Annotated in this window: 51 protein-coding genes and 4 tRNA genes (2 of these 55 running past the window's edge); 27 read left to right on the top strand and 28 right to left on the bottom strand. The window is 42.7% G+C overall.

The features are described from left to right. Nucleotides 1-308, bottom strand: the 5' portion of a protein-coding gene (locus AAEY78_RS00760; protein WP_352336472.1) for an alkene reductase. It extends 799 nt beyond the left edge of the window; the window shows 308 of its 1,107 coding nt (coding positions 1-308); it begins with the start codon at nucleotides 306-308; its stop codon lies off the left edge, out of view. Nucleotides 309-646: 338 nt separating this feature from the next. Here AAEY78_RS00760 and lplA point away from each other — a divergent pair, with 338 nt between their 5' ends. The 4 genes from lplA to AAEY78_RS00740 all read left to right on the top strand — a co-directional run bounded on the left by lplA (nucleotide 647) and on the right by AAEY78_RS00740 (nucleotide 4,201). Continuing rightward, nucleotides 647-1,666, top strand: coding sequence for a lipoate--protein ligase (lplA, locus tag AAEY78_RS00755; RefSeq protein WP_352336471.1), 1,020 nt, complete (start codon nucleotides 647-649; stop codon nucleotides 1,664-1,666). A 127-nt stretch (nucleotides 1,667-1,793) separates the two neighbouring features. After that, nucleotides 1,794-2,495 carry a DUF1003 domain-containing protein gene (locus tag AAEY78_RS00750; RefSeq protein WP_352336469.1) on the top strand — a complete coding sequence of 234 codons (702 nt, stop codon included), beginning with the start codon at nucleotides 1,794-1,796 and terminating at the stop codon, nucleotides 2,493-2,495. A 53-nt stretch (nucleotides 2,496-2,548) separates the two neighbouring features. Further along, the gene (locus AAEY78_RS00745) at nucleotides 2,549-2,746 is read left to right on the top strand and encodes a lipoate protein ligase C-terminal domain-containing protein (RefSeq protein ID WP_352336467.1); all 198 of its coding nucleotides are present in this window, start codon (nucleotides 2,549-2,551) and stop codon (nucleotides 2,744-2,746) included. Nucleotides 2,747-2,806: 60 nt separating this feature from the next. Beyond that, entirely contained in the window at nucleotides 2,807-4,201 is a 1,395-nt protein-coding gene (locus AAEY78_RS00740) for a GmrSD restriction endonuclease domain-containing protein (RefSeq protein ID WP_352336466.1), read from the top strand. A 98-nt stretch (nucleotides 4,202-4,299) separates the two neighbouring features. On the opposite strand, the gene AAEY78_RS00735 is transcribed toward AAEY78_RS00740, so the two are convergent. Further along, on the bottom strand, nucleotides 4,300-6,465 hold the full coding sequence (locus AAEY78_RS00735; RefSeq protein WP_352336464.1) for an FAD-dependent oxidoreductase: 2,166 nt from the start codon (nucleotides 6,463-6,465) through the stop codon (nucleotides 4,300-4,302). Between the two features lie 302 nt (nucleotides 6,466-6,767). Between AAEY78_RS00735 and AAEY78_RS00730 the strand changes: the two genes are divergently transcribed. Next, nucleotides 6,768-8,432, top strand: a complete 1,665-nt coding sequence (locus tag AAEY78_RS00730; RefSeq protein ID WP_352336462.1) for an AMP-binding protein — start codon at nucleotides 6,768-6,770, stop codon at nucleotides 8,430-8,432. An 88-nt stretch (nucleotides 8,433-8,520) separates the two neighbouring features. On the opposite strand, the gene AAEY78_RS00725 is transcribed toward AAEY78_RS00730, so the two are convergent. From AAEY78_RS00725 to hemA, 4 genes are all read right to left on the bottom strand, one after another. Next, nucleotides 8,521-8,958: a DUF6691 family protein gene (locus tag AAEY78_RS00725; protein WP_352336461.1), complete on the bottom strand. Its 438-nt coding sequence runs from the start codon at nucleotides 8,956-8,958 to the stop codon at nucleotides 8,521-8,523. Nucleotides 8,959-9,068: 110 nt separating this feature from the next. Continuing rightward, entirely contained in the window at nucleotides 9,069-9,506 is a 438-nt protein-coding gene (locus AAEY78_RS00720) for a YeeE/YedE family protein (protein ID WP_352336459.1), read from the bottom strand. A gap of 139 nt (nucleotides 9,507-9,645) precedes the next feature. Continuing rightward, on the bottom strand, nucleotides 9,646-10,800 hold the full coding sequence (locus tag AAEY78_RS00715; protein WP_352336457.1) for an aminotransferase class V-fold PLP-dependent enzyme: 1,155 nt from the start codon (nucleotides 10,798-10,800) through the stop codon (nucleotides 9,646-9,648). A gap of 489 nt (nucleotides 10,801-11,289) precedes the next feature. Further along, on the bottom strand, nucleotides 11,290-12,672 hold the full coding sequence (gene hemA / locus AAEY78_RS00710; RefSeq protein ID WP_352336455.1) for a glutamyl-tRNA reductase: 1,383 nt from the start codon (nucleotides 12,670-12,672) through the stop codon (nucleotides 11,290-11,292). Between the two features lie 621 nt (nucleotides 12,673-13,293). Between hemA and AAEY78_RS00705 the strand changes: the two genes are divergently transcribed. The 10 genes from AAEY78_RS00705 to panD all read left to right on the top strand — a co-directional run bounded on the left by AAEY78_RS00705 (nucleotide 13,294) and on the right by panD (nucleotide 21,808). Beyond that, nucleotides 13,294-15,225, top strand: coding sequence for a hypothetical protein (locus AAEY78_RS00705; RefSeq protein ID WP_352336453.1), 1,932 nt, complete (start codon nucleotides 13,294-13,296; stop codon nucleotides 15,223-15,225). A 238-nt stretch (nucleotides 15,226-15,463) separates the two neighbouring features. Further along, nucleotides 15,464-16,084 carry a lipoprotein insertase outer membrane protein LolB gene (gene lolB, locus AAEY78_RS00700; RefSeq protein WP_352336452.1) on the top strand — a complete coding sequence of 207 codons (621 nt, stop codon included), beginning with the start codon at nucleotides 15,464-15,466 and terminating at the stop codon, nucleotides 16,082-16,084. Between the two features lie 87 nt (nucleotides 16,085-16,171). Further along, nucleotides 16,172-17,137, top strand: a complete 966-nt coding sequence (ispE, locus tag AAEY78_RS00695; RefSeq protein ID WP_352336450.1) for a 4-(cytidine 5'-diphospho)-2-C-methyl-D-erythritol kinase — start codon at nucleotides 16,172-16,174, stop codon at nucleotides 17,135-17,137. A gap of 88 nt (nucleotides 17,138-17,225) precedes the next feature. Then, a complete protein-coding gene (locus AAEY78_RS00690; RefSeq protein WP_352336448.1) occupies nucleotides 17,226-17,771 on the top strand; it encodes a hypothetical protein in 546 nt (181 codons plus the stop codon). A gap of 187 nt (nucleotides 17,772-17,958) precedes the next feature. After that, a tRNA-Gln gene (locus tag AAEY78_RS00685) sits at nucleotides 17,959-18,034 on the top strand. A gap of 216 nt (nucleotides 18,035-18,250) precedes the next feature. Next, nucleotides 18,251-18,326: transfer RNA gene (locus tag AAEY78_RS00680), tRNA-Gln, on the top strand. Nucleotides 18,327-18,417: 91 nt separating this feature from the next. Then, nucleotides 18,418-19,362 (top strand): ribose-phosphate pyrophosphokinase, encoded by a 945-nt coding sequence (locus AAEY78_RS00675; RefSeq protein WP_352336446.1) that lies wholly within the window; start codon nucleotides 18,418-18,420, stop codon nucleotides 19,360-19,362. A gap of 402 nt (nucleotides 19,363-19,764) precedes the next feature. Continuing rightward, a complete protein-coding gene (locus AAEY78_RS00670) occupies nucleotides 19,765-20,424 on the top strand; it encodes a 50S ribosomal protein L25/general stress protein Ctc (protein ID WP_352336445.1) in 660 nt (219 codons plus the stop codon). Nucleotides 20,425-20,667: 243 nt separating this feature from the next. Next, nucleotides 20,668-21,249 (top strand): aminoacyl-tRNA hydrolase, encoded by a 582-nt coding sequence (gene pth, locus AAEY78_RS00665; RefSeq protein WP_352336443.1) that lies wholly within the window; start codon nucleotides 20,668-20,670, stop codon nucleotides 21,247-21,249. Nucleotides 21,250-21,427: 178 nt separating this feature from the next. Next, nucleotides 21,428-21,808, top strand: a complete 381-nt coding sequence (gene panD, locus AAEY78_RS00660; protein WP_182406004.1) for an aspartate 1-decarboxylase — start codon at nucleotides 21,428-21,430, stop codon at nucleotides 21,806-21,808. A 162-nt stretch (nucleotides 21,809-21,970) separates the two neighbouring features. On the opposite strand, the gene AAEY78_RS00655 is transcribed toward panD, so the two are convergent. From AAEY78_RS00655 to AAEY78_RS00645, 3 genes are all read right to left on the bottom strand, one after another. Then, a complete protein-coding gene (locus tag AAEY78_RS00655) occupies nucleotides 21,971-22,624 on the bottom strand; it encodes an RDD family protein (protein ID WP_352336441.1) in 654 nt (217 codons plus the stop codon). 275 nt (nucleotides 22,625-22,899) lie between these two features. Continuing rightward, nucleotides 22,900-22,976 (bottom strand) — tRNA-Arg (locus tag AAEY78_RS00650). A gap of 181 nt (nucleotides 22,977-23,157) precedes the next feature. Next, nucleotides 23,158-23,247, bottom strand: a tRNA-Ser gene (locus tag AAEY78_RS00645). Between the two features lie 466 nt (nucleotides 23,248-23,713). On the opposite strand from AAEY78_RS00645, the gene AAEY78_RS00640 reads away from it, so the two are divergent. After that, complete coding sequence (locus AAEY78_RS00640) at nucleotides 23,714-24,511, top strand: hydroxymethylpyrimidine/phosphomethylpyrimidine kinase (RefSeq protein ID WP_352336440.1); 798 nt, start codon at nucleotides 23,714-23,716, stop codon at nucleotides 24,509-24,511. A 117-nt stretch (nucleotides 24,512-24,628) separates the two neighbouring features. On the opposite strand, the gene AAEY78_RS00635 is transcribed toward AAEY78_RS00640, so the two are convergent. The 7 genes from AAEY78_RS00635 to AAEY78_RS00605 all read right to left on the bottom strand — a co-directional run bounded on the left by AAEY78_RS00635 (nucleotide 24,629) and on the right by AAEY78_RS00605 (nucleotide 32,781). Further along, a complete protein-coding gene (locus AAEY78_RS00635; RefSeq protein WP_352336438.1) occupies nucleotides 24,629-25,198 on the bottom strand; it encodes a YggT family protein in 570 nt (189 codons plus the stop codon). Nucleotides 25,199-25,348: 150 nt separating this feature from the next. Beyond that, nucleotides 25,349-26,179 carry a pyrroline-5-carboxylate reductase gene (gene proC, locus AAEY78_RS00630; protein ID WP_352336809.1) on the bottom strand — a complete coding sequence of 277 codons (831 nt, stop codon included), beginning with the start codon at nucleotides 26,177-26,179 and terminating at the stop codon, nucleotides 25,349-25,351. A 233-nt stretch (nucleotides 26,180-26,412) separates the two neighbouring features. After that, entirely contained in the window at nucleotides 26,413-27,990 is a 1,578-nt protein-coding gene (gene tilS, locus AAEY78_RS00625) for a tRNA lysidine(34) synthetase TilS (protein WP_352336436.1), read from the bottom strand. A gap of 189 nt (nucleotides 27,991-28,179) precedes the next feature. Beyond that, nucleotides 28,180-28,989 (bottom strand): acetyl-CoA carboxylase carboxyltransferase subunit alpha, encoded by an 810-nt coding sequence (locus AAEY78_RS00620; protein WP_352336434.1) that lies wholly within the window; start codon nucleotides 28,987-28,989, stop codon nucleotides 28,180-28,182. Nucleotides 28,990-29,253: 264 nt separating this feature from the next. Then, nucleotides 29,254-30,783: an exopolyphosphatase gene (ppx, locus tag AAEY78_RS00615; RefSeq protein WP_352336432.1), complete on the bottom strand. Its 1,530-nt coding sequence runs from the start codon at nucleotides 30,781-30,783 to the stop codon at nucleotides 29,254-29,256. Between the two features lie 274 nt (nucleotides 30,784-31,057). Beyond that, a complete protein-coding gene (gene hemL, locus AAEY78_RS00610) occupies nucleotides 31,058-32,359 on the bottom strand; it encodes a glutamate-1-semialdehyde 2,1-aminomutase (RefSeq protein ID WP_352336431.1) in 1,302 nt (433 codons plus the stop codon). 68 nt (nucleotides 32,360-32,427) lie between these two features. Continuing rightward, entirely contained in the window at nucleotides 32,428-32,781 is a 354-nt protein-coding gene (locus tag AAEY78_RS00605; RefSeq protein ID WP_352336429.1) for a zinc ribbon domain-containing protein YjdM, read from the bottom strand. A gap of 291 nt (nucleotides 32,782-33,072) precedes the next feature. Here AAEY78_RS00605 and ygfZ point away from each other — a divergent pair, with 291 nt between their 5' ends. From ygfZ to AAEY78_RS00585, 4 genes are all read left to right on the top strand, one after another. After that, the gene (gene ygfZ / locus AAEY78_RS00600; protein WP_352336427.1) at nucleotides 33,073-33,846 is read left to right on the top strand and encodes a CAF17-like 4Fe-4S cluster assembly/insertion protein YgfZ; all 774 of its coding nucleotides are present in this window, start codon (nucleotides 33,073-33,075) and stop codon (nucleotides 33,844-33,846) included. A gap of 391 nt (nucleotides 33,847-34,237) precedes the next feature. Continuing rightward, nucleotides 34,238-34,441 carry a CsbD family protein gene (locus AAEY78_RS00595; protein ID WP_182405987.1) on the top strand — a complete coding sequence of 68 codons (204 nt, stop codon included), beginning with the start codon at nucleotides 34,238-34,240 and terminating at the stop codon, nucleotides 34,439-34,441. A 1,035-nt stretch (nucleotides 34,442-35,476) separates the two neighbouring features. Further along, nucleotides 35,477-36,127, top strand: a complete 651-nt coding sequence (locus tag AAEY78_RS00590) for a hypothetical protein (protein WP_352336425.1) — start codon at nucleotides 35,477-35,479, stop codon at nucleotides 36,125-36,127. Nucleotides 36,128-36,439: 312 nt separating this feature from the next. Further along, on the top strand, nucleotides 36,440-36,811 hold the full coding sequence (locus AAEY78_RS00585; protein ID WP_352336423.1) for a hypothetical protein: 372 nt from the start codon (nucleotides 36,440-36,442) through the stop codon (nucleotides 36,809-36,811). Between the two features lie 75 nt (nucleotides 36,812-36,886). Here AAEY78_RS00585 and AAEY78_RS00580 read toward each other — a convergent pair whose 3' ends face one another. Next, nucleotides 36,887-37,198 carry a YqfO family protein gene (locus tag AAEY78_RS00580; RefSeq protein ID WP_352336422.1) on the bottom strand — a complete coding sequence of 104 codons (312 nt, stop codon included), beginning with the start codon at nucleotides 37,196-37,198 and terminating at the stop codon, nucleotides 36,887-36,889. 82 nt (nucleotides 37,199-37,280) lie between these two features. After that, on the bottom strand, nucleotides 37,281-37,928 hold the full coding sequence (locus AAEY78_RS00575) for a DNA-3-methyladenine glycosylase (RefSeq protein ID WP_352336420.1): 648 nt from the start codon (nucleotides 37,926-37,928) through the stop codon (nucleotides 37,281-37,283). Between the two features lie 464 nt (nucleotides 37,929-38,392). On the opposite strand from AAEY78_RS00575, the gene AAEY78_RS00570 reads away from it, so the two are divergent. The 4 genes from AAEY78_RS00570 (at nucleotide 38,393) to AAEY78_RS00555 (ending at nucleotide 43,239) form a co-directional block, all read left to right on the top strand. Continuing rightward, nucleotides 38,393-39,001 carry a Csu type fimbrial protein gene (locus AAEY78_RS00570; protein WP_352336419.1) on the top strand — a complete coding sequence of 203 codons (609 nt, stop codon included), beginning with the start codon at nucleotides 38,393-38,395 and terminating at the stop codon, nucleotides 38,999-39,001. Between the two features lie 92 nt (nucleotides 39,002-39,093). Next, nucleotides 39,094-39,768, top strand: a complete 675-nt coding sequence (locus tag AAEY78_RS00565; protein WP_352336417.1) for a fimbrial biogenesis chaperone — start codon at nucleotides 39,094-39,096, stop codon at nucleotides 39,766-39,768. Beyond that, nucleotides 39,719-42,190 (top strand): fimbria/pilus outer membrane usher protein, encoded by a 2,472-nt coding sequence (locus AAEY78_RS00560; protein WP_352336415.1) that lies wholly within the window; start codon nucleotides 39,719-39,721, stop codon nucleotides 42,188-42,190. The genes AAEY78_RS00565 and AAEY78_RS00560 overlap by 50 nt, the downstream gene beginning before the upstream one ends. Continuing rightward, nucleotides 42,187-43,239, top strand: coding sequence for a Csu type fimbrial protein (locus AAEY78_RS00555; RefSeq protein ID WP_352336413.1), 1,053 nt, complete (start codon nucleotides 42,187-42,189; stop codon nucleotides 43,237-43,239). Before AAEY78_RS00560 ends, AAEY78_RS00555 begins: the two co-directional genes overlap by 4 nt. Nucleotides 43,240-43,450: 211 nt before the next feature. On the opposite strand, the gene AAEY78_RS00550 is transcribed toward AAEY78_RS00555, so the two are convergent. Then, nucleotides 43,451-44,632, bottom strand: a complete 1,182-nt coding sequence (locus tag AAEY78_RS00550; protein WP_352336411.1) for an acyl-CoA dehydrogenase family protein — start codon at nucleotides 44,630-44,632, stop codon at nucleotides 43,451-43,453. A gap of 135 nt (nucleotides 44,633-44,767) precedes the next feature. Continuing rightward, complete coding sequence (locus AAEY78_RS00545) at nucleotides 44,768-45,829, bottom strand: GNAT family N-acetyltransferase (RefSeq protein ID WP_352336409.1); 1,062 nt, start codon at nucleotides 45,827-45,829, stop codon at nucleotides 44,768-44,770. Between the two features lie 414 nt (nucleotides 45,830-46,243). On the opposite strand from AAEY78_RS00545, the gene AAEY78_RS00540 reads away from it, so the two are divergent. Beyond that, complete coding sequence (locus AAEY78_RS00540; RefSeq protein ID WP_352336408.1) at nucleotides 46,244-47,401, top strand: energy transducer TonB; 1,158 nt, start codon at nucleotides 46,244-46,246, stop codon at nucleotides 47,399-47,401. 67 nt (nucleotides 47,402-47,468) lie between these two features. Here the strand turns inward: AAEY78_RS00540 and AAEY78_RS00535 are convergent, their stop codons facing one another. The 4 genes from AAEY78_RS00535 to AAEY78_RS00520 all read right to left on the bottom strand — a co-directional run bounded on the left by AAEY78_RS00535 (nucleotide 47,469) and on the right by AAEY78_RS00520 (nucleotide 51,789). After that, entirely contained in the window at nucleotides 47,469-48,647 is a 1,179-nt protein-coding gene (locus AAEY78_RS00535) for a HupE/UreJ family protein (protein ID WP_352336406.1), read from the bottom strand. Next, nucleotides 48,644-49,879 carry a tetratricopeptide repeat protein gene (locus tag AAEY78_RS00530; protein ID WP_352336405.1) on the bottom strand — a complete coding sequence of 412 codons (1,236 nt, stop codon included), beginning with the start codon at nucleotides 49,877-49,879 and terminating at the stop codon, nucleotides 48,644-48,646. The genes AAEY78_RS00535 and AAEY78_RS00530 overlap by 4 nt, the downstream gene beginning before the upstream one ends. A gap of 77 nt (nucleotides 49,880-49,956) precedes the next feature. Further along, nucleotides 49,957-50,268 (bottom strand): hypothetical protein, encoded by a 312-nt coding sequence (locus AAEY78_RS00525; RefSeq protein WP_352336403.1) that lies wholly within the window; start codon nucleotides 50,266-50,268, stop codon nucleotides 49,957-49,959. A gap of 27 nt (nucleotides 50,269-50,295) precedes the next feature. Beyond that, nucleotides 50,296-51,789, bottom strand: a complete 1,494-nt coding sequence (locus AAEY78_RS00520) for a DUF4331 domain-containing protein (RefSeq protein ID WP_352336401.1) — start codon at nucleotides 51,787-51,789, stop codon at nucleotides 50,296-50,298. A gap of 473 nt (nucleotides 51,790-52,262) precedes the next feature. On the opposite strand from AAEY78_RS00520, the gene AAEY78_RS00515 reads away from it, so the two are divergent. Beyond that, nucleotides 52,263-52,739: a hypothetical protein gene (locus AAEY78_RS00515; RefSeq protein WP_352336400.1), complete on the top strand. Its 477-nt coding sequence runs from the start codon at nucleotides 52,263-52,265 to the stop codon at nucleotides 52,737-52,739. 136 nt (nucleotides 52,740-52,875) lie between these two features. Here the strand turns inward: AAEY78_RS00515 and purC are convergent, their stop codons facing one another. From purC to AAEY78_RS00495, 4 genes are all read right to left on the bottom strand, one after another. Beyond that, entirely contained in the window at nucleotides 52,876-53,589 is a 714-nt protein-coding gene (gene purC, locus AAEY78_RS00510; RefSeq protein WP_352336398.1) for a phosphoribosylaminoimidazolesuccinocarboxamide synthase, read from the bottom strand. Between the two features lie 117 nt (nucleotides 53,590-53,706). Further along, entirely contained in the window at nucleotides 53,707-54,027 is a 321-nt protein-coding gene (locus AAEY78_RS00505) for a hypothetical protein (protein ID WP_352336396.1), read from the bottom strand. A 136-nt stretch (nucleotides 54,028-54,163) separates the two neighbouring features. Further along, nucleotides 54,164-55,069, bottom strand: coding sequence for a 4-hydroxy-tetrahydrodipicolinate synthase (dapA, locus tag AAEY78_RS00500; protein ID WP_352336394.1), 906 nt, complete (start codon nucleotides 55,067-55,069; stop codon nucleotides 54,164-54,166). A 410-nt stretch (nucleotides 55,070-55,479) separates the two neighbouring features. Further along, on the bottom strand, nucleotides 55,480-56,859 hold the full coding sequence (locus AAEY78_RS00495; RefSeq protein ID WP_502943608.1) for a Do family serine endopeptidase: 1,380 nt from the start codon (nucleotides 56,857-56,859) through the stop codon (nucleotides 55,480-55,482). A 533-nt stretch (nucleotides 56,860-57,392) separates the two neighbouring features. Between AAEY78_RS00495 and AAEY78_RS00490 the strand changes: the two genes are divergently transcribed. Beyond that, nucleotides 57,393-57,671 carry the start of a cation:proton antiporter gene (locus tag AAEY78_RS00490; RefSeq protein ID WP_352336392.1) on the top strand. It continues 1,950 nt past the right edge of the window, so only the first 279 of its 2,229 coding nucleotides appear in the window; the start codon lies at nucleotides 57,393-57,395; its stop codon lies beyond the right edge, outside the window.

Below are 57,671 nucleotides of genomic sequence, written 5' to 3'. Positions count from 1 at the left end.
CACAGTTGCAGCACGATTTTGCCGCCTTTGGCATGGACATTATCGACAATCACTTTCCACGCGGTCATCTGATCATCCGTATGCACGCCCGGCGCGCCCGCATAGCCTTTCGCCTGAAACGATACTTGCGTTGCCTCCGCAATAATCAAGCCAGCTCCCGCACGCTGCGAATAATATTCGCCTGCCAACGCTGTCGGCACATCGCCCGGCTCAACAGCGCGGAGACGAGTTAACGGTGCCATAATGATACGATTTTTTAACGTTTGCGTGCCCATTTTAATAGGTTCAAATAAGTTATCATGTGCCATGAAGTTGCCTTGCTTATCATTAAAAATAAGTAATGAATGAGTGATAAATGTTAGATTATCACTATAAATGGGTGATTCTCATCAATTGAGAAGAAGGCTTTTATAAGGGGCTTGGCTCATTATTCAATCTATTTTTACAAACAAACACGCTGACTTAATAAAACACCATTATTAATAAAATCAACTGATTAACCATACTTACCAAGCTTTTAAGACTAGCCACTCAATAATCAACCGACGCTAGACAAGGCAACTAGCTATTAAACCCACTATTCAAATTTGGGTTAATCCAACTTATTTCAATCAAATTCTTACTAATCAAATTAGGAGTTCAATATATGAAACTACGTATCTTAAAATCTGCCGTGACCAATCCTTGGTTTAACTTGGCAACCGAGGACTGGATATTTAATACGCTTGGCAATGATAAAAAAGCGCCCCATTCGCACACGCTATTTTTATGGCGAAATAGTGAAACCGTCGTCATCGGGCGCTCGCAGAATCCGTGGGTAGAATGCAAGACTGACAAAATGGAAGAGGACAATGTCTTTCTAGCGCGGCGGCAAAGTGGCGGCGGTGCGGTATTTCATGATTTGGGCAATACCAACTTTACCTTTTTATCCCCTAAAGGCGACTACGACCAAAATGCAAACTTCACCATTATCATCAATGCCCTTAAAAAACTAGGCATCGATGCCACGTTATCAGGTCGTAATGACATGCAAGTTGGCGATAAGAAAATTTCCGGCAGCGCCTTTAAACACGCCGCCGACCGCAGCTTTCATCATGGCACATTACTGGTCAATGCCGATATGCGAAAGCTGGGCGATTATCTCAATCCGCATCCGCTGAAACTACAAGCCAAAGGCATTAAATCTGTGCGTTCTCGCGTTGCTAACTTGGTTGAATTTAATAATACGATTAATCCTGAAACTTTATCTGCTGCCATTATCGAGGCTTTTTGTGACTACTACGGGCAAACGGTTGATGTCGAAGAATTAGATGAAAATACACTCGCAAAAGAGCCGTCTTTGAACCAATACTATCAGCAAATGGCGGACTGGGAATGGCGCTTTGGCAAAACGCCTGAGTTCTCACATCAGTTAGAGACGCGCTTTAATTGGGGTTTGATTGACTTGCATATGGATATCAAGCAAGCGGTCATTAGCGAGGTCGTGATTTTCTCTGATGCGCTCAATGTTGAATTGATTGAGTTGTTAAAAGAAGCGCTTACAGGGATTAAATATAATACAGAAGCTATTAAAGCTAAGCTTGATGAATTAAAGAATGCTCAACCTAATATAGCCACTCAAATTAATGATTTTGAGCAGTGGTTAATTGAAGAGATGGATAGTTGAATTTATTTATAAGGTTAAGTTTATTGGTCACCTAATAAGGACAGATATGTTCAGCCGTATGTTTTACACAGCACTTTTATATCTACCTTATCCAACAACGCTACGATTATCATAAAAAGGTGTGGTTATGAATAAAAAAAATGAATCTCATCACTGTATGGTCTGTGGACAAAATTATCCTATAAAAAGCCTCACACCTATAGGTGCAGTGCGCAAAACCATTACCGCAGAAATCTCACATGATTTTCCCCAATACTCACCTAACGATTATATTTGCCAAACCGATTTAAGCACCTATCGCATGAAGTATGTGCAATCATCGCTACAGTCTGAAAAAGGTGAGGTGACGGAGCTTGAGTCTGAATTGATTAAAAGTATGCAGCATCATGAACTCATCACCAAAGATGTTGATACGACCCTAGAGCAAGAATGGACGTTTGGTGAACGATTGGCAGATAAAATTGCCACGTTTGGCGGCAGTTGGACGTTTCTTATTTGTTTTGCTATTTTTTTAGCCATTTGGATTATCATCAATACCGTGGTGATGGTCGCCCATCCTGCTGATCCTTATCCGTTTATTCTATTGAATTTAATATTGTCCTGTATCGCTGCGATTCAAGCCCCTGTGATTATGATGAGCCAAAATAGACAGGAAACCAAAGACCGATTGCGCTCAGAAAACGACTATCAAATTAACTTAAAAGCCGAGCTTGAGATTCAACACTTGCATGAAAAACTAGATCACCTGTTAACGCACCAATGGGATAGGCTGGCTGAAATACAGGAAATGCAGCTTGATTTATTATCTGAAATGAGTAAAAAGCGTTAGGATAATCGCTATCATGTCCTATGAGAAAACTTTAAATCTACTATAAGCAAGCAGTGATTGAAGAAGTAATCATCTTTTCTGATACGTTAAATGTTAGGTTAATTGACTTGTTAAAAGAGGCGCTGACGGGAGTTAAATATAATAAAGAAGTTATTAAAGTTAAGCTTGATGACTTGGGTAAAGAACATACTAAGTTCAGAGTTTTGGCAAGTAGTTGGTTGGCGAGGTTGATGGTTAAAAACATTTCATGAATCACTTGTTGACTAACGTACGTATAATGAAATTTAAACTCACTACCTACTGGAATAACTATGGCATTTAGTCCCAAAACAGAATATACAATCATAGAAGATATAATTAGAATAAAAGATTTCCATGATTACGCTACAGATTATGTGACTAGACCACCTTATCAAAGAAAAGCAGTTTGGTCTACACAGAAGAAACAAGCACTTATGGATAGTCTTTTAAGAAGCTATTACATTCCTCGACTTGTCTTGAGAAAAGTTAGAATCTCAGATAACCGTGCACTACAAGAAGTTATCGACGGCCAGCAGCGAATCACAACAGTTATAGATTTTTTCCAAAATAAGTTTGCACTACCTAAGAGTTTAGAAGACTTAGATACTAATTTAGTAGGTAAAAAATATAATGAAATAAGTAACGAACATAAACGATTTATTGATACCTTATCTTTCAAAACTGATGTAATCATAAACATTGAAGAAGCAAACAACGTGAATCATCAGCTAATCGCAACTGAGATATTTAGAAGGTTGCAAGAAGGGGAAAACCTTAATTATATGGAAATAGCTCACGCACAATTATCTAGCTTGTCTAGAAACTTCATCGTAAAATATTCAGATGATCAAACTTTTAATTTCATTGATTATCAACCTCTTGATCAAAACCCTAGTAAACTAAGGTTTTTTGATTTATTGAACGTCAATAATAGCAGAATGAAACACCTGCAATTTATGGCACGCTTTACAATGATTGAAAGCTCCGTTTCTGGTTATACAGATTTAGGTGATAAAAAAATTGAACAGTTTATCAATGATACAAAAGTTAAAGATGGTATTGGAAATTTTAGTTTTGAAGAAATGAAAGAAAGCAAAGATGTCATTCGTAATTTAAACGAATTTTATGAAATCTTCAAAAATGATCCTATGTTAGACGAAAATTCTGGCATTAAAGAACTTTCAGTTGAATATTTTATAATCTCGATTTACCTATTGATTAGACACCTTAAGAAACATTATGTAATAGAGCATAAAGAACGTGAGTTTATAAGAAATTTTGTATATTATTTTCATGAAAGATGGCGTAATTACGATGACTCAGAAGATGTCGATATGCTCACATTCAGTAATAATCGTCAGCAAGGGGAAAATGAATTAGCTACTCGAGATAGGATAATTAGACAAGTTTTCTTCAGTTATATTCATCAGAATAAATCCGAATTAATTGAAAAAGATTCTAAACGAGCTTTCTCTGAACTAGAGAGAATTGAAATTTATAGAAAAGCTCATGGACTGTGTCAAGAATGCTTACAAGAAGGGAAATCAAAAAAAGAAGCAGAAATCTCATGGTCAAACTATCAGGCTGATCACGTAATACCTCATACTAAAGGAGGTAAAACGGTTTTGGAGAACTCACAGCTACTTTGTAGGTTCCATAATTTGCGTAAAAGCGATAAATTATAAGTGGTTAATATATGAATTAAAGTAAAAAGCTAAGTACTTTTTTACATAGCTTTTCACTTTTTTTATAAGAAATAATTCTATTAATTTATAATAAACCTCTAAATCCCCGCCGCCACCTCAGCCCCATCTCTTATGGCACGTTTAGCATCCAGTTCAGCTGCCAGTTTTGCACCACCAATCAAATGATATTGCGCATCGGGTGCATCACCAACATTTGGCATCAGCTTGACGACGGATTCTTGACCCGCACAAACGACGACACTATCGACACGCAATAGCTGACTTTGACCTTGGTTATTGGTAATCCAAATACCCTCATTGGTGATTTTTTCGTACTGTGCGCCTGATACTTGGATGACGCCGTGCGATTTGACATGGGCGCGATGTACCCAGCCCGATGTTTTATTGAGACCACTACCCAAGCGACCTTTGGTACGCTGTATCATATACACTTGGCGAACGGGGGTAATGTCGCCAGTCTCGATGAGACCACCTTCGCTTTGATAGTCAGGATCAGCAGTCACGCCCCACTCTTCCCGCCACTCGTTGACTGATTGCGCTTTTGGGCGGTACGTTGGGTCTTTTAACACCTCAGCGCCCAGCTCATCTAATGCCTGACCGTGATTGGCGGTGAGATATTCACTGACATCAAAGCCGATACCGCCAGCACCGATGACCGCAACGGTATTGCCAACGGATTTTTGACCCGATAGCAATTCAGCATAGCTCATGACTTGTGGCAAATCAGCCCCTTCTAGTTTACCTTTTAGGCTTCTTGGCACGACACCAGTTGCGACGATGACATGATGGAACTTGCCTGCTTCCAGCAATGCTTTATCAACCTTAGTATTCAGCTTAACTTCAACATCTAAATGTGCAAGCTCATTGATATAGTAGCGAATGGTCTCAAAGAATTCTTCTTTACCGGGGATGACTTTGGCGTAGTTAAACTGACCACCTAAAATATCTTTGGCTTCAAATAAAGTGACGTTATGCCCACGCAAAGCAGCGACATAAGCAGCTGACATGCCAGCAACCCCGCCACCGATAACAGCTACATTTTTAGGTTTTTTGACTTTCTTATAGACCAATTCGGTCTCATAACAGGCTTGCGGATTGACCAAACAAGTCGAGCGTTTATTCTCAAAAGTGTGATCGAGACACGCTTGATTACAGGCAATACAAGTATTAATACGCTCCGCTTCTCCATTTTGTGCCTTGTTCACCCAATTGGGATCGGCTAAAAATGGACGCGCCATTTGAATTAAATCAGCTTGACCACTAGCCACAATGTTTTCAGCAGTATCGGGCATATTAATGCGGTTGGCTGCCATCACTGGAATGCTAACGTGTTTTTTAATTTCGCTCGTAAAATCAACAAAGGCAGCGCGCGGCACACTGGTGACAATGGTAGGCACGCGCGCTTCATGCCAGCCGATGCCGGTATTGATAATGGTTACGCCCGCGTCTTCTAAGGCTTTGGCGACAGTAATGACTTCGTCCATGACGTTGCCGTCTGTCACCAAATCAATCACCGATAAGCGAAACAGGATAATAAACTCTTCGCCAACTTCAGCGCGAACCGCTTTGACCACATCAACCGCAAACTTCATCCGATTATGAATATCACCGCCATATTCGTCCGTACGTTTATTGACATGACGCGATAAAAACTGGTTGAGCAAATAACCTTCCGAGCCCATAATCTCAACGCCATCGTAACCAGCTTGCTTGGCTAATTTTGCGGAGCGGGCGAAATCTTCGACCGTTTGTTCGATATTCTTAATGCTCATTTTGCGTGGTTTAAATGGTGAGATGGGCGACTTAATCGGACTGGCGGACACTACAAATGGATGATAACCGTAGCGACCACTATGCAAAATTTGCATAATCATTTTGCTGTCGTATTTATGCGCCGCTTTGGTTATTTTTTGATGGTTACGCACATCCATTTTGCTATTCATCGTACCGCCCGCAGGGAGCAACCATCCTTCACGATTGGGCGAAATACCACCGGTTATCATCATTGCTGCACCACCTTTAGCACGCTCAGCGAAATATGCAGCAAGCTTACCGTAGTTGTAAAAACGGTCTTCAAGTCCTGTATGCATCGACCCCATTACCACACGATTTTTGAGGGTGGTAAAGCCCAAATCTAACGGTTCAAATAAGTGCGGATAATGGGCGTTTTTATCGGTAGTGCTAATAGCAGCATCAATGGTAAGGCTAGGGTCGTGGCTTGCAGTATCGATGCGGGCGCTCATGTCATTATCCTTTTGAATCGATGGAAGAGTACTCTATCAATAAATAATATTAATAGACAGTTGTCACCCATCGTATCACACCGCCATTATTATCAACCATTGATGCACGCGACTGACGAGTGAGCACTATATAAAGATTTCTACTTGCCAATATCTGTAGGTTTGGATTAAGGTTAAGTTATGGTTAAGCAAACGCCACAAAACAAGCACCTTTTTAAATTATCCGTGTCTATAATAAATGGGCAGATTTTTTAGGGCATGTCTTCATTTGAAAAAATAACAACAGGATAAAGGATTATCACATGACCGACTTTCATACCGGACTTGGTAAAAATGATGCCAATTACCAACCGCTAACACCCATTGATTTTATTATCCGTAGTGCGCAGGTTTATCCCAATCAGACCGCCATTATTTATGATGACCTTGAGCATAATAATTTAACGCAATCATGGCAGCAAACCTTTACGCGCTGTCGGCAACTGGCGGACGGTTTGCGTAAGCTTGGCATTGATAAAAACGATACCGTTGCGGTAATGATGCCAAATACTCCTGCCATGGTCGAATGCGCGTTTGGCGTGCCCATGTCAGCAGGTGTGTTGTGTACCTTAAATACCCGTTTGGATATCAACGCGCTCACTTTTTGCTTGCAACATTCAGAAGCAAAAGTACTCATTTTAGATAGCGAATTTGCCGACCTTGCCGAAATTATTACAGAGACTTTTCCCAATTTAATTATCATTCATGCTACCGACAGCGCGGTTGATGTGGAAAATTTTGGGCAAATGAGTTATGAGGAATTGCTAGCTACTTCTGACAATTTGGATAATTGGGAAAGACCGCTAGATGAATGGTATGCCATTGCGCTTAACTATACTTCTGGGACAACTGGCACGCCAAAAGGCGTTGTTTATCACCATCGCGGCGCGACGTTAAATGCGGTGTCCAATATCTTAGATTGGGATATGCTAAAGCACCCTGTTTATCTATGGACGCTGCCCTTATTTCATTGTAATGGTTGGTGCTTTCCGTGGACTATTGCTGAGCGCGCAGGTGTGAATGTCTGCTTGCGAAAGATGGATGCCGACCTGATTTTACAGCTGATTGCCAAGTATAAAATCAGCCATTATTGCTCCGCGCCTGTGGTTCATAATATGATTGCCAATGGCAAACCAAAATATAAAGCCGCAATTACTCATAAAGTTAAAGGCTGGGTTGCCGGAGCGCCGCCGTCAGAAACGATGCTGGCACAAATGGAAGCAATGGGCTTTGACATCACCCATGTATATGGTTTGACTGAAGCTTACGGACCCGTAACCGTGTGCGCGGAACAAGCTGATTGGGCAACGCTGGATGTTGCCGAACGTGCACAAAAGAAATCGCGTCAAGGCGTGACTTCACATCTAATGACTGGCTTTGACGTTTTCAAACAGGGCACCACCGAGCCGGTAGCTGCCAATGGTGAAGAGATTGGTGAGCTGGCTCTACGCGGTAATATGGTGATGAAAGGTTACCTAAAAAGTCGCCAAGCAACCGAAGCTGCGCTCAAAGATGGTTGGTTCCGCACTGGGGATTTGGGCGTTAAATACCCAGATGGTTATATCAAAATTATGGATAGGCTTAAAGACATTATAATCTCGGGTGGTGAAAATATCTCCAGCATCGAAGTCGAAAATGTCTTATATAAAATGCCTGCGATTCAAAGTTGCGCCGTCGTTGCCGCGCCAGATGATAAATGGGGCGAAGTACCCGTTGCCTTTATTGAAATATATGACGGCAGCACCTTGCAGCGCGATGCTGTCATTGAGCATTGCCGCCAACATTTAGCAGGCTTTAAAGTACCCAAACATATTATCTTTGCTGAAATACCGAAGACCAGTACGGGTAAAGTGCAAAAATTTGAGTTACGCCAAGCAGCTAAATCATTGGCGCACGAGACATCAAAAGTAACGCCAAGCGTCAGATAGAATGATGCTATACCGAGCATTTATTTAATATAAAAAGGTCAACAGTCGATGATGATTGCTGACCTTTTTTCGCTAGGCTATAAGTTCACTATCCGTTTAATTTTGGCTCAAGCCATTGATATATCAGCATGCCAATAATCATGGCAGGGATAAAGACATAGGCTTGCCAAACTCCTGTACCAAGCATTACGATACCAGGTCCAGGGCAAATACCAACCAAACCCCACCCGATACCAAATAACATTGCCCCGATGAGCAGTTTTTTATTAATGGTGGTTTTGGTCGGCATGTCTATTGATGTGCCAATCCAGCTCGTTTTTTGACGTTTCGCCAATTGCACACCAATGATCGCCACCGCTAATCCGCCACCCATCACTAGCGCTAATGAGATATCCCACGCGCCAAAAACATCCAAAAACCCTTGCACTTTAGCAGGATTGGTCATCCCTGAGATGAGTAATCCAAAGCCGAACAGTAGCCCTGCTAACAAGCCAAGCATGTTTTTTAGTATCGTATTTTTTAGCATTATTTATGCCTCGCCCTTGATTTGTTTATATAAGCGTTTATCAATCGTATTTAATACGGTCTTAGCCAATTCAGTCTTAGTCTCAACCTCAGTCATGCGTGATAGCGTGATTAAATCAAGCCCAAAAGATGGCGACCAATATAAACCGTTAGAATACCAAAGAGCATAAAAATTGCCGTCGCTGCCATTGAACGTGGCGACAAGCGCGCATTACCACAAATACCGTGCCCACTGGTACAGCCTGAACCCAGCCGCGTACCAAAGCCAACCAATAAACCTGCGCCAAGTAATAATGGTATCGAGCTGGTCATCTCTATCACTGGCAATGGCATTACCAGTTGATACAGCAGCGGCGATATCACCAAACCTGCGACAAATAGCACTTGCCACAGCTCTACTTTTTTGGGCTTAAGTAAGCTTGAAGCAATCCCGCTAATACCTGCAATACGCCCAATTCCCAATAATAGCAATACCGTTGCCGCCCCTATTATCAAGCCGCCAGCCAGAGATATTGGAGTAAACGCTTGCCAGTCTATTTGTATGCTCATAACAAGTTATCCATGCCAGTTTTTATTCGGTATTTACTTTGAATCTTTATACGAAAATACATTATATAATATTATATTATAATTAGGTAAAAAAATACCAAACTCGAAAGTTTGGTATTTTAGAAGCGGACTTGATAACTTAAGCAGATTTTGCTTCGTCTTTTGCAAGCACTTGATCAAGTACATCTTCAAAACGCTTAACTGCGCCGTCAACGTCAGTCAATTTGTCAAAACCAAATAGACCCAAACGGAAGGTTTTAAAGTTAGCTGGCTCGTCACATTTCAATGGTACGCCAGCTGCGATTTGCATACCAAGCTCACCAAATGCGGTGCCTTTATGCATGTCATCACGTTGAGTGTAAGACACAACAACGCCTGGTGCTTTAAAGCCTTCAGCAGCAACACTTTCAATACCTTTACCTTCTAACAAGGCACGGATTTTATTGCCCAACTCTAACTGCGCATCACACAATTTATCTAAACCAATTTCTTTGGCTTCATTAATCGTGTCGCGGAACTGACGCAAGCTGTCTGTTGGCATAGTCGCATGATACGCATGACCGCCATTTTCATAAGCGCGCATTACGGTTAACCACTGTTTTAAATCAAGGCTAAAGCTATTAGACTCGGTGCTTTCTACTTTAGCAACGGCGTTAGCGCTTAGCATCACAACACCGGCACAAGGGGTGCTGCTCCAGCCTTTTTGTGGGGCACTAACCAATACGTCAATACCAAGCTCTTTCATATCAAGCCAGATACAGCCAGAGGCGATACAGTCGATAACCAATAAACCACCAACGCTATGAACGGCTTCGCCCAATGCTTTGATATAATCGTTTGGTAAAATAATACCGGCTGAGGTTTCAACGTGCGGTGCAAAAACGATACCTGGCTTCAATTCTTTGATTTTAGCAACGGCAGTTTCGATATCAACCGGCGCAAATGGTTTTGGCGCATCAGTATCTTCAGTACGGTCAGCCGCTAGCACGGTAGTCGTGTTACCGATATTGTTCTTTTCTAAAATTTGCGTCCAACGATAGCTGAACCAACCATTACGGATGATTAGATTGTCTTCGTTGCGAGCAAGCTGGGCGACAACCGCTTCCATACCATACGTACCAGCACCGGGAACGATAGCAACCGCATCAGCGTTATAGACTGCTTTTAGGTCAGTTGATAAATCGTTCATCACTTTCTGGAACGTTTTTGACATGTGATTGAGCGCGCGGTCAGTATAAACTACTGAATATTCTAATAAACCTTCTGGATCAATATCTTGACGTAATGCAGGCATGGATTATTCCTTGTTTGTTGTTAAACTATTTTTGGGCAAATGAGTGTCAGGTACAGAGTAAGGCATGGATACGGCTAATAGCTGACATAAGGATACTGAGTCATAAGGGATACTAAGTATCGGCTATGTGGCGCTAGGATTACTACAAATATAGGTAAGGCAAAAGGCGTTGATAGAGATACAACATGGGATTGACGATATAGCACTTTGACCTTGCGCTATTGCCGTTAGTAAGAGTATGTGCTCCGCAATATTACAGGAAACACAAGCGTCATTGTCATTGCTACACGGTGGTAGGCAGCTGACAATAAAGCTGTTTTAGCTAATATCCATTTTTAACTAATCTGACCAGTCATTACTTCAATTTTAATGAACTCATTGAAATAAGATAATGACGATATTACCACCGATTCTCAGCGCTGACAATGGTTTGTTGCTATTGCTGTTGTCATCACTCTTGTTGATATTGTTTTCTATGCGCGTTAAAGATTAACGGCGATAAGCATCGTGTAATCCTGATACCACAAAATTAAGCAAGTCACTATCGCCTTCTCGAGCGGCTTTGCGCATCAGCTTTGATGGCGCATGGCTTAAGGTTTGGCTAAGTCGCCGTGACAGCTCAGTTATCACCTCTTCTGCACTTATCTCCCCTTGCTCAAGCTGAGTTAGTGAGGCGGTTAATAGCTGCGTGACTTGTTCCTGAGTACGGCTGCGATACTTGTGGATATCATGTCCGACTTGGCGCACTTGAAAGCGCCGCTCCATCTCAACCACCAGCTGACTGACCAATAGCTCAGCGTCAACGGCAGCTTGACGGCGCTGCTCAAGATTACCAGCAATAACGTGCTGCAAGTCATCGACTGAATACAGGTACACATCATCCATACGGCTAATGGTGGAGTCAATATCGCGCGGCACCGCCAAATCAATCATGAGCATCGGCTGATAACGACGCTGCTTTAGCGCTTGTGCCGTCATGGTTTTATCAATCAGTATGTCCATGCTACCGCTACAACTGCTGATAATATCCGCTTCTGCCAATACTTTGGGCAAGTCTTGTAGCGGGTAGACATCGACCCGGCGATTGGGTTGGCGCAATCCGGCTGCCAAAATCTCGGCACGCTCTGGACTGCGGTTACAGATAATAACCCGCCCAACTCCAAGACCCGCAATATGAGTGGCAACAAGGCGATTCATCTCCCCTGCTGCCACCACTAATAGGGTGCGACTGGGCAGATTATCAAAAATTTGTGTGACCAGTTTGGCAGCAGCAAAGCCTAACGAGACCGCATGCGCACCGACATTGGTCTCATTACGCACCCGCTTTGAGGCAGCAAACACTTGGTCGATAATCCAGCTGAGCTGCCCACTGATTGCCTGCTCACTGTGCGCCAGCTGTACGGCTTGTTTGATTTGCCCAAGGATTTGCGGCTCACCCAATATCATTGAGTCAAGCCCAGCTGCCACCCGTAACCAGTGCGTAATGGCATGACTATCGCGGTGCACATACAGATAAGGATCAATCTCAGCCAATGGCAATTTTTTAAAGTCAGCAAGCCAAGCTTTGATATGGTTAATATGATCATTGATTACCGCTGCGTCGCTTATAACGCTAGCACCATTCTCATAGCTGCTTTCAGGATTGCGTTTATGCTTGTCATTATTTGTTAGCGTACGATTTGATGGCGTACGCTCTGCTGGCATGAGCACATAAATCTCAGTACGATTACAGGTTGAGACAATGACGCTGCCATCGGTAAAACCTTTGAGTTGATCAAGGGCAATATTAATGTCGCCACCGACGAACGCCAAGCGCTCACGTAAAGCGACTGGGGCAGTTTTATGATTGACGCCGATGACCACTAATCTCATTATCGATAGACCATAAACATAATGCTCATTTACCTGCTAAATTGTCATGCTACTGTAAAAAGCTATTGTTAAAAATCGCTGAAGACGACTATAAAACGCCATCATTTATATAACATCAACATAGCGCCATAGATTCAAAGGGCGTTTATGATGATAACGCGTATTATGGGATGCCACTTAACAATAATACGTATCGATATTCCATTATCGACAACCTCTATCTTGATAAAACCGGCTATTATATCATTATTGCAGCTTTTATTTAACATTCACCATCATAGAGCATAGCAATTGTTTTAATTTGGGCAAACATGTGATAAATCAATAGGCTATTGTTAACGATTATTAAGCAGAGCTACGCGGATGTAACACGAGCTATATTGTTAATCCTGGTTATTCACAGCTATACTGATTATAGAATGTCTTTAAATAACAACTAAATGATAACGTTAATCGGTATCATCCTCTATTTCTTTAATAGACTGCTTTTTAATAAGCTTGGTTTTAATAAGCCATTTGGTTTGACCAGTTATTTATGATGGCTTTTCTTACCGTTCTTTATCGCGATAGGCAAGCTACCCCAGCGGCTTTTCGACTTTTTATGGATGAACAATACGACATATGGCTTTTTTTGGGTTCCTGTCTCGTCCTACTGCATTGTCTGCTTTTATAGCAAAACCCTATGCGCAAACGCTAAGGTCGCCTACTCGTAGACCAATATTAATAGTGGTGGTAGTGCTGTTGTGGCCTATGCCTGCTCAGGCACACATTTTCAGACCGTTACTTGATGCGTTAATTCCCAGCGCTTTAGTAAACGCCTTGGTTAAAAAACCATCAACGAATGAGACGAAAAATGATGATGCCAATCGTCCGTTAAATACGCGAATTAATGAGACCCAGACCACAAGGTTAGTGGACAGTGCAAAGCCTTCAGGGACAAATTCTGTACTACAAACCTCGCTGAATGAGCCCAGTCTTTATGCATTATTAGATGCAGAGTTTGCCGCTGCACGCGGTGAGCCAAAGCGTGCCGTTACTATTTATAAGCAGCAGTCGCTAAAAGATGACGCAACCGCGGTTTTTGAGCGTGCACTTGGACTGTCATTACGTAACGACAATATCAACAGCTCGCTAAGTTTTGCCCAAACTTGGCAGCATCAAAACCCTGACCATGTTCCAGCTTGGTTTTATGTGGCGCATTTGGCATTGAAGGCGCATGATTATACGCTTGCAGGGGAGACGCTTAGCCGAATTTTGCGTTATGATCCACGTGCGGATTTAAGTGAAATACTCATTGGTATTTATCCAACCACCGCAAGCGACCAACGTGAGCTGCTTGCAGCATTACAGCCCATCGACAGTCAAAAAAATGCATCGTTATCTGTTCTTAAAGCCGGCTTGCTATATCAATTTAATGAGCCAAAATCTGCGCTGATACATATTGATCGTGCTTTATTTATTCAGCCGGACTATGTGCCTTTTATTACCTTAAAAGGCGATATTTTACGCAAGATAGAGCCGTCCGCAACCGTGCTAACCTATATTGGACAAGCACGCTTACGCAATCCAAGTAGCAAAAACTTATATTTATACGAAATTCGCTATCTATTGGATCTAAAACAAAGCGATGCGGCATGGCAGTTACTGCTTGAAGCGCACAATCGCTTCGCTGAAGATGAGGAAATTACTTTATTAGCAGCGCTGGTCAGCTTAGATATTGAGCAGTACCGCAGCGCTGATCAGCTGTTAAACATTTTGGCAAAAAGCCCTGCGTATCTTGATCAAGCCTACTACTATTTAGGCATTAGTGCCGAACGACAGCAACGCTTTGAGCAGGCAAAATACTATTTAAATGGCGTGATGCAAGAAGACTTAGTGCTAGCGGCACGTAAAAAAGTGGTGACTTTTGAGCTGCTCAATGACAACGTTGATGCTGCCCTAGCGACGCTTGCAACCCTACGCCAGCAATTTGAAGTATTTGCTCCTGAAAGCTACGTGTTGCAAGCGGACATATTATTGCAGCAAAATCAGGCAAATGAGGCACTAGGCTTACTCACGCAAGCGAGCTACACTTACCCAAACAGCGAAGTGATCTTATTTGCCCGCTCGCGGTTGCTTGATGATGTCAAAGATTATGCCGTTAAGCGCACCTTACTCAATCACTTGCAAGCGCTAGATCCCAAAGAGTTGGCTTACCAACTCAGCTACGCGCAATTATTGCTCTCTAATGATAGCAATTCAGAACAGGGTCTGACATTGGCGTCGGCTATTATTCAGATGCGCTATGATGATCCACGCTACGATAACGAATTGCACCTGCAGGCGCTTAACGTTCTAGCAACCAATGCCTTAACCAAGGCTAACTATGCACAAGTTATTGAATATCTGCAAACGCCTTATGACGTACTGCCCAATCTACGCTCAGGCGTTTTACTATTGCGCGCCTATCAAGGTTTAGGAGACACTGCTAAGGTCAATGCCCTACTTGCAGATTTACAACAGCGATTCTCCTTTGGGCAAGACAATGTCACCGATCGCATTCAGCTGTATTAAGCGATATTTTTATAGCTATCGGCTGATTTGCCTAGTTAATTGGTGATCAATTCGCTTGCCAAACGCCTTTATACTACCGCCTATCAATAAAAAAAGAACAACACGCCATAACTGAGTAACAAAAAACAGGTAAGCTTAAGCGCTTGCCGCTTCTGACAGGTTCGATTGTCGTTTTTGCAATTGAGCGCTGCCAAGCATTTTTTGATAATTTTTAATGGATACATTTTGAGGATTTGTTATGTTTGCTACTCAAGCATCGTCTTTTACCACCAAAAAACTGACCACATTTACGGCTATGAGCGCTATGTTAGCAGTCATGGCTGGCTGCCAGTCGCTACCCAAAGCCGGTACCACTACCCAACCTATTCCCACGATTCAAACACAAAAACTCGACAGCTTTAATATCACCGGTAAAATTGGCGTATCAGCGCCAGCGAATGGTGAAGCCCAAGGTGGCAGCGCGTTTTATGCATGGAATCAAGAAAATGAGCGCTTTGCCATTGAGTTGATTGGTGCGTTAGGGATTGGCAAAACCAATATCGAATATGACGGTAGAAGCGCAACGCTGGTCAGCGAAAAAACAGGCACTTTAAATGCCGATAATCCAGAAACCTTGCTGCAAAAAGCCACTGGCTGGCAAGCGCCTATCTCGCAAATGCCGTATTGGATTTCTGGGCGTGCTGCGCCATCAGATAGCACCCCACAGATTGATAACCAAAATCGTCTCTTAAGCTCAGTGAATGGCAACTGGACTGCCAGCTTTAGCTATAAAGGCAATGATAAGCTGCCAAACAAAATCAGCGCCACTCAGCCCACAGGTCAAAAAGTAGTGATGACCATTAATCATCAAGGCAAATAAAGTCGCTCAAGATTTCCAATATCTGTGAGTATTGTTTTTATGAGCATATTTTACTAATAACAACTTATGGTTAAAGGTATCCCGATTTTGCAAAGCACACCACAACCCACCATTACTCGCTTGTCACCGGCTAAAATCAACTTGTTCTTGCATATTACCGGTCAGCGGGCAGATGGCTATCATGATTTGCAAACCGTTTTTCGCCTGCTAAATTGGGGCGATTACCTGCATTTTTCTCCTAATGACTGCGCCATTTCTTTACCCCCACTAGACCCTAGTCTGAGCTTGCAACAACAAGCTTCAATATTATGTGCGCAGTTGGTCACGCTGACTGGCGCGCAGCATATTACTAATAATCTAGCAGACAATTTGATTATAAAAGCAGCCAATAGCTTGTTAATGCTGGCTATCCAACAGCAAAAACTGCTTCAACATTTAACGCCTATTACCATTACGCTCGATAAACACTTACCGATGGGTGCAGGATTGGGTGGCGGTTCATCTAATGCAGCAACCACCATGCTTGTGTTAAATGAGATGTGGCAATTTAATTTTACCCGTGATGCGTTGCTAAAAATCGGTGCCAAGATTGGCGCGGATGTACCGATATTTATCTTTGGACAAGATGCTATTGCCATGGGTATTGGTGACAAATTAACCGCCATCGACTTGCCCGACCAGCAATATTTAGTACTAACACCCGATGCCCATGTCAATACTGCTGAGCTGTTCGCCCATCCCAAGCTACAGCGCGACATTACTCCGTTATCTATTCAGACCATTCAAAGTGAATACGATGATTATGGGCAAAACCTTATTGCACCCTATCAAAATGTCTTCACACCAGTAGTGACAAGCCTTGCGCCTGCTGTCGATAAAGCCTTACGTTATTTGCAACAATTAGAGCAGCAAGCCAATAGCACCGCAAGAATGACCGGCTCTGGCAGTACAGTATTTTTGCCATTGAATACGAGTGTTGCGACTGATAAAGCGCTGTTAGCAAAGTGGATTACGGACGCACCTTGTAAGGGGTATGTAGTAGGAAATTTATGAAGAGATCAGTACTTTACATAAAGTAAGTTGGAGTTGTCTTTTAAGTTTGATAAGTAATAATCGTTTTTTAATCTAAAAGGCTGACGTTATGAAAGCAAGTTTTTTAATGGTTGTATTAAGCACTCCAATATTTATAATGATTGCTACTGGTTGTACTAATAATTCATCCCCAGCACCTTTACGCACTGATCAGGCTGTTGAAAATACCGATATTTCTCCGTCCCATATATTAGCTGAAAAAGCTGAGTCTAAGAATGTTATTAATAACGAAAAATATGCTAAATTTTTCACTTATCCTTATCAGCATGGGGCGGAAATAGAACCGGCTATGGGCGGTATTTTAGTCATAAAAGACGAGTGTATGCTTATCCAAAACGGTGACAGGTTCAATGTTCCTGTTTTTCCTCATGGTATAACCACTTGGAATGAGAGCACACAAATTCTAACAGCCAATGGTGTTGATATACCGTTGAATACTGAATTATTTACTAATGGACCTTTAGATGGGGGAAAGTACGATCCTGAATACGATTATGATTTTGAGCAACAAGCAGATCCTAAGTGTTTGGAAGATAGATATATCCAATTTTTAGGTTCGCAATTTATGGATGTCAAAGATTTGCCAAATCATTAGCCTATATAAGCTAGAATTTAAACTAAATAGTACTTATAGTCTGAAAATCAAATTATTATAAATGCAGCATATGAATTTTTATTGACCCAACATGAGTTTCATTTTTAACGTATTTAGAAGAAAAGCTATAAAAAAGCGTAAATGACTTGCAAAGTCTGAATATTTATTTATAATAGGTCGCCTCAATAGGGGTATAGCCAAGTTGGTAAGGCATCAGGTTTTGATCCTGACATCCGTTGGTTCGAGTCCAGCTACCCCTGCCATATTTTCAGTTTGCATGATTCTGATAGCTCATTTAACATAAGCTATAGGATAGCAATTGACAACACCCTTCCAATTTCGGTATAGTTCGCAACGAACACCGTTAAGGAAAGTTGGTTATTAGACAGTCTATCTGTGTAGTAAGCAAATCAAAAAGGCAGCAACGTTATGCTAATGTTACTTATTAGATGACAGCGTTTGTTTAGCCTGAACATTACAGGGGTATAGCCAAGTTGGTAAGGCATCAGGTTTTGATCCTGACATCCGTTGGTTCGAGTCCAGCTACCCCTGCCATTTTCTACGATTCATCCATCACATTTTCTTAATTTGAGCAGTGTACACTGCTTAGCGGTCGCTGCTTGAGTTAATCAATAGGACTTCAGTCATGCCTTATTTGGCGATTTTTACCGGTACTGCCCACCCTGAATTAGCGAAAACCGTAGCCGACCACCTGCATATTCCTCTTGGTAAAGCTGACATCACGCGTTTTTCTGATGGCGAAATTGCTGTGGAAATCAAGGAACATGTCCGCGGTAAAGACGTCTTTATCATGCAGCCGACTTGTTCACCGACCAATGATAACTTGATGGAAATTATGATGATGGCTGACGCATTGCGTCGCTCAAGTGCTGGTCGTATCACCGCTGTTATGCCTTATTTTGGTTATGCCCGTCAAGACCGTCGTCCACGTTCGGCGCGTGTGCCTATCTCTGCGAAAGTCGTTGCTGATATGCTCAATATTGTGAGCATTGACCGCGTCATGACGGTTGACTTGCATTCAGATCAAATTCAAGGTTTCTTTGACATTCCTGTTGATAATATTTATGGCACGCCTGTATTATTAAATGACCTACAAAAACAAGATTATGACAATATCATGGTGGTTTCACCTGACGTTGGCGGTGTCGTGCGTGCGCGTGCTATGGCAAAACTATTGGGTGACACAGACTTAGCGATTATTGATAAGCGCCGTGCCCGTGCGAATGAGTCCCAAGTGATGCATATTATTGGTGACGTTCGTGACCGCGATTGTGTGATTGTTGATGATATGGTCGATACAGCTGGTACGCTATGTAAAGCGGCCCAAGCGTTAAAAGACAATGGCGCACGCCGTGTCCTTGCCTACATTACTCACCCAGTATTGTCTGGTAATGCGCTAAAAAATATCAGTGAATCGTCATTAGATGAAGTGGTGGTTACTGATACTATCCCGTTATCTGCTGCCGCTAAAGCTTGCCCTAAAATTCGTCAAGTTTCTATCGCGCCAATGCTGGCTGAGAGCTTACGCCGTATTAATAATGAAGAATCTATCAGCGCAATGTTTGAATAACACCGCTGCTTGTACTCATTAAGCGCAATTTTTATGTATTCAATCTATAACCAGACGCATCCTAGCTGACCCTCATAAATGAGACTTGGCAGGATGCGTTTGCTGTAAGCCTTTATTATTGCTACAAAAGCACGTATAATGCGCGCCTGTATTGACCAAATGCTTGTATAAGCTGGTCAGTATTATTCGAAGTGCAGATCACCCTACATACCACTGTCTATGATGGTAATAATATTACGGTCATTGACGATTGTGCGTAGTGGATAGCTTATTACTTTCTTATTAATAGTAAATCTTACGGTTAATAAAGAAATATTTAAGTTATCTTTAGGCGTCAGTGGGCTGGTCGCAAGCCTACTATTTAGATCCGCATTTCATTACTCTTTTTATAGGATTATATCCATGAGCACTAATCATTTTGCATTAAATGCGGTTGACCGTTCTGCAGACCAACAAGGTAAAGGTGCGAGCCGCCGCCTACGTAAGCAGAACCTAGTTCCTGCTATCATTTATGGTGGTAACGAAGAGCCAACGGCTATCGCTATCAGACATAACGAGTTGGTAAAAGCGCTTGAATTTGAAGCCTTTTTCTCACATATCTTGACTATTACCGTTGATGGCGAAGAGTATCAAGCAGTGATCAAAGCGCTACAGCGCCATCCTGCTAAAGGTTTCCCAATGCATGCTGACTTCCAGCGCATTGTGAAAGGTCAAAAAATCAACATGAATGTTCCTCTACATTTCATTGGTGCTGAAGATGCACCTGGAACGAAAAAATCAGGTATCCTATCTACTGTAGTGACTGATGTTGAAATCGTTTGCCTACCATCACAGCTACCTGAATATCTAGCAGTAGATGTATCTGGTATGGAAATCGGCGATTTGTTCCGTTTATCAGATATCAAATTGCCTGAAGGCGTGATCATCTTTGACCTTGATATGGAAGATGCGCACGACCGTACTATCGTGAACATGCAGGCACCTACGGTTGAAGAAGTTGATGAAGCAGTTGTTGATGCTAGCGAAGTTCCTGCAACTGCTCAAACTAAAGATGCAGAATAACAAGCAAAACCTATAAGGTTGTTACGTTGCGTATTGGATGCGCTACTATCAATCTAAAGGCTTGTTAAACTCAGCAGGAGATGCATGTCTCCTGCTGTTTTTGTAAGTAATACTTAGAAATCTAGGCGGTTATAAATATCTACTAGATTCCTAATAGTTATATTTTTATTGACCGTCATTTTTAGTTAGCCTCATCCCCTTTTAGCGTCACCTGTTATTTATTGATTAAAGCTGAGTATTCTTATGTCCATAAAACTTATCGTTGGTCTTGGCAATCCTGGTCAGCAGTATATGTTTACGCGCCATAATGCGGGCTTTTGGTTTGTTTTTCATTTAGCCGAGCAGTTTAATATTACGCTCAGTCCTGACAAAAAATTTCACGGTCTGACTGGTCGTGGGCAGATTCATGGGCATGATGTGCGGTTATTATTGCCACAAACCTTTATGAATAAGTCTGGTGATTCTGTTGTGCCGATGGTAAATTTTTATGGCATTGATAATGATCAGCTGCTGATTGCTCATGACGAGCTTGATATACCCGCCGGTAGCATTAAGCTAAAAACAGGCGGTGGTCATGGTGGACACAATGGTCTACGTGATATCACTCCGCATCTTGGTAGTGATTTCCATCGTCTGCGCGTGGGTATTGGTCATCCGGGTCATAAGTCTAAAGTCAGCGGTCATGTGCTGTCTAAAGCATCCCCTGATGAGCAAATTGGTATTGATAGTGCCTTGAGCGCCGCATTTGAGGCATTACCATTAATCATGAGCGGTGACCTTGAACGCGCCCGTGAAAAAATTAACGGCTTTAAGCTGCCTACTTAAGAATCGTTTTAGCATTGATACTGTTATTAGTACTGATTTTAATCGTAATATCAATTAGTTATAGAGGTTTGTAATTACACTTAGCCTTTTTATAGATGACGCTCATGCTTTTATTAACGATGACTCGTCCCCATTAACAGATTACTTTTTTATTTTTGTTACGCTAAGGAAGCACCCTATGCTACTTAATATGCTGAAATGCAAATTGCACCGTGCCCGCGTCACGCATGCTGAACTCCATTATGAAGGCTCATGCGGCATCGACAGCGATTTACTCGACCTTGCTGGTCTGCGTGAAAACGAGTCAATAGACATCTATAACGTGACCAATGGTCAGCGCTTTCGCACCTACGCTATCCGTGCAGAAGCAGGCTCTGGTATTATCTCATTAAATGGCGCTGCCGCTCACATGGCAGATCTTGGTGACATCGTCATCATTTGCGCCTATGCTCAGTTTAGTGAAGCAGAAGCCGATGTCTATATGCCAAAATTGGTTTATTGTAACGAAGACAATAGCGTCAAAGACACCGCAAATATTATTCCGGTACAAGTTGCTTAATAGCCAATATTAGGCTGATAAATGCGCTTTTTGTCTTAGAAAACTTATAATCCAAAAAAGGCTAAGTCGCAATAGACTTAGCCTTTTTTATAGTCTTGAATTTAGCAGCGGTAAAACTAGAGTTAAAATTATCGCTAAGAGCTATCGAGCATTACATTAAAATTAGCGATTCTTTTTACGATTTCTAAACCCGCGCCATAAGCCTTCTTGCGCAACTTTTGGCATTTTTAAAGTAATGGTGTTGGAGAGCATATCTTGTACCGCAAGACCACGGCGGTTAAACAAACAAAAGATATAATTAAAAATAAAACCAAAAAAGGCACTGGTCAATATTACTGCACGTGAGCCGCCGATCAGGCTACCAATAATCACGCACAATACCGGCATCAAGCAAGCGGTGAGAATACGTTTGAATGACTGCGCCCATGTTAGCAAGTGACCGGCATTATTTACCGTTTTAAGCCGCCACGTCTGCATACCTAACGTCTGACCACCCCGCCGCCAAAACATGCCATAGAAGCCCACTAGCGTCAGCACAAATGAGGGGGTCATAATAAAGTTCTGATACCAATTTGGCAGTGACTGTGCCTGTACTGACTCCGTACCCGTCTGCATCGTCAGCAAAGTGCCAATCACTGTTAATACCGTGCCGACCAAAAACAGCAATGCTAAAATCAACATCCCATCATAGACAATAGCAATAACGCGTTCCATCGGATGAGCAATAATTGGTTCTTCAATATCGGGACTGCTTTTTTGTGGCATTTTTCTTTGAGGTTTAGACTTAATAGACGTTTTTGGCATAGTTTTAGACATGGTACAAACTCATAGCAAGCAAGAAACAGTTCCACTATTGTACCGTAATTTGAGTGCATATCGGATATTATCCGTTACCAATATAAAGCAGATAAGGGGCAAATTTTACAATGATGAGTGCTAAAGATATTTAGAAGAATAAATAAGATAATAAGCGCTGGCGCTAAAAATCATTTAGCTAAGGGTTAGGATAAAGCAAAAACCAACAGGCATAAAAAAACCGCCAAATTGTCATAAGACAGGCGATTTATTTAGTATTAAAGTGATAATGCAAATGGTGCGCTTGGAGAGATTCGAACTCCCGACCCCTTAGTTCGTAGCCAAGTGCTCTATCCAACTGAGCTACAAGCGCGTATTTTGCACATCATCTACTACGCAGTGTTTAACTTTGTAGTAAATTAGGTTGGTCATTATATAGATAATTTAGCAGTTGTCAATATCTTTTTTCATTAAAATCTAAAATACTTATTTTAATTACTACTAGATAGCCTGACGTTTATTGCTATATTAATTCTACTAATAAACCGAATTAATGGCGGTGAAGGAGGGATTCGAACCCTCGATACGCTTACACGTATGGTTCCTTAGCAGGGAACTGGTTTCAGCCACTCACCCACTTCACCGAACGATGTAAGACTTTTTAAGTTCTAAAAAATAGTATTATTGCTGATAATACGTCTTATGTCGTGGGCGCTCATTATAGCAAAGCCAAATGAAATTGCAAGCGTTAGCGGATGATTTTCTCATAGTTTTGCAATAATTTTAGTTATTTAGGCAAATTTAGCGTTCTATCAGGCAAATTCTAGTTTTATGAACCTTGTTTTATCAATACTAGACCGATTTTAAGGATTCAAATATTAAGGAGTTTATAATAGCCTATTACTTTGAAACTTATATTATAAGATAGTGATTGAAACGAATGTTTACCTAATAGCGCTGCTATGGATTTTTAATGGCGGGAGCGTTATAGTCTTGAAGCGGTAAGGTAATAAGGTGATTTTAAAAAAATAATTTGCTCTATTTTATCCAGTGATATCGTATCCATTCACTTCTTAATACTAAAACCATAAAAAAAAATAAGGAGACGTTATGCGTCCAGTTGTGCTGTGTTTTTCAGGATTAGACCCATCAGGTGGCGCAGGACTACAAGCCGATATCGAAGCGATTGGGCAAGCTGGTGCACATGCTGCTATTGCGTGTACGGCGATTACGGTGCAAAGCTCGCAGCAAGTATTTGGTTTTGAAGCCTGTGCAGCTAATTTGGTCAAAGCGCAAGCCACCACGGTGCTTGCGGATTTGCCCGTCAGCGTGATTAAGTCGGGGATGCTGGGCACGACGGATAATATCACCATGCTCACCCAGCTATTTGCTGATGCTATTATCCAAGCAGGTACACCGTTTGTGCTCGATCCCGTGCTAGTTGCCAATAGTGGCGGTAGTTTGGGCGATGAGCAAACGTTGGTTGCTGCCTTTCGTAAGCTATTGCCCTATGCGACATTAATCACGCCCAATACGCACGAACTGCGGGCGTTAAGTGGCGAGCAAGATTTGCATATTGGTGCACAGAAGCTTTGCGCACAAGGAACGCATGCGGTACTAGTGAAGACGTCGCATGATTTTGAGACGGGCGATATCGAGCAGTATTTATATATTAAAGGTGAGATGGTGCATAAGAGTGTATTACCGCGCTTAGACGGCGAATTTCATGGTTCTGGCTGTTCACTTGCCAGCTTTATTGCCGGACGTTTAGCCAAGGGTGATGCGTTGGTTTCCGCAGTTATGGCAGCAGACAGTTGGATTACGCAAACGCTGCGGACTGCCGACGCGCCACATCCGAATAATGCTCAAGCGCAATTAATCCCTAATCGTTTTGTGGCTTTTAAATAAAGGCTTTTAAATAATAACTTTGAGAGAAACGGTTTATTTAAGCATAAAAAAAACGCGCTATTATTAAGTAATAGCGCGTCTTTTTTATTAAATTTAACTTTTCCGCATATTTTCAATTTAGCCGAGCATAGGCATAAAACTTGAAGCAATGCCGCCAATAAAAATCTCAAGTAAGTAAAAGGCAAAGAAGGCAATCATGGGTGATAAGTCAAGCATGCCTAAGTTTGGGGTGATGCGGCGAAACGGCGCTAAAATCGGCTCTGCCAAATTCATGATAATACCAATAATCGGATGCTGAGACTGGGTAAAGACCACAATCCAGCTGACGATGATTGAGCCTATCACCAAGTAGCGGCACATGCGTAAAAAATCGAGCACTAGACTAATTGTACCGGTAAAAAACAATGGCACAGGCGCAATGCCTTTATGAGTCAAAGCCGCCTTGCCCGCAATATCAATCAGCCGAATCAATAGCATCAATACAATCGCCGCAAGGCTGATACGCCCTTGACCAACCGTTGGAAAAATACGCCCAAACACATCGACAATATGGGTGGCTTTATAAGCTGGGGCGACTAAGGGATCGCGCGCGTCCATTCCGGCAAACTGGAGCATAAATCGGATGAACACCAATAGCATGGCAAAGGTGGTGACCAAATCAAAAAGTTGTAATAACGTATTGTTCATGAAGCGCTACTCAATATGCTTATGTTAAAAAATAATAACAGCCAAAAGGCGGCTAGATAATCGTTACTGATATTGCGATCAGCCTTCATTTTTCACAATGATCATTACTCTTATGATTATAATCATAGTGACACTGCATTTTACATGGTTTTATTTAATCTCTGCACTGATTGCTTGGCTGCGGTCATAACACGCTTGCATTGCATCAGCAATATGCTGCCCAATCTGATTGTCTTGCATCGATACAATTGCGGCGTGAGTCGTGCCTTTAGGCGATGTTACTTTGCGGCGTAGCTCAGCAGGACTGTCTTGACTGCCTTTAGCCATAGTTGCGGCGCCAAGCACCGTTTGCATTGCCAGTGCGGTGGCTTGTTCTTTATCCAGTCCCAATGCAACCGCGCCGTCGACCATCGATTCAATAAAGTAAAATACATAGGCAGGTGCAGAGCCGGCAACTGCGGTGACCGCATGCATGTGTGCTTCCTCAGTAACCCACATCACCAAACCTGATGCTGCCATCACTGCGGCTGCCAGTTGTTTGTCAGCGCTGCTAATAGATTCGGCTGCATACAGACCGGTTGCACCCATTTGTATGTTAGATGGGGTATTAGGCATAGCACGCACAATATTAGAATAACCACCCAGCATTTGTGACAAGGCGTCTGTCGATAATCCTGCCGCCACGGACATAACCAGCTGCTTATCTAATGCGTCGGCAAACTCACTGACCACGGCTTTCATCATCTGCGGCTTAACTGCCAGTATCACCACATCCGCGTCAATAACGGCAGCTTTTGGCTCGATGCTGGCATCTACAGTATTAATCTGTTGGGCTGTGAAAATATCTCGAGTCGCAGCACTGGGTGCTGATACGGTAATTAACGCAGGATTCACACCACAAGCCAGCAAGCCATTAATTAAGGCTTGTGCCATATTACCGCCGCCAATAAAACTTATTTTTTTATTATCTAATTCATTCATTAATTCGGACATTTAACGCTCCTTATTACCGTCCAGCACTGCACCAATGACCGCATTGTTCGCGTGATGGCAGGGCATATAAAAGGACACTTAGTCTATCATACTGCCAGTTTTGTCGTTTGATAAATTGATACTGTATAAAAAAGGCACTGGTAAAATTTTAAACCTTATCCGATATTGAACGACACTTAAGATATTGTGGCTATAAAGACAAATAATAAGGGTCATGTGCGTCATTTGGATGACAACGTATAGTGCAAATGACTGCGCATGCTCTTGCTTAATAGGTTACCAAAATCATCGCTTGTACTATCTAGCGACGATTTATCGACTCCTAACACCCAGCTGGCAAATGGAGATAGTAATAATAACGGCAATTCTGCATCGGTATCAGGCGAGACTACGCTAACAACCAACAGGCTATCACGCAGCCATACGGGTATACCAAGCGTCTGCATCAGCTTTTTACCAGCTTGAGGACGGGTAGCAAGTGCGGTTTGCACCCGTTGTTGCCGACCTAACGGCGTAATTTTTAGCAGTAGGCTGTCTGTATTGTTGAAGTGAGGATGCAACTGATTTGAGATTATTTTTAATAAATGCTCATATATATCCGGCATAATTTTTAAGTGCCAAATATAGCTATTATCGGCTCTTAAGATAAAGTCTTCTGTTTTGTTGTCAAATAAAGTATTGAATGATAATAGGTGCTTTTCTTCAACTATAGGAAGGGCAAGCCACTCTAAAAAGGAATGGCTCAGCCGAAATAACTGCTGACGATAGCGATGAATGCGATAGGTATCGGTGCTGGCGTACCAATCTAGCGCCGTTTGATGATTGGCATCGGTACGCGCTGTGAGCGCCAGCGTATCATCGACCAATTGCTTTGCTGGCGGTAGCGGCTCATCTTGCGCCAGCAAATAATGCAACAACTGGCGTTGCCGATACACAGGTAAAGTAGATAGCTTATCAATATCAAGCACACGCTGAAATGGCGGATAACATAGTGAAGTAATGGCAGTCTGCTGACAATCCTCATAAGCTTGCGCGCTGACACTTGCATGCGCATCGGCAAGCAGCTGCGTACTACGCGCAATATTATGCACCACATTGGTATTATAACTGGCTAATATTGGCATGATATCGCGGCGCAAACCACTACGTACGTTATCGCCACTATCATTAGTAGGGTCATTAATATAAGGCAGTTGTAAGCGCTCAGCGTAATTGGTGATATCTGCGCGAGTGACACTTAACCAAGGTCGCCATAAACCATTATGCCGTGCGCCCTGTCTGTGTTCACGCCATGCTTGCATTCCTGATAAGCCATTCACGCCCGCGCCTTGTATCAAGCGCATGAGCACAGTCTCGGCTTGGTCGTCGGCATGGTGGGCAAGAATTAACACATCGCCCTGATTCATATGCGCGTACATTGCTTGATAACGGGCTTGCCGTGCTGCTTGCTCATCCTGCCCTGTTACCGTCACTGGTAAAATATGGCAAGGCATCTGCTGAGCCAGCGCCCAATCAGCCACGTGCTGTGCCCAATTATCACTATCTACTTGCAAGCCATGATTCACATGCAAAAGCTGCGGTAAAAAAGGCAATTTACCGTGTCGATATAGCTGCAAACACAATGCTGCTAACGCCAAAGAATCGCGTCCACCACTACATGCTAGCCAAATTCGACGACCGTGAAGCTGTTCACCATATTCAGACAAACTGGCTAATAGTGCTGCTGCTAACGGCTTATCTATCGGTGCTAAAGCGTTTATAGGCTCAATAGGATAATGACGGATGGCGCTGCTATTCATGATTTATCCTACGAGTTTATTGGCTTTTATTAAACCAGTATCCATGCACATAGCTTCATTTATTTTACTTATAAAAAAACGCGCCACTAAGTAGCACGTTCATTATTGTATGATTCGTTATCTTATTGCTCATTTTCAAACTTAATAGCTCTTAAAATTAATAGCTATTAAAATTAATGACCCTTAAGATTAAACGGCTAACGGTAACATCACGTTAGAATTAAAAGTTTTAAGCTTCTGATAACGCTGTTCACAACGCTCGGTCGTATCCATTTTTTGCAGCTCATCCATCTGCTCAGTTAGTAGTGCTTTAAGCGAGTTCATCACCGGCTGCGGATGAAGATGCGCGCCCTCACCTTCTTCAATAACGGCATCAATCAAGCCCATCTGATATAAATTGACGGCATTTAACTTTAGCGCTTCACTGGCATCTTTGGCTTTATCAGCGGTTTTCCAAAGAATTGAGGCACAACCTTCAGGAGAAATAACCGAATAAATACTATTTTGTAGCATATTTACTTTATCACCAACACCAATTGCCAATGCGCCACCAGAACCACCTTCACCAATAATGGTGACAATAATAGGTACTTTTAAGCTAGAAAATACCGCGATACTTTCAGCAATGGCTTGCGCTTGACCGCGTTCTTCAGCACCAATACCCGGATAAGCACCTTGGGTGTCGACAAAGGTCATCACTGGAATATTAAAGCGTTCCGCCATTTTTACCAAGCGAATAACTTTCCGATAGCCTTCAGGGTTTGCCATACCAAAATTATGCTCAATACGTTCGCGCGTACTGCGTCCACGGTGTTGACCAATGACCATCACCGGCTTACCGTCTAAGCGCGCCAAACCACCAATAATGGCTTTGTCATCGGCATAGGCACGGTCACCATGCAGGGCATCAAACTCAGTAAATAACTGATTAACATAATCCATAAATAATGGACGTTTGGCGTGACGCGCTAGCTGAACGCTATCCCAGACGGTACTCATAGACGTATCCTTTTTTATCGTTTTATCAGGGTGATGATAGAGGTAAACTCGTTATAGGGGTGAGCAGTACACTTGTATACTCAACAAAAGCTATAGTAGCATAGTTAATATGCCATGACATTACTGAGCGCACTGCTTTTGTAATAGGATAATAAGAATAAATCGTCACGCCAGCATAGGAGTATAGAGCAGAGTTATTCACTATAATAATACTGCAATACTAAATAATAATACCGAACTATAGTGCCAAATTATAATACTAAACTATTCCGCTTCAATGACGCTAAGCGTGATACCCCATTTCGCAAATTGCTCAATATCATCATGCAAATCGGAATATAAAAATGCGTAATGCTCTTTATCCGTACTTACCGTGATCTGCCAGCAGTTTTTACCGGTAACAGCCAGTTGCATTTGCGGCAAATCATATTCACTACGGCTATGATGCGCTAAAACTGCCAGTCTGAGCAGCAAGCATAAATAAACCAGTTGCTCACCACCAACGGTAATAGTTTGCTCAATCATATCGCTTTTTAATTTGCGTCTATGACTTAACATCAATTGCGCCATGCGCTTTTGGTCGACTTGTGAGAATCCTGGAATGTCTGAGTTCTCAAGCAAGTAGGCGCTGTGACCATGATAGTTACTATGACTGATTGCCAAGCCAATTTCATGTAAAAATGCGGCACGTCGTAGCAAGTCCCCATCATCATTGCTCAACTGCAAGTCGTCTTGAACTTGTCTAAATAAATGACGACTGGTTCTGACTACCTGACGGGCTTGTTTTTGATCGACTGAATAGCGTTTCATTAGCGCCAGTACACTACGGTCTCGCACGTCTTCACTGGCAAAGCGCCCCAGCATGTCATACATCACGCCCTCGCGCAGTGCGCCATCTGAGTAAGCAAGCGTTTCAATACCAAGCGTTTTCATGGCTGCCCGTAACACTGCAACCCCAGCTGGAAAGACCGCTTTACGATGGTCTTTGACCCCTTCTAACTCGATATCATTAACATTGCCAATTTCTATCAGCAGTTTCTCTAACTTCTTCACACCGTTATAGGTAATGCGCTCTTGCTCGTCTGCCCAGCCTTCTGCCACCAGCGCGTTACGTACTGCTTTAATCGTACCACTTGAGCCGATAACACTGTTCCAGCCTGTTTTTTGATATTGACCATTAATCGCCAATATTTTTTTACGAGCAGCGGTCGTGGCATTATTAAAGGCTTTTTCAGTGATTTGACCATCGGCAAAAAACAGCTGAGTAAATGCCACACAGCCCATCTGTAAACTTTCTGTCAATAACGGATCAAAGCCTTGTCCAATAATAAACTCGGTCGAGCCGCCACCAATATCAATGACCAAACGCTTGTCACTACTGGCATTAGTGTGTGAGACGCCCAGATAAATCAAACGCGCTTCTTCTCGACCAGCAATCACTTCAATGGGCTTGGGTAATATCTTATTGGCACGAATGATAAAATCGTCGGCATTTTTAGCTTGGCGCAGCGCATTGGTCGCAACGACTCGAATACGATTAGGCGGTACGGAATCAAGGCGAGCCACAAAACGACTGAGACAATCTAGCCCGCGTCGCTCAGCTGCTGCTCCCAAAATATTATTTTCATCCAATCCTGCCGCTAACTGTACCTTCTCAGACAGCGACACAACTTTGCGCACCTCGCCATGATCTAGCCGCGCAATGGCCAAATGAAAACTATTGGAGCCAATATCAATGGCAGCGATCAATTCATCTTCAGCGAGCGGGAGAGTTGCAAGAGTGGTATTGGGCATAAGAGGTATGGTTACCATATGGGAGGAAGAAGAGTATTCAGACAATAAGGTGGGTCAATGAGAAGACATGAGCCGCAGTTTTCGCCATTAAAGCATGTCTGTCAAATACTGGCAAGCCACAACCATAAAAAGCCAGCACCATGATAATAGATGCTGACTTTTTATGGTTGCTAATGACAATCTCATATTAAGCATAAAACATGGAAGGCAAAAGGATAATGGCTATATAAAGCGCGTACCATGCCTGCCTGCCTATGTTTATTTACTAAGCTTACTATGCTTGTGCCATTGCCGCTAATACCTCATCAGCGGCTTGAATAGAGGCATCCAAATCTTCTTGGCTGTGCTTAATCGACATAAAACCAGCCTCGTAAGCAGAAGGCGCAAGATAAATGCCGTGATCTAACATGCCATGAAAAAAGGTATTAAAAGCAGCGATATCACACTCGGTCACATCATCAAAGTTCTTTGGCGTTGCCGTGGTATCGCTTTTAACAAAGAACATACCAAACATACCGCCAAGCTTGTTGGTACGTAAAGGAATCCCATATTTATCCGCCGCAGCTTGCACGCCATCGATAAAGTAATCTACCTTATCTGCCAATTCATCATAAAAACCAGCAACGGTCAAATCTTCAAACATAGCAATACCTGCACGCATGGCAAGCGGATTACCAGATAATGTGCCTGCTTGATAAACGCCACCAAGCGGTGCAATGCATGACATAATTTCTGTTTTGCCACCAAACGCGCCAACTGGCAAGCCTGCACCGATAATTTTACCAAAACAGGTCAAGTCAGGGTCGATACCAAAGTGAGCTTGAGCGCCGCCCAATCCGACGCGAAAGCCGGTCATGACTTCATCAAAGACCAATACTGCACCATGCTCGGTACATTGAGCCCGCAAGGTGTCATGAAACGCTTGCTCAGGGATAATCATATTCATATTGCCTGCGATAGGCTCAACGATGACGCAAGCAATCTCAGCGCCCCATTTCTCAAAGCAATCGATAATCGCTTGTGGGTCATTATAAGGTAAGGTCAGCGTATGCTTGGCAAAGTCAGCTGGTACGCCTTTTGAGGTTGGCTCACCGATATCAAGCATCCCTGAACCAGCTTTTACCAGTAAGCTGTCCGAATGTCCATGATAACAGCCTTCGAACTTCACGATTTTGTCGCGTCCTGTAAAGCCGCGCGCCAAACGAATGGCACTCATCGTGGCTTCCGTACCAGAGCTGGTCATCCGAATCATCTCAACGCTTGGTACAAGCTCGCAAATCTTATCGGCAACCGTAGTTTCAAACGGCGTTGGCGTACCAAAGCTTAATCCATCGTCGGCGGCTTTTTTGACGGCATCAATTACTTTTGGATGCGCATGACCCAAAATCATTGGACCCCATGAGCCCACATAATCAATATAGGCATTGTCTTCGGTGTCATACATTTTGCTGCCATTGGCGCGGTGCATAAACACAGGTGTGCCACCAACCCCAGCAAAGGCACGTACTGGAGAATTTACGCCACCCGGGATATGCTTGCGCGCTTGGGCAAAAAGCTGTTCGTTTTTAGTGCTCATAACGGTTCTCTATTTAATAATTATCTATTTTATTAACCCTATAAATTCATAGATTATAGAGGTACTGCTTATGCTTTTTTAACCACAGATGATTTTAATTTCATCGGACCATAGCCATCGAGTCTACAGTCAATATCATGACCATCGGTCGCATCCGGTAGTAGGCGAATACTTTTTGCCTTGGTGCCTACCTTAATGACAGTAGACGAACCTTTCACCTTTAAGTCTTTAATAACCGTCACCGCATCGCCATCTTGCAGCTCGTTACCAACGGCATCACGAATCACGGCGTCCTGCTCATCTGCTTGTACTGCATCGTCTCCAGCTGCTGACCACTCATGAGCGCACATCGGGCACACCAGTAGCGCACCATCTTCATAAGTATATTCAGCAGCGCATTTTGGGCAATTGGGTAAGCTCATAATATCCTCGTCAACCATCATTAATTAGAGTTATTCTACTAGCAATATTGTACCTGAAGTCCAAAGCTTTCACCAATTCACTCAGCTATCGTCAAAGCGTCGTATACCATTTAGAATCTAAACCATAGTGAACAACGAGGTGCTTTTTGTACGCCTGTTTTTTATGCTACTCTTCTTACCATTATTAACCTCATACTATCTATAGTTATGTATATTCGACCCACTTCATTATGTGATACGACAAGTTATGTTTTGCCACTCGTATAATTTTTCATTACAAGGATAATAACAATGCCCGATTTAACCAACCAAACGACTCAAGCAGCACTGCCCCAATTCGTGCAACTGACTCTTGAAGGTATGGATGCCGAAAAGTTCTTACAAGGTCAACTGACCTGCGATGTGACCAAACTGGGGCTTAGCTATCAAGCTGCTGCCATTGGCAACTTAAAAGGTCGTATTGAATTTGGTATTTGGATAAAAAAACAAGCCGAACAGCACTTTGATATCGTTATTAGTGCCGATTGTGCCGATGCTTTACAAGCGCATCTAAAGAAGTTCGGTGCGTTTTCCAAGTTTGAGACCAGTACACCAATAGCGATTTATCCGTGTGTATTGGACGAGCTACCGACCTTTAGCCATAACGAAGCGCATGATACCGCTGAGGATATCCAAGCATGGATGCAAGCCAGCCTTGCACAGGGTAACTACTGGATAGTCGCTGCTACCCAAGGTGAGTTTCAGCCGCAAGAGCTACGTCTGCATCAACGCGGCGGTATGGACTACGATAAAGGCTGCTACCTTGGGCAAGAAGTCATCGCCCGTATTTATTTTAAATCAGCACCAAAAGCCTTTTTACATTATGTCAGCGGTACAGGCAGTGCGCCAGTAGCAGGCGAGCACTTGGGCAAAATTCAAGTGGTAAATGCCATAGCTACTGAGGAAGGTAACGAATTTGACTTTAAAGCGCTGATTGTTGCGCGCCCAGAACACCTGATTGATAGTGAGTTAGTTATACTAGATTTGCCAACTGCATTACAAGCCGATGTTGCTCGCCCAAAATAGCGTTGTAGATATAAAACTGCATCTATAAAACAGCAGTGCGTGTCACATAAATAGGTTAACACTTACCATTATCGTTACTTAATATCAATAAAGTATCACCTACGCTCACACAATTACTGTCTTAATAACATAGCACAGGCATTTACCATCATTGAGCAACACTATAAACATTGCTCATACAGACAGCGTTCTACGAACTGCTTATATTAGACCTCAGCAGTACATAGGACGTTAGTTATGATGCGTCGATACTGTGCAGTACAATATAAGCAAAACAGATATGTACAATAATTTATAAGCTTCTTTAATAAAAAGCGTTATCTATTTGGTCTAAGCAATTGTTATAACTCATCAAATAGAATGCGCGATAACTAGAATAAGGAATAATAAAATGAACGAACATACGCTAAAAGGTGAATGGAACCAAATCAAAGGTTCAGTAAAGCAGAAGTGGGCAGACCTAACTGATGATGATTTATTACATGTAGAAGGCAGCCGTGATAAGCTAGTTGGTAAAGTGCAAGAACGTTATGGTCATAGCAAAGATGATGCAGAGCGTGAAGTTGATGCATGGCGTACTGACAATAAATACTAAGTGTTTATTTAAGAGATTTATGTCTTAAATAATTTAGTCTCTTAAAGATTAACACTGATAAAACAAAAAACCGCGTTGAATTCTCACGCGGTTTTTTATTGCTTTTAGATTAGGAACAGTTTTAACATTTAAATTTTTATCGTTTAGACAGGAAAGTCTCTAGAAATTAGCTTACTTTCAAATAGTTATTTTTCTCTTAAATAGTGATTTTTTCAAATCGCAGATACGATAACACCGCATAGCAATAAATTGTTATGCGGTGTTATGGTTAACGATCCGTGTTACCCGTCATGACTGCAATACCCTGCATCCTTGCAGGTCATTCAGTATAGTATGACAGCTGAGCATCCTGCTCATTGTTACAACTACTGCTGGCAGTAACTGCGGTCAGCATAGGTTATGTGTCCTTACTTCAATAACTTTTATCATCCTGATGCCAGTTATTAAATCGTTATCCTTAACACGGTATACTCAATCCTTGAGTCACATTCCCTAATGCCGTGCAGCTATAATGTCAAAATATTACCCCCTTGTTAAGACGCGTTAACGACATTACGCGTAAGCATATGCTTACATGGAATACATTAACTACCTTTTCCACGCTTATTTTTAAGCGCAAGGCATTCTTGGAAAGTCATGCCTAGTATTATTGGATATTTTATAACTTATTTATAGGATAAGTAGTAAATCGGCTGAGAGGCTTACTGGATATGACTGTCTGAGGTAAATCGGTTTGGAGTATTAGCGATAAGTGAGCATTTACGCAACCCTTTTCTCACCAAAAGCTTGGCATTTTTACGCAAGCGTGTGCTTTATTTACAACTTAATAACGTCCAAGACATCTCCCGTCAAGTTTTTAGCCGTACCATAGGTATGTAAGCAATTATTTCAAGAAACAAGTAATAGCCTATTTTAGTCAGTATTTTAAAAGCATTGCTTAGAACGTTGATTAAAGATGATGCTTAACATTCCTACCTAAAATAGCACTTATTAAAAGAATTAAATGCTAGAAAACAAATCATTAGGACATTTTTTATGAAAGTTGCACCACGCTTTACCGCGAAAACTTTATTATCATCAACCCTTGCTGCCGCCTTATTGACCACAACTATTGGCTGTACGGCGATGGCATCAGACCATGATAATAAAAATTATAATAACCAAAACTATGGCAACCATAATAATCAGTCGTCCGTTTACCGCGATGGTAATTTTGGCACCATCGCGCAAAAGCTGCGTAGAGATTTGAGCCGAAGTGGTTATCAGGTGATGGATATTCAAGCCGATACCTATCGCGGCAACCAATCGCTTGTCGTTTATGCTAAAAAAAATAACCAGCCGTATGAGATGAAATATACTTATCCAGGTCTAAAGCTTATCAGCTCAAGTCAAAAAGACTGGTCAAACGTATGGAAAGATAAAAATCGCCAGCATGGCAATAATTACCAAAACAATAGGCACAACAATAATGTTGAAGATAACATTAAAAAAGAAGCGCGCTATCCTGCGGTTAAACAACGTGCGATTAATAAAGTCCGAAATATGGGCTATACCATTAAAGATATCGAGCTAAAAGAAAAAAACAATCGTGGCATGTTTGAAATAGAGGCAAAACGTGGCAATGAGAAATATGACATTGTGCTCGGTTATCCTGATTTAAACGTGATTAAACTTGAAAAAGACTGATTGGGAATAGCTACCTTTTAAGAGGTAATACCAAGAGTGCTTACTGATTAACACAATCTGATTAATACAATCGTAGGCAGCAATATATTTAGTTTTGGCGTCGTTTTTGATTTGACGCCTTTGGTCAAATAAATCAGTCCTTGGTTTATTTGGCTTTTTTTATGGTCTATTTACCCTAACTTTAATTATCTTTAAAATTAGTCTTTACCATTAATTTTGAGCGCCTGACCTGTTAGCAACTAAACTCTTAGCACTTAGCACTTAGCACTTAGCACTGCTAATACACTATTAACAAATGACAAGAGAGCCATAATGTCTACCCTATCATTATTCAAGACCATTACCGCAACTGGCGTGGTTGCCAGCTTATTAACCATAACTACCGGCTGTGCCACAACGCCAGGTTACGATGCTTATGGCGACATGTATGAAGATATTTATAAAGACAGCAGCCTATATAAAAAGCATAAAAAAACCATCAAGTCGATTGATAAGGATTTGTACCAGCCAGCAGTTGAGCAAACCGCTGCCAATAAAGTCAGTAGCATGGGTTATCGAGTTAAGGACGTTAAATATAAAAAGGGAGAGCGAGTTATTAAAGTAAAAGCCGAGCGCAGTCGCGAGAATTATAAAATCGAGCTGGGTTATCCTAATTATAATGTGCTCAATGTCAAAAAAGACTAGCAAGTGACTGGCTACGAAATTAGTGCTTTATAGAATGAGTCTTCTATAAATTTAGTGCGTTATAAATATGGCACGCTACAAATCAAGCACTTCAATCACATCATAAGCGGGCGTTTCATAAGGGTGCGCCTGCTTTAATGCCGTGATAACTTCCGTGATACTATCTTTATCCACCACCATCTCAACCCGCCATTCCTCAACCGCCTCTAGTTTGTCCTGACTGCCAATATGCGGATTGCTACCAGATAACGGCATAAACTGCCCTATTCCCTTGACTTGCCAGCAGCACTGTTGATAATTGCCAATACGACCAGCCCCAGCGGCAAATAAAGCCGATTTAACTAACTCTAACGCGGTATCTGGAATAAAAACGGTCAATTTATACATAATATTGCCTTATAACTTCTCATTATTTTTAATAACCCTTCATAAAAAATAGCCGTTAGCGCGTCTACTTTTTGGATGTCACTTATTTCTTAGATAAAGAAGGATGATCCGTCCACACATAACGCAGCAGCCAGTCTTTTGCCTCGCCTGCGTAATCGATGCCAATACGCGGTCGCAGTGATATCGGGGGCTGGCAGCCATCGTCTTCTACCCAAACGCCGGATTCCGGTGCAATCACTTTGCCATATAATTCGCGGCTAATCGCTAAGCGTTGGGTTAATTTTCCCGGTCCGGCCAATTGTTTTGGGTGCGTGAACTGTTTATCCGGACTGAGTGATTGCTCATCAATTAAGCGGTCGCTATTTTCGGTTAAAAATCCGGCTCGAATCAGCACCGCTTCTGGTGACTCTGCCATGCCAGTCACTAGGTTGAGCATATGATGAATGCCATAAGTCAGATAAACATAAAAGACACCGCCCTGCTGGTACATGACTTCGGTTCGCGCCGTACGTGTACCGGCATGGGCATGACATGCCGCATCGCCCTCGCCAATATAAGCTTCAGTTTCCGTAATACGCATGCGTATAATTTTCATCGTGCCATCGCTATCGGTTAGCTGACGGCACAGGATTTTGCCAATTAAGTCTGCGGCAACCACACAAGTTGGACGGGTAAACCAGCTTGGGTCTAAGTGCGTAGAGTGAGAAGGAGAGTCATCAGATATGGGCATCGCACTACCTCGTATAGTATCTAGGCTAGTATTTTTATGGTCATATTTGTATCAGCGCTTTGACTGAGTTTTTAATAGAGTAACCGCTAACTTAGCACAAAAGTAACCCTTAATAAGGCAAGTCCTGTAGACACTGTGTTTATTACTGGTTACTACTTTGGCATAAAAATTGCCTGTTAATTAGACCATACATCCGTTCTATAAAATAGAAGTTTTTTCTATTATTACTTAGATAACATATGGATTTTTATAGCGTTTTTTCTGTTAAACGATTAAAAAATTAATATTATTAATAGGCAATTGTAAATAAAGTAGGTTATAATCCAGTAACAAATTCTAACGGTATTATGGGCGTTATAAATGGTAAGTTATAGAATCATTAAATCAAGTAACTGGCTTGTACTTGAAGATTCAAAACTGCTGACTAACGTGAGTGCCGCGAGCTCGTAGAGTAAAGGCTCACCATGGATTTAATAGTGCCCTTTACTGCCCACTCTTATTCTCTTCCTAATTTTTGGAGATTTATTATGTTATTTAAAAAATCAGTTATGACCGCAGCTGTATTTGCCGTTGGTAGTTTTGCTGTAATGTCTGCGAATGCTGCTGGTACTGAAACAAGTACATTTGGTGTCACAGTGGAAATTGACTCGGTTTGTACAGTGGATGCTAGTGGTGGTGCAATTGATTTCTCGAAACTCGATGCTGCTGCCACCGCTGATGCTACTATTGTTGCAGGTGGAAACATCCAAGTAACATGCTCTAAGAATGCTCCTTATGTTATTAACCTGAAATCAGGGCATAATAGTACTAATACTAGTGGTGCTGGTATAATGAAACATAGCACCAGCGTTGCTCCTGAAGATGTGATGACATATCAGCTGTATTCTATAGCTGATGGTAGTAAAACGTGGGGTAGTGATGGAACGCTACTTTCTACTGGAACTGCTGTTTCTTCATCAGGGTCTGGCTTAAGTACAGCCAATCCACATCCGGTATTTGCTAAATTAACAGGCACGGCTGACGTTAAGTTAGGTGTATATACAGATACTGTTACAGCTTCTGTAATTTATTAATGTATATTTTAAATTTTTGGTTATCCCGTATTTTAAGACCTGCCCTTGTTTCCACCTTGCTACTATCCTCTAGTTTAACAGTAGCAAGTGGTTTGCAAGTATCTCCCATCTCTTTGAGCTTGCAAGCTCGAGAAAGTGCAAGTGGGCTGACGCTTAGTAATTCTGGTAATGATATGGTACAGGCGCAAGTGCGTGTCTATCAGTGGTTACAGGATGATAAAGGCGATCAGCTTATTCCTTCACGAGGATTGCTTGCCAGTCCGCCAATGATTAAGCTAAAACCGGGTGAAAAACAACTTATCCGTATTATTCGTGCTAAAGCACCGCCGCAAGGCACAGGTGCTGTAGAGGATGCTTACCGTATCATGGTGAACGAGCTGCCTGTCAAGTCTGCAGTACAAAAAACTGGTTTGCAGTTTGCGTTAAGCTACTCTCTACCAGTATTTGTACAGCCCGTTGGGGTGACTAAAACCAATCCTCAGTTGCAATGGAGCACCCATTTGCAAGCGGATGGGAAGGAGGTGAAACTCCGCGTCAGCAACACTGGTAATGGTCATGCCCAGTTGGCTGGCTTGAGCTTTACAGATACTACTGGCACTAGTACCGATATTAATCCGGGGCTGCTGGGTTATGTGTTACCCGGTGCGACCATGAACTGGACATTGAAAGTACCGCCATCTACAATAACGACCGGTGGTAAATTCAAGGTTATGCTCAATGGAACTCAGACGACTCCAAACGTCACGATGGGCTCTGCCACTCGCTAAAATCATTCTGCTCTACGGTTTGGCGGTATCTGCTAGCCACGCTGTACAACAGAATGACATTGATCTCACAGGTAATGTTTCTACAGACATTGCCGATGATGGACTGTCTCAGCTTAATTTAGACAATTACAATCCTGATGATGACTCTAGCCTTAACCTGTATCTGGACGTTATTCTTAATGGTGCCAGTGCAGGCTTGGTGCATTTTTACTTCCGTGACAATCAACTCTTAGCCAGTGTCGCTATTCTGCAACAGCTTGGCTTTATTGTGCCGTCTAACAGTACCGAACCGATAGCGCTCAACAGCCTGCCTGAGCTTAAGATTGATTATGATGCACCGCGACAAACCTTAAAACTTATTGCCCCGCTTAGTATGCTCAACTTGGATGCCACCGTCCTGAATACGCGTACCAATAACCGCCCAAAACCCTCCGCCTCTCCTGGCATGTTATTAAATTACAACCTCAATGGTAGCCAATCTCATAATAGTGCTAAAAATTTTAGCGCTTATACCGAACTGCGCGCATTTAATGACACTGGTGTACTCAGTTCGACTGCGCTTACTACTGCCAATTATTCTACCAATAGTAAGCGTGATAACGGCGACTGGGATAGTAAGATTGTGCGCTTGGACACCAGCTGGAGCCGTTCTTATCCTGACAAGCTAATAACTGTCCGTGCAGGCGATATCCTCACAGGGGCGCTGTCATGGACACGCTCGACGCGTTTGGGCGGTTTGCAGATTGGCACTAACTTTGATTTGCAACCCTATCGCTCAACGACACCGCTGCCGTCTTTTTTTGGTTCTGCTACGCTACCGTCAGCGGTTGAGCTGTATGTGAACGGTCTAAAACAATACAGCGGTGATGTGCCTGCCGGACCTTTTGAGCTGAATACTGCGCCTAGCTTTAGTGGGGTGGGTAACGCGCAGCTGGTGGTGACCGATGCCTTAGGACAGCGCACGACTTTGAACTTTTCTTTATATGATGCGCACCGTTTATTACAGCCGGGATTGTCTGACTGGTCATTTGAGCTTGGGACAGTGCGCGAAAATTATGGCAACCGTTCCTTTGATTATGGCGATGCTATCGTGGCGAGTGGTACTTGGCGGCGTGGTATTAATAATCGCTTTAGTGCAGAAACTCATGCAGAGATTACTGACGGACTCACCAATACAGGCGTTGGGGGTACATGGTTATTAGGTCGTGCGGGCGGTATTTTATTTGTCTCACTAGCAGGAAGTAGAGGCAAAGATGACGTTGGCATGCAATACAGTACCAACTACTCTTGGAATAACCGCCGCTTTAATATTGGGCTCAGTGCGACGGGTACAAACGGCACGTATCGCGATGTGGGTACCCAATATGGCTCTGCACTGGCACGCCGTAGCGAACAGCTATCGACAGGTTATAGTACCCAAGATTTTGGTCGATTTGGATTTAGTTATAATCAGGTAACGCAGGCTGAAAAAGAGACAGGGCGCTTTGCGAGTGCCTATTGGTCGAAGTCGTTTGGTCGCAGGTTCAATGTGAGCGCCAACTATAACCATGATCTCAATGACTCTGCTAATAACAGCGCCTCTCTTAGCGCCTCATTTGCACTGAATAATAATATCTCACTCAATAGTAATATGCAGCATACAGAAAACAATACCGTTGTCGCAACAGACGTCTCACGTTCAGCACCCAGTATCGGTGGCTTCGGGTGGCGCGCACAAGCTCGACGCAGTTTAGATGATGCGACCAGTAGCGACAATAATACAAATGGGGCTGTCGAGTTGAACTACCTTGGACGTTATGGTCGAGCGCAAGCAAGCATTAGTAGTAATAACGGTCAATACTCAAGCTATGCCAGTGCTACCGGAGCCTTGGTTAAGATGGGTGGTGGCGTGTTTGCTGCTCGCCAAATTAATAGCGGTTTTGCGGTGGTATCTACCGACGGCATCGCAGATGTGCCCGTTTTACTGCAAAACAACCTCATTGGTAGCACCAACCGTCGTGGTTTGTTATTAATATCACCACTCAATGCGTATCAGAATAATAAAATCGCCATTGACCCCTTGCAGCTGCCTGCTGATATGCGCATTGATAAAGTGAGTATTGATGCTACGCCTACTGATCGCGCCGGTATCCTCGTTGCATTTGGTATCACACCGGTACGCTCAGCATCGGTTATCCTAGTAGACAGTGATAATGAACCATTAGCGCTCGGCAGTCAGGTACGCCAGCTCACCAATACAGATGTGCCGTCAACCGTCGTTGGTTTTGACGGAGAGGTTTATTTGGACACCCTTGACGAACGTAATGTGCTGGAGGTAACTACCCCAACTGATACCATTTGTACCGTTGAGTTCGACTACATCAAGCAAGGCGATGAGATTCCGCTTATTGGACCCTTTATCTGTCAGGAGACAAAAAAATGATAATGCAATTTGACATGACAATATTTCATTACGGTTATCGCTTAATATTGCTGCCCATTATTTTGTGCAGTGCGCTATGGTTAACACCAACTAATGCGCAGGCAGCTATCAGTGTGACTTGTACCGCAAACATGAGTAATGTTAACCTCGGCTCTATTACTCCTGAAAACGCTGACAGCGCCCCTATTACTGGAACCCTGAGCTACAGCTGCACAAATAAAGGCAGCACGGCTGGATACGTGTCAGTTTGCATGGCAGTTGATGGCGGCTCTACTAATAGCGGTGATATTGATCCGCGTTATATGATATCGGTACCCGGATCTGGTGACAAGTTAGCGTTTAATATGACCTTGCCAAGTGGCGCAGTTTGGGGGAAACGTGATAAGTCGGGTACTGAATACAGTTCAGGCTCACTCCCTATTGCCGCTAATCAAGGTATGGTTTCAGGGCAAGCGGTTATCAATATCGACATGATTCCAAATAGGAACAACACCCAATCTAGAGTTGGTACTTACAAAAATAACTTCGATAGTAGCCATACTGAACTGAGGGTAAATACGAGTACTGATGGGTCTTCATTTGATTGCTCAAAAGGAGAGACTCAAGGAACTACCCACTTTCCCTTTACTGTAAATGCCAATGTCATCAAAGGCTGCGTCATCAACACCTCGTCATTATCCGTCATTAACTTAGGCAGTCATTTATCAGGGGCAACCAATCTCAATGGAACTGGTCGCATCAATCTGACCTGCACAAATGCCATGCCTTATTATGTAGGATTAACACCTTTTAACCAAGATACAAATGGCGCGGGCGTTATGAGCGGAACTGGCGCTAATCCGGATAAAATCCCCTATCAACTGCGCTCCAAATCTGGTCTTACAGGCACACCTTGGGGCAATACCGCAACTGCCACAACTCAGGGCAATGGTGTTTCTGACACAGGCAATGGACAGCCTAGAGTATTGGATGTCTACGTCACTGTTCCTAAAACTAATGTCAGACCAGATAGCTATTCTGATAGGGTGACTGTGACTGTTTATTATTAATAGGTGCTGTTATTAATAATCTAATGAGGTTTGTAGGTATAGTGCTTTACTGAATATTAATAGCCAAACTTTATGAGGGCATGTCCTAGTTTTACTCGTTCAGAAAATGCCATATAACTGTTCATGAAAAAAAACGCCTAATATCGACAGACATGAGGCGTTTAGCGAAAAAATTTATAGGTAAGCTATATGTTTAAGAAGCTAGGATGAGCTACGTTCTAAACATGGCACCAGTTGGTTTTAGTCCAACATAAGCCATTCCTGCTTGATTCATCCAATGGGGCTGAACGATTCCATGCTGTAAAATCGCATGAATATCTCTGTGTGCTCTTTCTATTTTATATTTTTTATATAGTGATGAAGTACCCGCAACAGCGTAAATCTCAGATACCATTGCTCTTGCTTCTCTTGCAGCTTCACACGCCGCCGCCCACACATCAGCAAGTTGCTCATCGGTAAATGTATTTTTATTTTGAGACACCTCCCAAAGCGTACCAACAGCGCTATGCAATTGCGAGCGTTTAGAGGTCAATAACGTTTTGCTTTTCGCTATAGCGGCTTGTATGGTTTCACGGTCACGTAAATCTGGATTTTTTCCAGGAGTCACTCTATCCAAGCACATCTGAACCAAGTCGTCTATAGCGGCTTTTAAGACACCTAATGCCATTGCCGCGCATCCAGCAGAGTTGATACAACCAATGGGCAGACGGTTATAAGCACTATCAATAACCACAGGACTGTCAAAGCTTACTGCATATGACTCTTTTACAAAAGCGCCTTTTATCACTATATCATGACTGCCTGTGCCGTTTAATCCACCGACATTCCATGTATCCACTATTTCAACTTCTTTCTTGGGGATAAAAAACAGTTTTAAATTTGCGCCTGGTCCCAATGTTTTAGGAGAATCTTCTGAGACAACCAAGCAGCGTAACACAAACCAGTCTGCTAGCTCACAACCTGAAACTAACGTCCATTGACCGGACACCATATAACCTTCAGAAACGACTTCAGCAACTCCTTCAGGGCGCGCTGAGTTTGCATAAATGTGAGAGGGATCATTGTAGACTTCCTTTAAACTGGTTTCGTCTAAATAACGTCCAAGAGTACAAGTCAAGTGATTATTCCACACAATCCAAGCTGCAGAGGCTTCGGCACTCGCTAATGTCTCATAAACCTTTAATGTTTCTACAGGATTATCATCCCATCCCTCTAAAAACTTGGGTAGCCCCATCTTAAATAGATTATGCTCTGCAAGTTTTTCGACAACAGCAGGCGCAAGCCGTCTACAGCGCTCTGTGTCATCTCGATATAAGGTTGCTAAATCGTACATTCCCTGAGCAGCGATAGAGGGTAGAGTATTTTTGATCGCTAACGATGATTCATAATTCATATTCTAGCCCTCTGATAGATATAATTTAGTAGTATTAAAAACCAGTAATCTATTCATAGCGCCACATTTCAGTCGATATATTTTTTATACTAATAGTCAGTAACTGATAATGCAGTTTCTCCGCACGATGGCATTTTAAGCTACCGCTTCACTGTGCCCTAATGTGTTTCTATATAATGGGAAATAATCCGATTGCATCTCAACGTCAGTCAATGTAGCGTTATCCATAACTAACTGATTATACTTCTCTAAATTAACGATAAGTCGCCACGTTTTAAACACTAACTCGGTCGAGCTGAAGCCCTTTTTATATTTATACAAAGAATCTGCACGACCACATAAACCGCTGCCAAGGTTCAACACGTCATATCCATTTTCTTGACCCCATTCTCGGGCAATATGGGTAATTAGCTTAGACGGTTGCAAGTTTCTATAGTCATTAAGCGTCCCACCTAAATAAAACTGCATGATCCCTGACTCTTTACAAATTGTGTATATCGAGGAGGCAACTGCCTTATCGTCATCATAAGCGGTCACTAATAATAGACGCTCGTTTAGATTGGCGGACAACTGATCAAGATAGCTGTCATCAAAAAAGTAGTATTCAGTGGCGCCTACTTTGGTCATGGTTTCCCGATAAATTTCTGAGAACGTCTTAATACGCTCCTCTGTAAAACTTTCGACTTTAGCCACGATATTCATCTTTAATGCTTTTTTAATCCCGCGGCGATGTTGGTTCTGCGTTTCTTCCCAGAGCTCTTCTTTGGTCTTAGATAAATCTGATATCAAAGTAAAGCCATGCGTCACCGCTGTACCAATAATGCTGCTCCATTCTTGATTTAAGATAGGGTTGAGACGAGCAAAGACTGAAACACACCCAGCATTAGCCAAAAACTCTTTTACCGCCCCTAATACAATATCGACTTCTACCTGAGTTAACAGAGCATCTATAACAGGTCCACCATAGCCATAAGGCGAGATAGCATCCCAATATTCACTGTTAATCTCTCTTTTGATAATGGGGAGAAAAAACATCTTATTCGCATATTCAGCGATAATACCTTGAGGGCGACCCTCTTCAACTATTGATGATGCATTGACCCAGCCTGATAAGTGATAAATATCAAATTTATGCTCTGATATTTTCATGTCCCATGCGTTATCTATTTCCGTGAAATATACGTTAGTTGTTAACATCTGAATCATACTCCCTGTTAATATTTTAGAAATAAGCGCTGAAACTCACGTACCACATAGGGTTTAGTGATTACACAATCCCTACTAATCTACAATAGTACGGAAAAATCAAATATGACAATACTATTAGATAAAATGTAATATTTAATCGACAGACGGTAATAACAGAAGGATAATGAATCACTATTCAAGCATAAACACCTGATTTTACTCAGAAATCATGGCAACGCAAAGGATAGCAGGCAACGTTCTAGACACATCAAGACAAACTCATGATTAATTTTCCTACTTTTAGAGATAAGGCACTCTACATGCCGTATAAAAATTACCAGAAAACCCATATTTACCTGTTGATAGTTGTTATTATTAATAAACAATCATCCAATTGTTTGTCTGACTGGCTGCCTTATAATTATGATGACAACGACTGTTCGTACCCGTGCTTATGGCTCGCTTAGAGCTTGGGTGACCCTATTGGTTATTGTATGGCACAGCCTGATGGGCTGGGCTTTGATTACTATGGACAGCTCAGAACAGCTTACTCGCCCCAAAACTCCCAAAAAAGCACCTAATATTATTCAATTAGAATTAATTACTTTAACTGCCTTGCCTACTAAAGCACTGCCTAAAAAAATACCGTCTTCATCACAGATGCCGCCCATTACCTCTGTAGACACAGCCAAACCGGTCGCTATAGCCTCTAATTCGTTAGCGACATTACCTATATCCACCAAAGCCAGCAACCTGTCCTCGCCAAACCAAGCACCCCAAGTAAAAGAGTCGTCATTAAACCAGCCAGCCATAACAAGCACTGAACAAGAAAAGCCTGCTACCGCATCAAACAAAACTGAGACCCCAACTGAGCGACCCATCAGTACAACATCTACTAGCACAACACCTAGCATCAATCAACCTATCGTCAATCAACCCGTCTATCAATACTCTACTTTTGAACAACCCAGTATTAATCAGCCCAGTGACGAACAATTCACGGTCGAGTCCGCCGCGCTAGCAGAGCAACAGCTGGTCATAAACGAGCTGCGCAAAATTGCTAAACAGACGACTGCTGAAGAAACAGATTTAACCGCGTTGATTCAAGCGGTAACCAAGCAGTTTAATCGTGATCAAGCGCAGCAACAGCAAGCGGCACTACAACAGACCAATAAAAGGCGCATTGAACAGGAGCAGCTGCTAACTGGAGCAAATATTCTTGATGAGGCCAAATTTTTTGATAAGAACGAGCAGACCGCTCCTCCCCGTGACGAGGCAGTGAGTTTTTTGGAGCAGCAGCTCACTTGGTTAGAAGACAAGGCACCACTTATCAGCGTTCCCTCTCAGGTATGGCAGAATATAGAGGCGCGCTCAGGGGATATTTTTACCGTGATGGTAACGCTATATGTTGATAAAGATGGACATATTACGCAAGTGCACTTACTTGAATCATCGGGCAATCAGATTATTGATGCCATAGCGATGGTTCAAGTTCGTGCAGGACAACTCGTACCCTTTAGACATAATGGACGAACGGTTGATGGCATGGTACCAATGACATTACGCTATGAGATGCCTTAGCTTACGACTGTTCTACAGTCATCTCATATTGTAACCAACCTGATGCTAGGCTAATAGCAACGCACTATTAAAAGGCACGTTCAAAAAACCACCATAACGCAATGGCAACACTGATGAGAGACCCTAAATAAAATATACCCACTTTATAAAAACGGGTGCGACGTAATAGCAGCGCGAATGGAAAGACTATGGCGATAAATACCAGTTGCCCCAGCTCAATACCGATATTAAAGCTTAGTAGAGCCAGCACGCGCGCGCCGGTGGTTAATGGTAAATCTACCAGCACATTAGCAAAACCAAAACCATGAATCAGCCCGAAAACAAAGGCGAGATAGACAGCTCGAACCCGTAGCATAGGTACTAAATTATTGAACGCTGCGAATGCGACTGATAGCGCAATTAAAGATTCAATAAAGCGAGCAGGAATACTGACAATCTCCAGCGCTGCTAACGTTAAGGTGATTGAATGCGCAAGCGTAAACGAGGTTGCAATCCAAAACACTTCAATTAATGCCGCTTTAGGTTTAGCAACGGCAATTAATTGTTTTTCCTTGCGGATGTAGACGGCAGGAATGAGAAGGACAAACAAAAACAGCAGATGATCCCAACCAATAAGTAAGTGATGAATGCCACTTTTTAAAAAGTTCAGCGCGGTTGCGAACAAACCAGCGTCCGCACTGGTACCCAACGGCGTTTTTCCTACCGCCACCACTTGCAGCGGTAGCTTGCTATCTGCTTGCGTGAGAATCAAGCGATGGTTCGCATCAATACCGGATAATATCTGGTAATTCAGCTCAGATATAGGCGCAGCGCAGCCCAGCGTGAAATCAGTGTATAAGTAATTAAATCCACTACGCGTATTAATTGCCAGTGGCGCAAAATGGGTCACTTGGCAGGCTTGAGCGCCAGTTTCTATAACGCCGGCGTCTTTAGTATCGCCAGTATTTAAAACCAGTTGCGCCTTAATCAGCTGTTCTATCAGCGGCGCTTGTGACTTAACCTCTGCCCAACTTACCTCGCGGTCTTGATTGGAATCTATATCTATTAATAACGCCAAATCTCGAAGTGACAACTCGTACTGAGCATCATAGGTGTTACTTTCTGTATTTTCAGCACGGCTTGGCTCTAGATTTAAGTAAGCCGTACTGGATTCATGTGCCTGTACCGCCGTACCAGTCAGCGCCAGTAACAACAGCATAAGATAACGGTAGCTGTCTCGCCAAATTAGTCTATTAAATACACTCATGAAGGCACCTCCTTGCTGCTATTGCCAGTTTGTATGCTTAGCTTGCTCATGCCTGAGTGTTGCGCCTTTAACGCTTGTCTGTTTATACGGCTGCTGATTTTGCCCAAGCGCAAATCGCGCTCCAGTGCTGGATATTCAAACCCCGTTGTCGTTATGAATTGGCGTATCAGCTTAATATCTTTTTCGCTACCAGCTTTAATAGCAGCTGTCGCGTAAATCAATATATCCGCGGTTTCGCGTTGTTGTTGCCAGTTTTCTTGCGCTAACTTGAGCGCTAAATCGTTTTGGTTACTGAGTACCGCATACGTTGCCTGCTCACGCATATGGGCATTTTCCCCGCGTACCCGCCAGACCTCAATGCGATCTTTCATAAGGGCTAAGTTTTTTTTGGCATCAGGGTCATGCAGCTTAATTTGGGCAGTGATGAGCTTAAGTAATAAGGCATCCTTATCAGTATGATTTTGCAGTAACTGCCGCGTCTTTTCATAGTAGCCATGCTTTAGCAGCCAATCTGCACGCGCCATAAGTGCAGGTACTGTTTGCCCATCCATCACGCCAAACACTTGAGTAGCCAGCGAAATATCCTTGCTACGTAAAGCTGCATCCGCCTGCATGAGGTATATCCAGCGTGCGGTTGATGGGTCAAGTCCGGGAGCAAGACTTGCCAGACCATTCAAGGTTGTCTTTGCTTGGGTTAGCTGACCGGTCATACTCTGTATTTGGGCAATACACGCTAGTTGATAAACGCGCAATGAGGCGTCATTAAGTTTGTTGCAATGGCGCATTGCCTCCTCGAATTGACCTTGAACCACCAAAAGCGAGGACAGGGTTAATAGTGCATCTGGGTGGTCAGCCTCTTTATTAAGTATCTGCGTTAGGATGGCTTTTGCTTCAGAGAACTGATGATCTGACTGCAGCGCGCGCGCACGTAACATAAGCGTGTCGACATTTTCATCTGTTGTCTGTGCGAGCTGTGCTTGCGCCTGACCCAATGCACGTGGATCGCCCTGCAAATAGGCACGCTCTAACAGCTGGCTGGTTTGTTCAGGATTCGTGACATTTGCATTGGATAAAAAACTGTCTGAGTTGAGGTAACGCGCAGGCGGAGAATCTGGTGGCAAGGTTTCAAGAATTTGTTGATCACTTGTCGGTATAAAAGGGGCAGCATAAAGAAGCTTGCTGCTGATAAGCAATAAAAACGGTAGGCAAATAACGTGCTTTATCCAGTGCATAACATTTTCTCCGCTCAAAACATAAAGAAGCACCTGATCACTCGCATAATCAGGTGCAGGGTTTATCTCATATCAAACTACAACGAGGCGTTGGCGCCTGACACCGCAACAGGCTCTGCCGTATTAGCAGCAGGAAGAATAATCCTATCGATGTTTTGGGGTTCATCGACGTTGACATCTTTACTGCTATTGATGACGGTATCGATGCTGTCAGCTGCCAGTTTTGCATTGGCTTGATCTTTTGATTGACCGCTATCAGGGGGCACACCGCTACCAGGAGGTACGCCGCTACCGGGTGGAGCGGTCGTGCCAGAATTATTGTTATCACTGGAGCAACCAAAAAGAGCTGCTGATCCCATGATCACTATAGCTAAATATATATAGCGCATCCTATTTCTCCTTGGGTTAGAATCAGCTTATCGATTGCCTGGGAACGGCGGTTTTAGATAAGGAAAGACGGTGTCAAATGCTGTGGCAGATTTAACAACACCATCGGTAAATAACGCCTTTCCAGCTTTAGCATCAGCAGGAACACAAGTCACATCTGCTGGGAGACCTGCATGGCATAACACACCCATAGAAACCCTTAACGCGATATCAGTTACGTCATCACCTGGTCGACGACCATTCGGAAATCCTGCTGTATCCTTAGCCATAGCATTAGGCTGACCATCAGTTTGACCAGGAATGATACTGATTACGCCTAAGTCATTTTGACTATTAGCAGCCACTGCAGGCGTACTGGTATTCAAACGTAGCATATCTGCCGGTACAACTTTAGCAGGCTTATTAATGGTAGGCACACCCGTTAAAAATGCTGTCACTAAATCTTGGCGTGGAAAATTAGTAGGCGCTTTAGCAACCGGATATAAGGTCTGGATTAATGCCGGTAGCGTAGGATAAAAGACATAAGGCGCAAAGTTAGTGACATCATCTTTTGGCTCTGAGGCATTAAATCTGTCTTTGTCTTTAAGACCAATCACCACCTCATTTACCAACGGCATACCCAATCTTGACACCTGAGTCCAAGCCCCGCCTTTTTTAGCGGCGGTACTAATACCAGAAGTAGGCGAAGGATTGATTAAAGTTGCTTGGCGCACACTAGCCGTGGTCCAAGCGCCAATGACAGGATCGGCTGCCGCGGAGTTGACCAGACAAGCTTTAGGAATTTCCATCGCAATTGAAGTAATGTTCTTGTCTGCCAGTACGTTCGTACCACCATTACGAGCACCAAGCGGATTTAGATTAACTAAATCAAATACTTTGCCCAAATCAATGGCGAAACTCTCGGCACGTTGCCCAACGAATACCCTTCCTTGTCCACATTGACCTAAATTGATAGATTTAATAAAGCCTTTTGCATAGTTTGGATAATCTGCGAAAGATTTAGTACCAATGTTATCCAAAGGCTTTTTGAAATTTCCTAATGACGTACGAGCATTGCTACGACGATCGCCTTTAACCATCGTCACCTCATAGCTCTCATGGGTCTGGACTTTATCCGAATCTGTGGCATCACCCAAGTTTATTAAAGGAATGGCAACATTGGGCGTTGAAGGATTAGCGTCGGAGTCAATTTCTATACTGTTGAGAGTTTGAGTGAAGTCAAACTGGAAGGTGATGTCCTCAACCGCATCGCCATTATTATCAATATGAATCTCATAGAGCGCATCATCGTCTAAGGCAAAATAATTAGGTCCACCATAGGCATCCTGCAATGGCAGATAGTTTGCGATAATCGTGACGTAACCTGCACGGTTATTTTCATAACTGTTAAACATATAAAAGTCAGTGGCATCAACTTTCGGCGTCTTAGTAATGGAAGGGGCTTCACGGTGGCTTGAGGCAACTGCGCTGGCGCTTGCACATAAAACCATCGCCGCTAATAGGGCGTTTATAGTATGTTTCATACGAATCCTTGTAGAAAAACCATAATAATAAGAGCGTTAACAACATGAATGGTAAAAAGAGGAGCATTAAAACAGTTTAGACTTATGTATCGCTAATAATTAACATAAACTAAACTATCTTATTGATAAATTAAACTTAATTAAACAAATAAGCAAGACTTTTGTTCAGATATTTGTTATGACCATTTGTCAGTTATTTATAACCTTTTATCTATATATATTCCCTTATTTGCGGTTTTTCTTCCCATTAAATCTGATTCTACTGGCTACTATTACCTTTTCTATCACTCACAACTTTTACCTACCTTTACTCACCTTTTTCTCCTAATGTATAACTGCCATACAAAGTGAGTGAAACGTTTACATACCTTACCTATTGCAACCCATGTTATACAGACAGTTAACGCATTATAGTAGTAATCTTAATTCCAGCTGGATAACACTAAAAACAACACCATTAGAGGAATAAAATAATGAGTAATCATAAATCGACGGATACTAATAAACAAAAAGATAGCAAACAAGAATCGGATACTGGTGCAGATGTAAAAAATCAAAAAACTGATTCTAAAGACCAGAACGCTAGCAAAGATGCTAATGGTAAAAACGATAAAGAAAAAGATAACAACGTATCAAGCACAGATAGTAAAGACAAAGACAATAAATCTGGCTCAGATGACAAATCTTCTTCTAATAAAAACGGTTCAGATAAAGAGAAGTCTGATAAGAATGACTCTGAAAAGACTGACTCAGATAAAGGTGATTCTGATAAGAAAGAATCTGACAAAAACTCAGATAAAGATAGCGCCGATAAAGATGATTCTAGCGACAAGGATGCAGACAGCACATTAGCGAAAGCTAAAGAAGTGGCGGGCACTCTTGCTGATAAAGCAGCAGATGCAATGGAATTTGCAGCTAAGAAAATTAAAGAAGCGCGTAAAGAAGACTAATTAAAAAAACTAGCTTCTTGCGTATAAAAAAAAGCCCCGTTTATAACAGGGCTTTTTTTATGACTATCTAAAACAAAAAAACTGAGCCATATGCCCAGTTTTTTTATACCTTAAAGCACTTTAGCTTTAGCAATATCTAATCTAAAGGCACACCGATACGTTTTGCCACTTCTTCGTAGCCTTCGATAACGTCGCCTAATGACTGACGAAAACGGTCTTTGTCCAGTTTCTTTTTCGTGGCTTTGTCCCAAATGCGGCAACCGTCTGGTGAGAACTCATCGCCCAGTACGATACGGTCATGGAATACACCAAATTCTAGCTTAAAGTCCACCAACATTAAATCACCAGCATCAAAGAGAGCGATTAATATCTCATTAACTTTATAACTTAATGCTTTCATTTCTGCCAGCTGTGCATCTGTCGCCCAGTCTAGCGCCACAGAGATAGACTCGTTGACCATCGGGTCACCAAGCGCATCGTCTTTATAAAACAGTTCAAAAGTTGGCGGCGTTAATGCCGTGCCTTCTTCTAAACCAAGGCGACGCACGATACTACCTGCAGCAAAGTTACGCACCACACATTCAACAGGAATCATATCAAGGCGCTTGACCAATACTTCATCAGCAGACAACTGCTTTTCAAAATGGGTCTCAACGCCCGCTTCGCTCAGCTTTTGCATGATAAACGCATTAAAGCGATTATTAACCACGCCTTTACGCGCCAACTGCTCGATACGTTTGCCATCAAGGGCTGAGGTATCATCACGGAAATGGAGAATTAAAAAATCATTGTCTTGGGTCTCGTAGACAGATTTGGCTTTACCTTTATACAGCAGTTGTTGTCTTTGCATGTTAGCTTCCTGTTCGTTCAAGCAGATATGGTGAAAACGTGCAGCTACCGCTAAATTGTCATTATCGTTACAACATAAGGGCGATAAACTTTTAGCAGTATAGAGCAAAATAAAATATTAATTAGATGGCGAAGTAGTAACAATAGCACGTTCAGGCTTTGGCAATTGATACTGCTTGCCTGCGTCATTTTGTAGGGTTAAGGTATTGGCACCCACTGATGGCGTTGGGTATAACGGTACAAAAGCTGCCGTGTTTTGATTGGCTGGCAACTGTAGCGGAGCAAGTTTTTTACTACTTTGATAGTCAAGGCTACCGTTATCACGCTTACCAATGACGCCTTTTGCTGTCTGGCAGCCACTCAAAACCAAGGTGCTGCCTAAGATAATGGTCAACATGGCTGGGAGTATTTTTGTGCTGGTCAATGCGGTATTCATCATAATATCTCTACGTTATAGGCTGTCTAATCTAGAAGCAATCTAGGCTAACCTTTTAAAAACAGTGCTTATTAAACGACATTCATGAAATAGCGGTCATTGAAAAACTGTCTTTAAGAGACAATTTTTCAAAAAATAATCAGATGACTTTTGCTTGAGTCAATGCGTTATCAATCGTCGCGTAATGCTCTTTTGCTAGCCAAACCAGCGGCAAGCGGATGCCGGTGTCTATCATACCCATTTTATATAAAGCATATTTGGTTGGCATTGGGCTTGAGTCAATAAATAAGTCATGATGCAGATGCTTAATCACATCGTGCGCAGCATGAGCGGCGATGTAATCACCGCGCAGAGCAGCAGCAAAGGTTTCGCTCATGGCTTTTGGCGCGACATTGGCAGTCACCGAAATATTGCCTTTAGCGCCAACTTTCATCAGCTCTAATGCAGTGGCATCATCGCCTGATAACACGACCATTCTATCGCCAACGGCTTTAATCAATTGTTCGCCGCGCTCTAATGAACCAGTAGCATCTTTAATCGCAACGATGTTGTCAATATCTGCCAACCGCTCAACCGTCTCTTGCGAGATGTCGACCACGGTACGACCGGGTACATTATAAAGCATTTGCGGAATATCGACCGCTTCGGCAATGGCTTTGTAATGCTGATATAAGCCTTCTTGTGGCGGCTTATTATAATAAGGAGCAACCAATAACGCGCAATCCGCACCAGCATCGGCAGCTTCTTGGGTCAGCTTAATGGCTTCCACGGTGTTGTTAGCGCCAGTACCGGCAATAACAGGCACGCGACCATTAACATGCTGCACAAAAAAGCGAATCACGTCGCTGTGCTCTTGCATGGATAAAGTTGCTGACTCGCCGGTAGTGCCAACCGCGACAAGGCAATGGGTGCCTTGTTCAATTTGCCAATCTATGAGGTCGGCAAGACGTTCATAATCGACTGTGCCGTCGGGATGCATGGGCGTTACCAAGGCTACCATCGAGCCTTGAAGTCGGGTTTTGATATCGTCGTACGCTGTGCTCATAACTGTGCCTTACTGTCGTATCCTAGCTTTTATAAAAGCTATTACATGATAGGTCGCGGGCAAGGATATAAAAAAGCCTTGCTCAATAGGGGATATTTCCTGATTTGCAAATAATAGCTAACACGTCTGTCACGCCCAGCTATCACGTTAAAACCGTTCAATAGTGTAGCATATTTTGATTTGCCAACCAGCTATCAATTGTGCGCTTCTTACTGCCCATTTTGCTGATATAAGACAGTAAAATGGGCATTTTGAACTACACTGGTTACGGCATCTCTCTTTAATATTAGATTTATATTCGCTAACCAAATTAAAAGTTAGTGTAGCGTAATTGCTGAATGCTGGTAAAAATATTTTACGTTATTTTCAAGTGTGTTGACTCATTTTAAAAAACCTTTTATCAAACACACTTATTCAATACGTAAGCCAATAATCGCTGGAATACCTTGACGCATCACTTCAATAGTAACCACCCCTTTTTTAGGTAAGGATGCTATTGCGCTAGAGAATTCAGTGACTTTGGTGATTTTCTTTTGGTGTAAATTGGTAATGATATCACCCGTCACTATCCCTGAGCGCGCTGCCAATCCAGTGGGGTCAACGGCTGTGACCAATACTCCGGTTTTACCGTCATTCGACATTTCAGTTTTTTCTTCAGGGGTCAAATTGCGTAAGCGTAGCCCTAAGCGTACCTCATTAGCCAACTGATTGCCGCCATCAGCTGGGACATCCGTTGGCGCTGTGCTCAGCTTCCCAATCACCATCACTGGTTTGCCATCACGCTGAAGCTGCACGCGGAATGTATCATTGGGACGGGCGCGATTGATGAGATTGAGCAAATCTGACGCTTCGATAATCTTAACATCATTATATTGCAAAATAATATCGCCGGATTTTAGCCCTGCTTTTTGCGCTGGCGAATTGGGCGCAACGCGGGTTAATAGCGCGCCTTGTGGACGCGATAATTTATAAACTTCAGCGAGATTGCGATCAATATCTTGCGGATAAATACCCATATAAGCGCGGGCAACTGAGCCATTGGTTTTGAGCTGTTGATAGATATCCATCGCTGCGTCAATCGGAATAGAGAACGACAAGCCCATATAACCACCCGTGCCACTAAAGATACGCGAGTTAATGCCAATGACTTCGCCGCGTTGATTAAATAATGGACCGCCTGAGTTGCCCGGATTGAGCGCCACATCGGTTTGGATAAAGGGTACGCTGGTCTCACGCGAAAAACTACGCGATTTGGCACTGACAATACCGGCAGATGCTGAATAATCAAAGCCAAATGGCGAACCAATCGCGAGCACCGGCTCCCCTACTTTTAAAATATCAGAGTTGCCAATCGGTAACGCAGGGAAATTATTACCTTTTACCTTTAATACTGCCACGTCTGAACGCTCATCGCTGCCCACTAAAGTTACATCCAACTCGGTACGGTCATTTAAGGTGACGGTGATTTTATCAGCCCCTTCAACCACATGATGGTTGGTCAGCATGTAGCCATCAGCGCTAATAAAAAATGCAGTGCCATAGGCATGTTCAATCGCTGGGGTAGCCGCTTGTTCTGGAATACGCAACCGATCGCCAAAGAACTGGCGTAACAGCTCAGCAGTTTGCGCCTTAGCAAGCTCCGCCTCGCTAATAGTTTTGGTGACATTAACTCGGGCAACACCAGGGGTCACTTGTTGAACTAAGCCTGAAAAGTCCGCAGTCGTCACTGCCGCATGAGCGCTAGGTATTGTTGCCATCGTGAGCGAGGCACTCATTGCCGTTCCTATCATGACGGCTAAGGCGCTGCGTTGTAACCAAGGCTGTAATTTAGATTTAGAATAATGTTGTGGCTGAGCCTTTGATTGTGCGTTTATCAGTTTGCTGTGCATATTTTTACCCTTTTTTGGTGGGAATAGCAGAAGGTTAAGGTCAGTGTATCCTGACTGCCTTACTCATTGTTATTAGATTTAAGCCGTTTATCATGGTATTTATTGTGGTATTTATTATGCAAGATAACAGCGTGTATTGCTATGGTCAACGCAAGCCGATGATAAACACGATACCAGTACACGCACGCTGACAGTGTAATCGGTAAAATAAAACATGATATGATAACCTGCTAAATAATGACAACTAATAGCCCCTATATATTAGGGAATATTAAGAAATAATGAGCCAAAATGGTTAATGGTTTGCCTGTTTCTTAATGATAATGTAGACAACAATTCTAAATAGTCGGGCTTGTAAGCTAGATCATAGTTATAAAAAGAGTAGCGTTGTGCTGCAAGGTGCAGTGTATCACCTTCACAAAAAGGATTAATTTATGGATACCGCCCTATTGCTATCCGGCGTGGTTGGGATTGGCATCGCCGCCCAATGGTTGGCTTGGTATTTAAAGCAACCGTCCATTTTGTTTTTATTATTGATTGGTATTATTGTTGGTCCTGTTCTAGGTTATTTTGACCCAGACTTGGTACTCGGGGAGCTGATGTTTCCCTTTATTTCATTGGGCGTGGCGATTATTTTATTTGAAGGGTCGCTGACCTTAGAGTTCGATGAGATTAAGCAGCACGGTAAGGTGGTTCAGCTGTTGGTCTCGGTT

Source organism: Psychrobacter sp. 16-MNA-CIBAN-0192 (assembly GCF_040309565.1).
In the GTDB taxonomy this organism is placed as follows: Bacteria; Pseudomonadota; Gammaproteobacteria; order Pseudomonadales; family Moraxellaceae; genus Psychrobacter.
Note: the sequence above shows the minus strand (reverse complement) of the source record. Positions and strands in the feature narration are given on the sequence as shown.

Bases quoted from the DNA above. Each gene is read 5' to 3' on its own strand.
- lplA (WP_352336471.1), top strand. From the start codon at position 647: ATGAAACTACGTATCTTAAAATCTGCCGTGACCAATCCTTGGTTTAAC.
- AAEY78_RS00750 (WP_352336469.1), top strand. From the start codon at position 1,794: ATGAATAAAAAAAATGAATCTCATCACTGTATGGTCTGTGGACAAAAT.
- AAEY78_RS00740 (WP_352336466.1), top strand. From the start codon at position 2,807: ATGGCATTTAGTCCCAAAACAGAATATACAATCATAGAAGATATAATT.
- AAEY78_RS00735 (WP_352336464.1), bottom strand. From the start codon at position 6,465: ATGAGCGCCCGCATCGATACTGCAAGCCACGACCCTAGCCTTACCATT.
- AAEY78_RS00730 (WP_352336462.1), top strand. From the start codon at position 6,768: ATGACCGACTTTCATACCGGACTTGGTAAAAATGATGCCAATTACCAA.
- AAEY78_RS00725 (WP_352336461.1), bottom strand. From the start codon at position 8,958: ATGCTAAAAAATACGATACTAAAAAACATGCTTGGCTTGTTAGCAGGG.
- AAEY78_RS00720 (WP_352336459.1), bottom strand. From the start codon at position 9,506: ATGAGCATACAAATAGACTGGCAAGCGTTTACTCCAATATCTCTGGCT.
- AAEY78_RS00715 (WP_352336457.1), bottom strand. From the start codon at position 10,800: ATGCCTGCATTACGTCAAGATATTGATCCAGAAGGTTTATTAGAATAT.
- hemA (WP_352336455.1), bottom strand. From the start codon at position 12,672: ATGAGATTAGTGGTCATCGGCGTCAATCATAAAACTGCCCCAGTCGCT.
- AAEY78_RS00705 (WP_352336453.1), top strand. From the start codon at position 13,294: ATGGCTTTTTTTGGGTTCCTGTCTCGTCCTACTGCATTGTCTGCTTTT.
- lolB (WP_352336452.1), top strand. From the start codon at position 15,464: ATGTTTGCTACTCAAGCATCGTCTTTTACCACCAAAAAACTGACCACA.
- AAEY78_RS00690 (WP_352336448.1), top strand. From the start codon at position 17,226: ATGAAAGCAAGTTTTTTAATGGTTGTATTAAGCACTCCAATATTTATA.
- AAEY78_RS00675 (WP_352336446.1), top strand. From the start codon at position 18,418: ATGCCTTATTTGGCGATTTTTACCGGTACTGCCCACCCTGAATTAGCG.
- AAEY78_RS00670 (WP_352336445.1), top strand. From the start codon at position 19,765: ATGAGCACTAATCATTTTGCATTAAATGCGGTTGACCGTTCTGCAGAC.
- pth (WP_352336443.1), top strand. From the start codon at position 20,668: ATGTCCATAAAACTTATCGTTGGTCTTGGCAATCCTGGTCAGCAGTAT.
- panD (WP_182406004.1), top strand. From the start codon at position 21,428: ATGCTACTTAATATGCTGAAATGCAAATTGCACCGTGCCCGCGTCACG.
- AAEY78_RS00655 (WP_352336441.1), bottom strand. From the start codon at position 22,624: ATGTCTAAAACTATGCCAAAAACGTCTATTAAGTCTAAACCTCAAAGA.
- AAEY78_RS00640 (WP_352336440.1), top strand. From the start codon at position 23,714: ATGCGTCCAGTTGTGCTGTGTTTTTCAGGATTAGACCCATCAGGTGGC.
- AAEY78_RS00635 (WP_352336438.1), bottom strand. From the start codon at position 25,198: ATGAACAATACGTTATTACAACTTTTTGATTTGGTCACCACCTTTGCC.
- proC (WP_352336809.1), bottom strand. From the start codon at position 26,179: ATGAATGAATTAGATAATAAAAAAATAAGTTTTATTGGCGGCGGTAAT.
- tilS (WP_352336436.1), bottom strand. From the start codon at position 27,990: ATGAATAGCAGCGCCATCCGTCATTATCCTATTGAGCCTATAAACGCT.
- AAEY78_RS00620 (WP_352336434.1), bottom strand. From the start codon at position 28,989: ATGAGTACCGTCTGGGATAGCGTTCAGCTAGCGCGTCACGCCAAACGT.
- ppx (WP_352336432.1), bottom strand. From the start codon at position 30,783: ATGCCCAATACCACTCTTGCAACTCTCCCGCTCGCTGAAGATGAATTG.
- hemL (WP_352336431.1), bottom strand. From the start codon at position 32,359: ATGAGCACTAAAAACGAACAGCTTTTTGCCCAAGCGCGCAAGCATATC.
- AAEY78_RS00605 (WP_352336429.1), bottom strand. From the start codon at position 32,781: ATGAGCTTACCCAATTGCCCAAAATGCGCTGCTGAATATACTTATGAA.
- ygfZ (WP_352336427.1), top strand. From the start codon at position 33,073: ATGCCCGATTTAACCAACCAAACGACTCAAGCAGCACTGCCCCAATTC.
- AAEY78_RS00595 (WP_182405987.1), top strand. From the start codon at position 34,238: ATGAACGAACATACGCTAAAAGGTGAATGGAACCAAATCAAAGGTTCA.
- AAEY78_RS00590 (WP_352336425.1), top strand. From the start codon at position 35,477: ATGAAAGTTGCACCACGCTTTACCGCGAAAACTTTATTATCATCAACC.
- AAEY78_RS00585 (WP_352336423.1), top strand. From the start codon at position 36,440: ATGTCTACCCTATCATTATTCAAGACCATTACCGCAACTGGCGTGGTT.
- AAEY78_RS00580 (WP_352336422.1), bottom strand. From the start codon at position 37,198: ATGTATAAATTGACCGTTTTTATTCCAGATACCGCGTTAGAGTTAGTT.
- AAEY78_RS00575 (WP_352336420.1), bottom strand. From the start codon at position 37,928: ATGCCCATATCTGATGACTCTCCTTCTCACTCTACGCACTTAGACCCA.
- AAEY78_RS00570 (WP_352336419.1), top strand. From the start codon at position 38,393: ATGGATTTAATAGTGCCCTTTACTGCCCACTCTTATTCTCTTCCTAAT.
- AAEY78_RS00560 (WP_352336415.1), top strand. From the start codon at position 39,719: ATGGAACTCAGACGACTCCAAACGTCACGATGGGCTCTGCCACTCGCT.
- AAEY78_RS00555 (WP_352336413.1), top strand. From the start codon at position 42,187: ATGATAATGCAATTTGACATGACAATATTTCATTACGGTTATCGCTTA.
- AAEY78_RS00550 (WP_352336411.1), bottom strand. From the start codon at position 44,632: ATGAATTATGAATCATCGTTAGCGATCAAAAATACTCTACCCTCTATC.
- AAEY78_RS00545 (WP_352336409.1), bottom strand. From the start codon at position 45,829: ATGTTAACAACTAACGTATATTTCACGGAAATAGATAACGCATGGGAC.
- AAEY78_RS00540 (WP_352336408.1), top strand. From the start codon at position 46,244: ATGATGACAACGACTGTTCGTACCCGTGCTTATGGCTCGCTTAGAGCT.
- AAEY78_RS00535 (WP_352336406.1), bottom strand. From the start codon at position 48,647: ATGAGTGTATTTAATAGACTAATTTGGCGAGACAGCTACCGTTATCTT.
- AAEY78_RS00530 (WP_352336405.1), bottom strand. From the start codon at position 49,879: ATGCACTGGATAAAGCACGTTATTTGCCTACCGTTTTTATTGCTTATC.
- AAEY78_RS00525 (WP_352336403.1), bottom strand. From the start codon at position 50,268: ATGCGCTATATATATTTAGCTATAGTGATCATGGGATCAGCAGCTCTT.
- AAEY78_RS00520 (WP_352336401.1), bottom strand. From the start codon at position 51,789: ATGAAACATACTATAAACGCCCTATTAGCGGCGATGGTTTTATGTGCA.
- AAEY78_RS00515 (WP_352336400.1), top strand. From the start codon at position 52,263: ATGAGTAATCATAAATCGACGGATACTAATAAACAAAAAGATAGCAAA.
- purC (WP_352336398.1), bottom strand. From the start codon at position 53,589: ATGCAAAGACAACAACTGCTGTATAAAGGTAAAGCCAAATCTGTCTAC.
- AAEY78_RS00505 (WP_352336396.1), bottom strand. From the start codon at position 54,027: ATGATGAATACCGCATTGACCAGCACAAAAATACTCCCAGCCATGTTG.
- dapA (WP_352336394.1), bottom strand. From the start codon at position 55,069: ATGAGCACAGCGTACGACGATATCAAAACCCGACTTCAAGGCTCGATG.
- AAEY78_RS00495 (WP_502943608.1), bottom strand. From the start codon at position 56,859: ATGATAGGAACGGCAATGAGTGCCTCGCTCACGATGGCAACAATACCT.